At 67.9% G+C, this 55,213-nt stretch carries 57 protein-coding genes, 1 tRNA gene and 1 other RNA gene (2 of these 59 only partly in view); 33 read left to right on the forward strand and 26 right to left on the reverse strand.

What is annotated here, in order from left to right:
* Together SLQ33_RS01060 and SLQ33_RS01065 are read right to left on the reverse strand one after the other, a co-directional pair.
* Window positions 1-822 carry the 5' portion of a diacylglycerol kinase gene (locus SLQ33_RS01060; RefSeq protein WP_319451928.1) on the reverse strand. It extends 75 nt beyond the left edge of the window, so only the first 822 of its 897 coding nucleotides appear in the window; its start codon is at window positions 820-822; its stop codon lies beyond the left edge, outside the window.
* The gene (locus tag SLQ33_RS01065; RefSeq protein ID WP_319452525.1) at window positions 819-2,399 is read right to left on the reverse strand and encodes an FAD-binding oxidoreductase; all 1,581 of its coding nucleotides are present in this window, start codon (window positions 2,397-2,399) and stop codon (window positions 819-821) included. Before SLQ33_RS01065 ends, SLQ33_RS01060 begins: the two co-directional genes overlap by 4 nt.
* A gap of 50 nt (window positions 2,400-2,449) precedes the next feature.
* Here SLQ33_RS01065 and SLQ33_RS01070 point away from each other — a divergent pair, with 50 nt between their 5' ends.
* From SLQ33_RS01070 to SLQ33_RS01080, 3 genes are all read left to right on the forward strand, one after another.
* Window positions 2,450-3,031 (forward strand): TetR/AcrR family transcriptional regulator, encoded by a 582-nt coding sequence (locus tag SLQ33_RS01070; protein ID WP_319451929.1) that lies wholly within the window; start codon window positions 2,450-2,452, stop codon window positions 3,029-3,031.
* Window positions 3,028-4,608, forward strand: coding sequence for a glycerol-3-phosphate dehydrogenase/oxidase (locus tag SLQ33_RS01075; RefSeq protein WP_319451930.1), 1,581 nt, complete (start codon window positions 3,028-3,030; stop codon window positions 4,606-4,608). The genes SLQ33_RS01070 and SLQ33_RS01075 overlap by 4 nt, the downstream gene beginning before the upstream one ends.
* Window positions 4,609-4,686: 78 nt before the next feature.
* On the forward strand, window positions 4,687-5,505 hold the full coding sequence (locus tag SLQ33_RS01080; RefSeq protein WP_319451931.1) for an RsiV family protein: 819 nt from the start codon (window positions 4,687-4,689) through the stop codon (window positions 5,503-5,505).
* 21 nt (window positions 5,506-5,526) lie between these two features.
* Here the strand turns inward: SLQ33_RS01080 and SLQ33_RS01085 are convergent, their stop codons facing one another.
* The 7 genes from SLQ33_RS01085 to aceE form a co-directional block, all read right to left on the reverse strand.
* Entirely contained in the window at window positions 5,527-6,948 is a 1,422-nt protein-coding gene (locus SLQ33_RS01085) for an acyl-CoA carboxylase subunit beta (protein ID WP_319451932.1), read from the reverse strand.
* A gap of 42 nt (window positions 6,949-6,990) precedes the next feature.
* Window positions 6,991-8,244, reverse strand: coding sequence for a 3-oxoacyl-ACP synthase KasB (gene kasB, locus SLQ33_RS01090; protein WP_319451933.1), 1,254 nt, complete (start codon window positions 8,242-8,244; stop codon window positions 6,991-6,993).
* A gap of 24 nt (window positions 8,245-8,268) precedes the next feature.
* Entirely contained in the window at window positions 8,269-9,519 is a 1,251-nt protein-coding gene (gene kasA / locus SLQ33_RS01095) for a 3-oxoacyl-ACP synthase KasA (protein WP_319451934.1), read from the reverse strand.
* A complete protein-coding gene (gene acpM / locus SLQ33_RS01100) occupies window positions 9,516-9,806 on the reverse strand; it encodes a meromycolate extension acyl carrier protein AcpM (protein WP_319451935.1) in 291 nt (96 codons plus the stop codon). Before acpM ends, kasA begins: the two co-directional genes overlap by 4 nt.
* A gap of 96 nt (window positions 9,807-9,902) precedes the next feature.
* Window positions 9,903-10,820, reverse strand: coding sequence for an ACP S-malonyltransferase (locus SLQ33_RS01105; RefSeq protein WP_319452526.1), 918 nt, complete (start codon window positions 10,818-10,820; stop codon window positions 9,903-9,905).
* A 150-nt stretch (window positions 10,821-10,970) separates the two neighbouring features.
* Window positions 10,971-12,242, reverse strand: a complete 1,272-nt coding sequence (locus SLQ33_RS01110; protein ID WP_319451936.1) for a PucR family transcriptional regulator — start codon at window positions 12,240-12,242, stop codon at window positions 10,971-10,973.
* 143 nt (window positions 12,243-12,385) lie between these two features.
* Window positions 12,386-15,175, reverse strand: a complete 2,790-nt coding sequence (aceE, locus tag SLQ33_RS01115; RefSeq protein WP_319451937.1) for a pyruvate dehydrogenase (acetyl-transferring), homodimeric type — start codon at window positions 15,173-15,175, stop codon at window positions 12,386-12,388.
* A 161-nt stretch (window positions 15,176-15,336) separates the two neighbouring features.
* Between aceE and SLQ33_RS01120 the strand changes: the two genes are divergently transcribed.
* From SLQ33_RS01120 to SLQ33_RS01135, 4 genes are all read left to right on the forward strand, one after another.
* Window positions 15,337-15,909, forward strand: coding sequence for a hypothetical protein (locus tag SLQ33_RS01120; RefSeq protein WP_319451938.1), 573 nt, complete (start codon window positions 15,337-15,339; stop codon window positions 15,907-15,909).
* Between the two features lie 77 nt (window positions 15,910-15,986).
* Window positions 15,987-16,424 (forward strand): DUF3052 domain-containing protein, encoded by a 438-nt coding sequence (locus SLQ33_RS01125; protein WP_319451939.1) that lies wholly within the window; start codon window positions 15,987-15,989, stop codon window positions 16,422-16,424.
* Window positions 16,424-16,888, forward strand: coding sequence for a peroxiredoxin (locus SLQ33_RS01130; protein ID WP_319451940.1), 465 nt, complete (start codon window positions 16,424-16,426; stop codon window positions 16,886-16,888). The genes SLQ33_RS01125 and SLQ33_RS01130 overlap by 1 nt, the downstream gene beginning before the upstream one ends.
* A 46-nt stretch (window positions 16,889-16,934) precedes the next feature.
* A tRNA-Val gene (locus SLQ33_RS01135) sits at window positions 16,935-17,006 on the forward strand.
* Window positions 17,007-17,021: 15 nt separating this feature from the next.
* Here SLQ33_RS01135 and SLQ33_RS01140 read toward each other — a convergent pair.
* From SLQ33_RS01140 to SLQ33_RS01150, 3 genes are read right to left on the reverse strand one after another with little or no spacing between them, the layout of a single operon-like run.
* Window positions 17,022-17,846, reverse strand: coding sequence for an enoyl-CoA hydratase/isomerase family protein (locus SLQ33_RS01140; protein ID WP_319451941.1), 825 nt, complete (start codon window positions 17,844-17,846; stop codon window positions 17,022-17,024).
* Between the two features lie 14 nt (window positions 17,847-17,860).
* The gene (locus tag SLQ33_RS01145; protein WP_319451942.1) at window positions 17,861-18,154 is read right to left on the reverse strand and encodes a putative quinol monooxygenase; all 294 of its coding nucleotides are present in this window, start codon (window positions 18,152-18,154) and stop codon (window positions 17,861-17,863) included.
* A 4-nt stretch (window positions 18,155-18,158) separates the two neighbouring features.
* Entirely contained in the window at window positions 18,159-18,755 is a 597-nt protein-coding gene (locus SLQ33_RS01150) for a TetR/AcrR family transcriptional regulator (protein WP_319452527.1), read from the reverse strand.
* A gap of 250 nt (window positions 18,756-19,005) precedes the next feature.
* On the opposite strand from SLQ33_RS01150, the gene SLQ33_RS01155 reads away from it, so the two are divergent.
* The 5 genes from SLQ33_RS01155 (at window position 19,006) to SLQ33_RS01175 (ending at window position 22,269) form a co-directional block, all read left to right on the forward strand.
* Window positions 19,006-19,974: an enoyl-CoA hydratase/isomerase family protein gene (locus SLQ33_RS01155; protein WP_319451943.1), complete on the forward strand. Its 969-nt coding sequence runs from the start codon at window positions 19,006-19,008 to the stop codon at window positions 19,972-19,974.
* Between the two features lie 22 nt (window positions 19,975-19,996).
* A complete protein-coding gene (locus tag SLQ33_RS01160; protein WP_319451944.1) occupies window positions 19,997-21,013 on the forward strand; it encodes a zinc-dependent alcohol dehydrogenase in 1,017 nt (338 codons plus the stop codon).
* 78 nt (window positions 21,014-21,091) lie between these two features.
* A complete protein-coding gene (locus SLQ33_RS01165) occupies window positions 21,092-21,601 on the forward strand; it encodes a nitroreductase family deazaflavin-dependent oxidoreductase (RefSeq protein WP_319451945.1) in 510 nt (169 codons plus the stop codon).
* Window positions 21,602-21,643: 42 nt separating this feature from the next.
* Window positions 21,644-21,892 (forward strand): type II toxin-antitoxin system prevent-host-death family antitoxin, encoded by a 249-nt coding sequence (locus SLQ33_RS01170; RefSeq protein WP_319451946.1) that lies wholly within the window; start codon window positions 21,644-21,646, stop codon window positions 21,890-21,892.
* Entirely contained in the window at window positions 21,877-22,269 is a 393-nt protein-coding gene (locus tag SLQ33_RS01175) for a type II toxin-antitoxin system VapC family toxin (RefSeq protein WP_319451947.1), read from the forward strand. The genes SLQ33_RS01170 and SLQ33_RS01175 overlap by 16 nt, the downstream gene beginning before the upstream one ends.
* 112 nt (window positions 22,270-22,381) lie before the next feature.
* Here SLQ33_RS01175 and SLQ33_RS01180 read toward each other — a convergent pair whose 3' ends face one another.
* Window positions 22,382-23,209, reverse strand: a complete 828-nt coding sequence (locus SLQ33_RS01180; protein WP_319451948.1) for an oxygenase MpaB family protein — start codon at window positions 23,207-23,209, stop codon at window positions 22,382-22,384.
* 36 nt (window positions 23,210-23,245) lie between these two features.
* Between SLQ33_RS01180 and SLQ33_RS01185 the strand changes: the two genes are divergently transcribed.
* Window positions 23,246-24,220 carry a cobalamin biosynthesis protein gene (locus tag SLQ33_RS01185; protein ID WP_319451949.1) on the forward strand — a complete coding sequence of 325 codons (975 nt, stop codon included), beginning with the start codon at window positions 23,246-23,248 and terminating at the stop codon, window positions 24,218-24,220.
* Here SLQ33_RS01185 and SLQ33_RS01190 read toward each other — a convergent pair.
* Genes SLQ33_RS01190 through SLQ33_RS01200 form a run of 3 tightly spaced genes read right to left on the reverse strand, consistent with a single transcriptional unit; the run spans window position 24,174 to window position 26,153 of the window.
* Window positions 24,174-24,998 carry an SURF1 family protein gene (locus SLQ33_RS01190; protein WP_319451950.1) on the reverse strand — a complete coding sequence of 275 codons (825 nt, stop codon included), beginning with the start codon at window positions 24,996-24,998 and terminating at the stop codon, window positions 24,174-24,176. The genes SLQ33_RS01185 and SLQ33_RS01190 overlap by 47 nt on opposite strands.
* Window positions 24,998-25,492, reverse strand: a complete 495-nt coding sequence (locus tag SLQ33_RS01195; protein WP_319451951.1) for a low molecular weight protein-tyrosine-phosphatase — start codon at window positions 25,490-25,492, stop codon at window positions 24,998-25,000. The genes SLQ33_RS01190 and SLQ33_RS01195 overlap by 1 nt, the downstream gene beginning before the upstream one ends.
* Window positions 25,485-26,153, reverse strand: coding sequence for an HAD-IA family hydrolase (locus SLQ33_RS01200; RefSeq protein WP_319451952.1), 669 nt, complete (start codon window positions 26,151-26,153; stop codon window positions 25,485-25,487). Before SLQ33_RS01200 ends, SLQ33_RS01195 begins: the two co-directional genes overlap by 8 nt.
* Before the next feature lie 3 nt (window positions 26,154-26,156).
* Here SLQ33_RS01200 and cobC point away from each other — a divergent pair, with 3 nt between their 5' ends.
* Genes cobC through SLQ33_RS01220 form a run of 4 tightly spaced genes read left to right on the forward strand, consistent with a single transcriptional unit; the run spans window position 26,157 to window position 30,122 of the window.
* A complete protein-coding gene (gene cobC, locus SLQ33_RS01205; protein WP_319451953.1) occupies window positions 26,157-27,182 on the forward strand; it encodes an Rv2231c family pyridoxal phosphate-dependent protein CobC in 1,026 nt (341 codons plus the stop codon).
* On the forward strand, window positions 27,179-28,303 hold the full coding sequence (locus SLQ33_RS01210; protein ID WP_319451954.1) for a Nif3-like dinuclear metal center hexameric protein: 1,125 nt from the start codon (window positions 27,179-27,181) through the stop codon (window positions 28,301-28,303). Before cobC ends, SLQ33_RS01210 begins: the two co-directional genes overlap by 4 nt.
* Complete coding sequence (locus SLQ33_RS01215; protein ID WP_319451955.1) at window positions 28,300-29,037, forward strand: zinc ribbon domain-containing protein; 738 nt, start codon at window positions 28,300-28,302, stop codon at window positions 29,035-29,037. Before SLQ33_RS01210 ends, SLQ33_RS01215 begins: the two co-directional genes overlap by 4 nt.
* On the forward strand, window positions 29,034-30,122 hold the full coding sequence (locus SLQ33_RS01220) for a bifunctional RNase H/acid phosphatase (RefSeq protein WP_319451956.1): 1,089 nt from the start codon (window positions 29,034-29,036) through the stop codon (window positions 30,120-30,122). Before SLQ33_RS01215 ends, SLQ33_RS01220 begins: the two co-directional genes overlap by 4 nt.
* Here the strand turns inward: SLQ33_RS01220 and SLQ33_RS01225 are convergent, their stop codons facing one another.
* On the reverse strand, window positions 30,123-30,704 hold the full coding sequence (locus SLQ33_RS01225; protein WP_319451957.1) for an XRE family transcriptional regulator: 582 nt from the start codon (window positions 30,702-30,704) through the stop codon (window positions 30,123-30,125).
* A gap of 46 nt (window positions 30,705-30,750) precedes the next feature.
* Between SLQ33_RS01225 and SLQ33_RS01230 the strand changes: the two genes are divergently transcribed.
* Entirely contained in the window at window positions 30,751-31,371 is a 621-nt protein-coding gene (locus SLQ33_RS01230; protein WP_319451958.1) for a class I SAM-dependent methyltransferase, read from the forward strand.
* 87 nt (window positions 31,372-31,458) lie between these two features.
* Here the strand turns inward: SLQ33_RS01230 and SLQ33_RS01235 are convergent, their stop codons facing one another.
* On the reverse strand, window positions 31,459-31,878 hold the full coding sequence (locus SLQ33_RS01235) for a VOC family protein (RefSeq protein ID WP_319451959.1): 420 nt from the start codon (window positions 31,876-31,878) through the stop codon (window positions 31,459-31,461).
* Between the two features lie 10 nt (window positions 31,879-31,888).
* A complete protein-coding gene (locus tag SLQ33_RS01240; protein WP_319451960.1) occupies window positions 31,889-32,341 on the reverse strand; it encodes an AraC family transcriptional regulator in 453 nt (150 codons plus the stop codon).
* A 29-nt stretch (window positions 32,342-32,370) separates the two neighbouring features.
* Here SLQ33_RS01240 and rnpB point away from each other — a divergent pair.
* Window positions 32,371-32,769, forward strand: an RNA gene (gene rnpB, locus SLQ33_RS01245) — RNase P RNA component class A.
* A 10-nt stretch (window positions 32,770-32,779) separates the two neighbouring features.
* Here rnpB and SLQ33_RS01250 read toward each other — a convergent pair.
* The 4 genes from SLQ33_RS01250 to SLQ33_RS01265 all read right to left on the reverse strand — a co-directional run bounded on the left by SLQ33_RS01250 (window position 32,780) and on the right by SLQ33_RS01265 (window position 37,761).
* Complete coding sequence (locus SLQ33_RS01250) at window positions 32,780-34,303, reverse strand: CYTH and CHAD domain-containing protein (RefSeq protein WP_319451961.1); 1,524 nt, start codon at window positions 34,301-34,303, stop codon at window positions 32,780-32,782.
* 85 nt (window positions 34,304-34,388) lie between these two features.
* Window positions 34,389-36,392 carry a 5-oxoprolinase/urea amidolyase family protein gene (locus SLQ33_RS01255; RefSeq protein ID WP_319451962.1) on the reverse strand — a complete coding sequence of 668 codons (2,004 nt, stop codon included), beginning with the start codon at window positions 36,390-36,392 and terminating at the stop codon, window positions 34,389-34,391.
* Window positions 36,389-37,015, reverse strand: coding sequence for an urea amidolyase associated protein UAAP2 (locus SLQ33_RS01260; protein WP_319451963.1), 627 nt, complete (start codon window positions 37,013-37,015; stop codon window positions 36,389-36,391). The genes SLQ33_RS01255 and SLQ33_RS01260 overlap by 4 nt, the downstream gene beginning before the upstream one ends.
* Entirely contained in the window at window positions 37,012-37,761 is a 750-nt protein-coding gene (locus tag SLQ33_RS01265; protein WP_319451964.1) for a DUF1989 domain-containing protein, read from the reverse strand. Before SLQ33_RS01265 ends, SLQ33_RS01260 begins: the two co-directional genes overlap by 4 nt.
* 144 nt (window positions 37,762-37,905) lie before the next feature.
* On the opposite strand from SLQ33_RS01265, the gene SLQ33_RS01270 reads away from it, so the two are divergent.
* Complete coding sequence (locus SLQ33_RS01270; protein ID WP_319451965.1) at window positions 37,906-38,574, forward strand: helix-turn-helix domain-containing protein; 669 nt, start codon at window positions 37,906-37,908, stop codon at window positions 38,572-38,574.
* 25 nt (window positions 38,575-38,599) lie between these two features.
* Window positions 38,600-39,379, forward strand: coding sequence for an enoyl-CoA hydratase/isomerase family protein (locus tag SLQ33_RS01275; protein WP_319451966.1), 780 nt, complete (start codon window positions 38,600-38,602; stop codon window positions 39,377-39,379).
* A gap of 9 nt (window positions 39,380-39,388) precedes the next feature.
* On the opposite strand, the gene panB is transcribed toward SLQ33_RS01275, so the two are convergent.
* Window positions 39,389-40,237: a 3-methyl-2-oxobutanoate hydroxymethyltransferase gene (panB, locus tag SLQ33_RS01280; RefSeq protein ID WP_319452528.1), complete on the reverse strand. Its 849-nt coding sequence runs from the start codon at window positions 40,235-40,237 to the stop codon at window positions 39,389-39,391.
* A 153-nt stretch (window positions 40,238-40,390) separates the two neighbouring features.
* Here panB and SLQ33_RS01285 point away from each other — a divergent pair, with 153 nt between their 5' ends.
* The 9 genes from SLQ33_RS01285 to SLQ33_RS01325 all read left to right on the forward strand — a co-directional run bounded on the left by SLQ33_RS01285 (window position 40,391) and on the right by SLQ33_RS01325 (window position 53,281).
* Entirely contained in the window at window positions 40,391-41,782 is a 1,392-nt protein-coding gene (locus SLQ33_RS01285) for a wax ester/triacylglycerol synthase family O-acyltransferase (RefSeq protein ID WP_319451967.1), read from the forward strand.
* A 46-nt stretch (window positions 41,783-41,828) separates the two neighbouring features.
* Window positions 41,829-43,337, forward strand: coding sequence for an alpha/beta hydrolase (locus SLQ33_RS01290; RefSeq protein WP_319451968.1), 1,509 nt, complete (start codon window positions 41,829-41,831; stop codon window positions 43,335-43,337).
* Window positions 43,338-43,474: 137 nt separating this feature from the next.
* On the forward strand, window positions 43,475-44,971 hold the full coding sequence (locus tag SLQ33_RS01295; RefSeq protein ID WP_413467564.1) for an alpha/beta hydrolase: 1,497 nt from the start codon (window positions 43,475-43,477) through the stop codon (window positions 44,969-44,971).
* Complete coding sequence (locus SLQ33_RS01300) at window positions 44,965-46,521, forward strand: alpha/beta hydrolase (RefSeq protein WP_413467565.1); 1,557 nt, start codon at window positions 44,965-44,967, stop codon at window positions 46,519-46,521. Before SLQ33_RS01295 ends, SLQ33_RS01300 begins: the two co-directional genes overlap by 7 nt.
* Window positions 46,522-46,628: 107 nt before the next feature.
* Complete coding sequence (locus tag SLQ33_RS01305) at window positions 46,629-47,396, forward strand: class I SAM-dependent methyltransferase (RefSeq protein ID WP_319451971.1); 768 nt, start codon at window positions 46,629-46,631, stop codon at window positions 47,394-47,396.
* Between the two features lie 67 nt (window positions 47,397-47,463).
* Window positions 47,464-48,804 (forward strand): type I glutamate--ammonia ligase, encoded by a 1,341-nt coding sequence (gene glnA / locus SLQ33_RS01310; protein ID WP_319451972.1) that lies wholly within the window; start codon window positions 47,464-47,466, stop codon window positions 48,802-48,804.
* A 24-nt stretch (window positions 48,805-48,828) separates the two neighbouring features.
* Window positions 48,829-51,795 (forward strand): bifunctional [glutamine synthetase] adenylyltransferase/[glutamine synthetase]-adenylyl-L-tyrosine phosphorylase, encoded by a 2,967-nt coding sequence (locus tag SLQ33_RS01315; protein WP_319451973.1) that lies wholly within the window; start codon window positions 48,829-48,831, stop codon window positions 51,793-51,795.
* Window positions 51,796-51,797: 2 nt separating this feature from the next.
* Complete coding sequence (locus tag SLQ33_RS01320; protein WP_319452529.1) at window positions 51,798-52,427, forward strand: PaaI family thioesterase; 630 nt, start codon at window positions 51,798-51,800, stop codon at window positions 52,425-52,427.
* Window positions 52,424-53,281: a TIGR03619 family F420-dependent LLM class oxidoreductase gene (locus tag SLQ33_RS01325; protein WP_319451974.1), complete on the forward strand. Its 858-nt coding sequence runs from the start codon at window positions 52,424-52,426 to the stop codon at window positions 53,279-53,281. Before SLQ33_RS01320 ends, SLQ33_RS01325 begins: the two co-directional genes overlap by 4 nt.
* Here the strand turns inward: SLQ33_RS01325 and SLQ33_RS01330 are convergent.
* A complete protein-coding gene (locus SLQ33_RS01330; protein ID WP_319451975.1) occupies window positions 53,278-53,688 on the reverse strand; it encodes a DoxX family protein in 411 nt (136 codons plus the stop codon). The genes SLQ33_RS01325 and SLQ33_RS01330 overlap by 4 nt on opposite strands.
* 94 nt (window positions 53,689-53,782) lie before the next feature.
* On the opposite strand from SLQ33_RS01330, the gene SLQ33_RS01335 reads away from it, so the two are divergent.
* Genes SLQ33_RS01335 through SLQ33_RS01345 form a run of 3 tightly spaced genes read left to right on the forward strand, consistent with a single transcriptional unit; the run spans window position 53,783 to window position 55,040 of the window.
* Entirely contained in the window at window positions 53,783-54,106 is a 324-nt protein-coding gene (locus SLQ33_RS01335; RefSeq protein ID WP_319451976.1) for a metalloregulator ArsR/SmtB family transcription factor, read from the forward strand.
* Window positions 54,094-54,708 carry a cation transporter gene (locus SLQ33_RS01340; protein WP_319451977.1) on the forward strand — a complete coding sequence of 205 codons (615 nt, stop codon included), beginning with the start codon at window positions 54,094-54,096 and terminating at the stop codon, window positions 54,706-54,708. Before SLQ33_RS01335 ends, SLQ33_RS01340 begins: the two co-directional genes overlap by 13 nt.
* Window positions 54,699-55,040 (forward strand): DUF3703 domain-containing protein, encoded by a 342-nt coding sequence (locus SLQ33_RS01345; RefSeq protein ID WP_319451978.1) that lies wholly within the window; start codon window positions 54,699-54,701, stop codon window positions 55,038-55,040. Before SLQ33_RS01340 ends, SLQ33_RS01345 begins: the two co-directional genes overlap by 10 nt.
* Before the next feature lie 60 nt (window positions 55,041-55,100).
* Here SLQ33_RS01345 and glnA (SLQ33_RS01350) read toward each other — a convergent pair whose 3' ends face one another.
* Window positions 55,101-55,213 carry the 3' portion of a type I glutamate--ammonia ligase gene (glnA, locus tag SLQ33_RS01350; protein WP_319451979.1) on the reverse strand. The gene runs 1,324 nt beyond the window's last position, so 113 of the gene's 1,437 nt are visible here — the last part of the coding sequence; its start codon lies off the right edge, out of view; its stop codon occupies window positions 55,101-55,103.

Raw genomic sequence — 55,213 nt, forward strand, 5'->3', positions numbered from 1 at the left:
GGCGTACGCGTTGATGCCAGGGGAGTCGACGGTGATGACCTTGGCCCGCGCGGTGCGCACCTCGTCGAGGTCGACGTGCGTGCCCTTGAACACGGTGGGGAACAAGCGAATCAGCTTGGTCCGGGACGCCGAGGCCACCATCGTCGCGTCCAGCTGGCCGTCGGAGGGATCGGCGTCCGGACAGATCAGCATGCCGCCGCCGTAGCTCTTCGTGTTGCCGAAGGCGGCCAGCGTGAGTTCGGTGTCGAGTTCCGAGCCGCCGTCGAACGCCAACCGGAATGGCAGCAATCGCAGCTTGGAGAGCTCGGCCACCATCGCCACGTTGTAGCGCATCCGGCCGTGCGGCCACCGCATGCGGTTGGTCCGGTCCGTCACCAGCGAGTCGAAGCCGGCGGCCATCACCGTGCCGAACCACTTGTCGGTACCGTCCGCGCCCGCGATGCGACCCAGATCGATGGTATCGACGCGACCGTCGACTACGACATCGGCCGCCGCCTCGGGATCCTTTGTGGGAATGCCGAATTCGCGTGCATGGTCGTTTCCCGTACCGGCTGGGATGATTCCGAGCGGTATGTCGGTCTGCGCCAGTACCTGCAGCGCGAGCGAGACGATGCCGTCACCGCCGACGACGACGAGCGCGTCCATGCCGCGTTCCAGCGCACCCTCGACGAGCCGCCGGGCATGCTCGGCGTCGGTGCCCGCGATCGCGACGACGTCGACGCCGCGCCGATGCAACTGCGCGACGGCTCGCTCGGCCGCGTGCGACGCGCTACCGTGCCCCGACGCGGGGTTGGTCAGCACGGTCACCCGACCGACGGTCACGGGATCAGCTTGCCCGGGTTGAGGATTCCCGCCGGGTCGAGCACGCCCTTGATCGCGCGCAGCACCTCGACGCCCAAGTCGCCGACCTCGTCGCGCATCCACGGCCGGTGGTCGGCGCCGACGGCGTGGTGGTGGGTGATCGTCGCACCGCAGCGAACCATCGCATCGGACGCGGCGGTCTTCGCCTTGCGCCACTGCTCGATCGGATTGCCGCGCTGCCCGGCCACGACGGTGAAGTACAACGACGCGCCAGTCGGATACACATGGGAAATGTGGCACAAGACCAAAGCCGGAGTGCCGGTTTCGGCAAGCGCACCGGTGAGCGCCTCGGTCACCGCCGCCTTGAGGGTGGCCAGGTTGCCCCAGTTGGTGGCGGTCTCGAGCGTCTCGCACAGCGCGCCGGCCGCCAACAGCGAGTCGCGCAGGTAGGGCGCGCCGTACCGGCCGTGCTCCCATGCGCGCGCGGGTGCCTCGCCCAGCGAGGTGCCTCCGTGGGCTTCGAGCACCGCCCTCGTCTCTTCGAGTCGGCTCGCGGTGTGTGCCTCGGTGCCCTCGAACGCTGTGATCGCCAGGCACCCGCCCGTGATCGACTGGTCCCCGATGCGCTCGGTGGTGGCCAGGTTGACACCGGTCTCGGCCTCGTCGGACAGCCGGATGACGGTGGGGCCGGTGCCGGTCTGCACGACGGCCCGCAAAGCGGCTGCGCCAGTGGTGAAGTCACCGAACGACCACGCCTCGTACCGGGTGGTCTCCGGAACCGGATGCACTCGGACGCGCACCCGGGTGATCACGCCGAAGACGCCCTCGGAGCCGACGATCAGCTGCCGCAGGTCGGGACCTGCGGCCGAGGCCGGCGCGCGACCGAGGTCGAGGAGACCGGCGGGGGTCACGGCGCGTACCCCGCGAACCATGTCGTCGAACCGTCCGTAGCCGGCCGAGTCCTGGCCCGACGAACGGGTGGCCGCGAAGCCGCCGATGGTGGCGAACTGAAAGCTCTGCGGGAAGTGTCCCAACGAGAATCCATGCGCGGCAAGGAGTTCCTCGGCTTCGGGTCCGGTGACGCCAGCGCCGAGTTCGGCCTCTCCGGAGACCTCGTCGAGCCCGTGTAACTGGTTCAGACGGCGCAGGTCCAACGACACGACGGCCTTGAAGTCGCCCCGGATGGGGTCGAGCCCGCCGACGACGCTGGTGCCGCCGCCGAACGGTACGACCGCGATGCCGTGCTGAGTGCAGTAGTGCAGGATCGCGGCGACCTCGTCCTCGTCGCCGGGCAGCAGCACCGCGTCGGGGGCGTCCTGGACGCCGTCGTCGCGGCGCCGCAACAGGTCCAGCGTGGACTTTCCGCCCGCCCGCAACAGTCGGCCAATGTCGTCGGAGACGCAGTGCGCGGCGCCGACGAGCTCTGCCAACCCCGCGCGGTCGGCGTCCGACAGCGCCGACGGACGCAACCGCACCTGGTCTGGTCGCCGTTCGGCGTCGGGGGCCGCGTCGACGCCGAGGGCCTGCTTGAGCAGGGTGCGGATTCCGTCGGAGAGCGGCTTGGCCTCTGCGGGGTCTCCCCAGGCATTCCACTTCATCGGGGGCAGCAGCTGGTCGTTCGGTCGTGTCATGCGTTACAGTATTACAGATGCTGTCAATCAGTAACGATTACTCACCTCCGGTCTCCGATCGGATCCTCGACGCGGCCGCGAGCTGCGTGCTCGCGTTCGGCGTCGAGCGAGTGACGCTCGCCGAGATCGCGCGCCGTGCCGGCGTCAGCCGTCCCACCGTCTACCGGCGCTTTCCGGACACCCGGTCGATCCTCGCCGCGCTGCTCACCATGCGGATCACCCACGCGCTCGACGACGTGCCGAGCGGAGGCGTCGGGCGCGAGCACGTGGTGGCCCGCATCGTGGCGGTCGCCGAACGGCTCAGGCGCGACGACGTCATCATGTCGGTGTTGCACGAGGCGCCCGAGCTCGCGATGTTCTACCTCTCCGAGCGCCTAGGCACCAGCCAGCAGATCCTGCTCGAGTCCGTGGCCGGTGAACTCAAGGCCGCTCAGGCGCAGGGCAGCGTGCGTGCGGGCGACGTGCGCCAGCTGGCCGCGATGAGCCTGCTGATCACCCAGTCGACCATCCTGTCGGCTCAGCTGGTCGCGCCGATCCTCGACGCTTCGGCACTCGCGGTGGAACTCGCCTACTCCCTGAACGGATACCTCAAGCCATGACCGGATCGACCGCTCTGAACGCCGCCCGACGGTCCGCCGAACTCGCTGCGCTGACCGACGGCGGGACGGTCGACGTCGTCGTCATCGGCGGTGGCATCACGGGCGTCGGCATCGCACTCGACGCCGCGACCCGCGGGCTCTCCGTGGTGCTGGTGGAGAAGCACGATCTGGCGTTCGGCACCAGCCGGTGGAGCTCCAAGCTCGTTCACGGCGGCCTGCGCTACCTCGCCACCGGCAACGTCGGGATTGCCCGTCGCAGCGCGATCGAGCGCGGAATCCTGATGTCGCGCAACGCACCCCACCTCGTCAAGGCCATGCCACAGCTGGTCCCGCTGCTCCCGTCGATGAACCGTGCGTCCCGCGCGTTGGTGCGTTTCGGCTTCGTCGCGGGCGACGGGCTGCGCAGGCTTGCGGGCACGTCCGCCACCGTGCTGCCACGCTCGCGCCGCATCGACGCGCAGCGGGCGGTCGAACTCGCTCCGACGGTGCGTCGTCGGGGACTCGACGGCGCCCTGCTGGCGTACGACGGCCAACTGATCGACGACGCGCGCCTCGTCACCGCGATCGCCCGGACCGCCGCCCAAAACGGCGCGCGCATCCTGACGCGCGTCGCCGCATCCGATGCCACCGGAACCTCCGTGCGCCTGACCGACCAGCTGACGGGGGAGTCGATGGACCTCGCGGCGCGCGCGGTGATCAACGCCGCGGGCGTATGGGCCGGCGAGGTCGACGGCTCCATTCGGTTGCGTCCCAGCCGCGGTACGCATTTGGTGTTCGACGCCGCGGCGTTCGGCAATCCGACGGCTGCCCTGACCATCCCGATTCCCGGCGAGCTCAACAGGTTCGTGTTCGCCATGCCGGAACAACTCGGCCGGGTCTATCTCGGGCTCACCGACGAGGACGCCCCAGGTCCGATACCCGATGTGCCGCAACCGACTTCGCAGGAGGTCGCCTTCCTGCTCGACACCGTCAACACGGCGCTGGACGTGGCGCTGGGTCCGGCTGACGTGGTGGGTTCGTACGCGGGGCTGCGGCCGCTGATCGAAACTCTGGGGAAGGTTCGGCGGGCAGGAGCGAAGCGACCCGGGAATGAAGTCAGCACGGCCGACGTGTCGCGGGAGCACGCGGTAGTCGAGTCGCCGAACGGGGTAGTCAGCGTCATCGGAGGCAAGCTCACCGAGTACCGCTACATGGCCGAGGACGTGCTCGACCAGGCCGTCGCGCTGCGCGGACTCTCCGCCGCCGCGTGCCGCACCCGCAACCTGCCCCTCGTCGGCGCGCCCGCCAACCCCGTGTCGACGCTGCGCTCGCCCGCCGACCTGCCGTCCTCACTGGTCGCCCGCTACGGCGCCGAGGCGCCCAACGTCGTCGCCCGCTCCACCTGCGAGCGGCCCACCGAACAAGTCGCGGACGAAATCGACGTCACGCGAGCCGAATTCGAGTACGCCGTCACGCACGAGGGTGCGCTGACGGTCGACGACATCCTGGACCGCCGCACCCGCATCGGGCTCGTCGAAGCTGACCGGGCCCGCGCGGCGGACGTCGCCGCAGAGTTGCTCAACCGATGTAGCCGGTGAAACCAAGAATCCTTTGAGGCGCGGCCAGCATACTGTCAGCTAATTCCCAACCCCGGGTTCGAGCAAGAGGCAGTGTTGATGACGGTCCTACGCATGATCACCGCCGTGGCTGGCGTCGTCGCTGCGGCCCTGACCACGGCCGGATGTGGACAGGCACCCGCACCCAGTTCGTCGACGTCGGTGGCCTCCACGGCCACGCCAACCTCCACGGCCACACCAGCCTCGACGACCGGTTCGTCGCCGACAACGCCGTCGGCGGCGACGACTTCGGGTACCTCGAACGGGCAGAACTACGCGGTCACGACCACCACGATCGAGGGCAGCACCGACGACCGGCAGGGCAACTGGCGCATGGAGTTTGGTGAGCTGTCGGGCGGCAATCCGGCCGTGGTCGAGGCGTTCAACGGCGCGAGCCACGCGGCCGCCATGGACCAGGTCGAGGCAGCCAAGGAGGGCACCGAGCCGGGCGCGCAGTGGAACTTCGAGTCCAATGGCCAGGTGACCTTCCGCAGCATCGCGGTCGCTCAGGTGATCTTCGGGTCGCTGTACTACGGCGCCCACCCGAGCCACCAGATCGGCACCATCGTGATCGACAGCCGAAGCGCCGACCCCATCATGCTGACCGACCTGTTCAGCGACCCTCAGGCCGGGCTCGACCGGTTGGCCGAACAGACCAGGACGCTGCTGGCCCAGGACGGACTCGAAGTCAGCCCCGACGAACCAGGCGCCGCACCGAAGGCAGAGAACTTCGCCAACTGGATCCCCACCGCCGACGGGCTCGAGTTCCACTTCAACGAGTACCAGTTCGGTCCTCGACTACCGGCGGTGGTCACCGTGCCCTGGGCGCAGTTGTCCGACGTGCTGGCCCCCGCGATGGCTGGCCTCACCAAGGGCTGAGTTTCCCTCGCGCAGAAAGACCTACAGCGGGATGTTCTTGTGGCGCCCGCGGCGGGCCGGAGCTTCGGCGAGCGCCTGCGTGACGGCGCTGCGCGTGTGCGCGGGATCGATCTTGGCGTCGACGACACCGATCTCGACTGCGCTGTCCACGCCGCCCGCGATCCGCTCGTGCTCGGCCGCGAGGCTCTCGTGCAGCGCCTCGCGCTCCTCGGGTGCGGCGGCGGCCAGCGTGCGCTTGTGCAGAATGCCGACCGCAGCCTTGGCGCCCATCACCGCCACCTCGGCGTCCGGCCAGGCGAAGACCTTGGTGGCGCCAAGCGAACGTGAGTTCATCGCGATGTAGGCGCCGCCGTAGATCTTTCGGGTCACCAGGGTGACTCGCGGCACTGTCGCCTCACCGAACGCGTGCAGAAGCTTGGCGCCGCGGCGCACCACGCCGCCCCACTCTTGGTCGACGCCGGGCAGGTAGCCGGGCACGTCGACGACGACGATGATCGGAATGCCGAACGCATCGCACAGCCGCACGAAACGCGCTGCCTTCTCGGCGCTTTCGGAGTTCAGGCAGCCGCCGAGGCGCAGTGGGTTGTTCGCCAGCACGCCGACCGAGCGACCCGCCAACCGGCCCAGCCCGACGACCATCGACGGCGCCCACTTGGCCTGGAACTCCTCGAGCGGGGCGTCGGCGTCGAGCAGTGCGTTCACCAACGGGTGCACGTCGTAGGCCCGCCGTGGCGAATCGGGCAGCAGCGCGTGCAGGTCGGTGTCCCCGGCTTCGGCCTTGCTGCGGTCGAAATGGCCCTGCTGGCTGAACAATCCGACCAGGCGACGGCCGCGCGCGTAGGCGTCGAGCTCGTCGTCGGCGACGATGTGGCAGACACCCGACTTCTTGTGGTGGGTGTCGGGGCCGCCGAGCGAGGTCATGTCGACGTCCTCGCCGGTGACGCTGCGCACGATGTCCGGACCCGTGACGAACACCCTGCCCTCCGGGGCCATGATGACGACGTCGGTCAGCGCCGGGCCGTATGCCGCACCGCCTGCGGCGAATCCGACCACGACGGAGATCTGCGGGACGTACCCCGAGGCGCGGATCATGGCCTCGAAGACCAGGCCGACTGCGTGCAGCGCCTTGACGCCCTCGGCCAGCCGGGCACCGCCGGAGTGCCAGATGCCGATGATGGGGCTCTGCTCCTCGATGGCGGTGTCGTAGGCGTCGACGATGTGCTTGCAGCCGTCCACGCCCATCGCGCCACCCATGACGGTGCCGTCGGTGCAGAACGCGATGGTGCGTACGCCGTTGACGGTGCCACCGGCGGCCAGTACGCCGGACTTGTCTCGCTCGTGCAGCAGTTCGACGGTGCCGTCGTCGAAGAAGGTGGACAGGCGCAATAGCGGATCGCGGGGATCCAGTGACTCGTCGACGGTATCCGGGGCCATGGTCGTCATCTCAATCTCCTAGCGTCTCAATACGTTTCGTATGGTGTGTGGTTAGTATCTGCCGAAGGCGAGTGCGACGTTGTGCCCGCCGAATCCGAATGAATTGTTGATTGCGTACTGGTAGTTGCCTTGCCGTGGTTCTCCGGCGACCACGTTCAGATCGATCTCCGGATCGAGGTTGTGCAGGTTCAGCGTCGGAGGGACGACTCCGTCCCGCAACGCCATCACGGTCAGGATCGATTCGACGGCTCCGACGGCGCCGACCGAGTGGCCGAGCGCCGACTTCGGTGCGTACACCGCCGGCCTGTTGTTGCCGAGTGCGTTGTTGATGGCCTTGCCTTCGGCCACGTCGCCTACCGAGGTGCCGGTCGCATGTGCGTTGACGTGGTCGATGTCTTCCGGCGTGAGCCCGGCCAGCTGAATCGCACGCGTCATCGCGTGCCCGGCCTGGTCCCCGGTGGGGTCGGGCGCCACGATGTGATACCCGTCGGACGTGATGGCGGCGCCCATCAGCCGGGCCAGAATGTTGGCCCCGCGCGCCCGGGCGTGCTCCTCGGTCTCGATGATCAGCAGCGCCCCGCCCTCGCCGAACACGAAGCCGTTGCGGTCCTTGTCGAACGGGCGGCAGGCGCCCGCCGGATCCTCGTTGGTGGTGGACAGCACGATGCGCATCTGGGCGAAGCCTGCGATCGGAACGGCCTCGATCCTGGTTTCCACGCCGCCGCAGATCGCCATGTCGGCCTCACCGAGCACGATGTTGCGCCACGCGTTCGCGATGGCCTCCGAGCCCGATGCGCACGCCGAGATGGGCGTGATCACGCCGGCCTTGGCCTTGCGCTCCAGCGCCACCGCGGCCGCAGGAGAGTTCGGCATGTACATCTGCACGGCCAGGGGAGAGACGGCCTTCAAGCCCTTCTCCCGCAATGCGTCGTAGGCGTACAGGAGTTCCTCGCTGGACCCCATCCCGGTGCCGATCGACACCATGAGGCGCTTGGTATCCACCTCGGGGGCACCTGCGTGGTCCCACGCCCGCCTGCCGATGACCGTGGCCATCTTTTGCAGGTAGGAGAGCCGACGCAGTTCTACCCGCGTCAACTCGGACTCGAAGTCCTCCAGCAGGTGGCCACCGATGCGCACCGGAAGGTCGTACAACTCGACGAAGTAGTCATCCAGCGTGCGGATGCCGCTTTCCCCGTCGAGTAGTCGCTTCCAGGTGCCCTCGGCGTCGGTCGCCAACGCCGTCGTCATGGCATAGCCAGTGACGACGACGTTGGGGAATCCGTTCCCAGTGCTCAGGGCTGCCATTACTGCTCCGAGAGTCCCTCTCGTCTAGTAGCGACCGAACGCCAGAGCGACATTGTGTCCACCGAAGCCGAACGAATTGTTGATGGCGTACTGGTAGTCGCCATACCGAGGCTCGCCCGCAACGACATCGAGATCGATCTCGGGGTCGGGCGTCTCGTAGTTCAGCGTCGGTGGGATCACGCCGTCGCGCAGCGCGAGCACCGTCAAGATCGACTCCAGTGCACCGACGGCACCGATCGAGTGGCCCAGCGCCGACTTCGGCGCGTACACCGCAGCGTGTTGCACTCCGGCTTCCCGGATCGCGTTGGCCTCGGCGGTGTCACCGATGGGCGTGGCCGTGGCGTGCGCGTTGACGTGACTGATGTCCTTCGGGGACAGCCCGGCCGTCTCCATCGCGCGCTTCATCGCGTGCCCGGCACGCAGGCCGTCCGGTGCCGGCGCCACCATGTGGTAGGCGTCGGACGAGATGCCCGCACCCATGATCCGAGCCAGCGGCTTGGCGCCCCGAGCCTTGGCGTGCTCCTCGGTTTCGATGATCATCATGGCCCCGGCCTCGCCGAACACGAAGCCGTCGCGGTTCTTGTCGAACGGTCGCGACGCCGCCTCGGGGTCGTCGTTTCTGGTCGACATGGCCCGCATCATCGAGAACGCCGCGATGGGCAGTGCCTCGATCATGCCTTCCACGCCACCGCAGACGGCGAAGTCGGCGTCACCCATGACGATCTGTCGCCACGCGTGGGCGATGGCCTCCGAACCCGATGAACACGCCGACACGGGGGTGATGACCCCGGCGCGAGCCCCGAGTTCGAGGCCCACCACCGCGGCCGCACCGTTCGGCATGACCATCTGAACGGCGAGTGGCGAGACCTTGCGGGGGCCACCCTCGTTCATGGCGTCGTACATCTCGACGATCTTCTCGCCGCCGCCCAGCCCGGTGCCGATCACGACCGAGAAACGATCGGGATCGACCTCCGGGCTGCCCGCGGATTCCCACAACTGATTGCCGACGTACTTCGACATCCGCTGGACGTAGGACATGCGGCGCAACTCGAGCCGGGTCATCAGGGGATCGAGGGGCTCCTTGAGGTGCCCGCCGATCTTGACCTGGAGGTCCCACTTGTCGACGAAGGGGTCATCGAGTACGCGGATGCCGCTTTCGCCTGCCAACAAACCCTTCCACGTGCTCTCGATGTCCGGGGCAATCGAGGTGGTCGCCGTGACGGCGGTCACGACGACGTTGGGGAAACCGCCGTTAGCAGTGGAAGGACGGGTCACTGTGCGAACTTCTCGCGAAGGGCAGCAGCAGCCTCGGGGTTCTCTTCTTCGAGCTTCTGGATGTAGGCGACGACGTCACCGACGGTACGAAGGCCGGCGAGGTCCTCGTCCGGGATCTTCACGCCGTACTTGTCCTCGGTCTGGACGGCGATCTCGACCATCGACAGCGAGTCGATGTCCAGGTCGTCGACGAACGACTTCTCCGGGGTGACCTCGGAGGGCTCGATGCCGGTGACCTCTTCGATGATCTCGGCGATGCCGGCGATGATTTCTTCCTGCGTAGCCACGGTGGCTCCTTTTATCTCTTCTTGGTCCGGCACTCCACGGTGGAGTGCCGATCTTGACGTTTCGTCCGCTTGTACTTCTTCCGGCAGAGCCGGACGTTAGGTCTGTGCGAGCTCGGCGAGCCCGTCCAGGTCTGCGGGGGTCTTGACGGCGTACGTCGGCACGCCCCGAAGTTCACGTTTCGCGATGCCGACGAGCGTGCCGGCCGGCGGGAATTCGATGATGGCGGCGACCTCGCGCTGGCGCATCGTCTCGGTGCACAGGTCCCAGCGCACCGGCCGGGTCAACTGCGCCACCAACTTGCTCATCGCATCGGCAGCGGATGCGACCGGTTGGCCGTCGGCGTTGGACAGCAGCGTTGCGGTCGGCGCTCCGGTGGTGACGGCGCCAGCTGCGGCGGAGTAGCCGTCGAGGGCGGAGGACATGAAGTGGGTGTGGAACGCGCCGGCGGTGGCCAGTTGGCGAACCCGGGCCTTGGCGGGTGGATCCTCGGCGAGCTTGTCGAGCGCCGACAGCGCGCCCGCGGCGACGATCTGTCCTGCGGCGTTGCGGTTGGCCGGGATCAGGTCGAGCGCCTCGAGGCGGCCGAGCACCTCGGCCTCGTCGCCGCCGAGCACCGCGGACATGCCGGTCGGCTCTACTGCGCACGCCTTGGCCATCTCGGACCCGCGGGTGGCCGCCAGCGACACGGCGTCATCAGCGGAGAGCACTCCGGCGATCGCGTACGCGGCGATCTCGCCGACCGAGTGGCCGGCGGCAAGCAGGTCCGCGCCGGCCAGCAGGCCGCGCTTGGTCAGCTCTTCGTGCGCGAGCAGGGTCGCGGCCACGACAAGGGGCTGCGTGACGGCGGTATCGGTGATCTCCTCGGCGGTGGCGGTGGTCCCCAGCCGGGCAAGATCGAGCCGGCTAATCTCAGACCACGCTGCGACGCGCTCGGCGGCACCGGGCAGCTCCAGCCACGGGGCGAGCATGCCGGGAGTCTGCGATCCCTGTCCGGGAGCGAGCAGCGCAAGCAGGGGTGTTTGGGGCACGAATTAAGAGAACACTGTGAAGACCGTTTTGCGCGGTGTAAGAGATTATGAACCTGGTCTTATGTTTTTGTAGGTAGTCCACAAAACGGCATGTGATGGGACGTCATCGATATCTCGCCGCAACCTCTACCGCACCTATGCGGGCGGGATACCGCCGGTCGCAACGTGTGTTAGCTGCGCCACACCGCTGTTTGTCGTGTTGGAATGCCATCCGTAACGACCGAGCCGTGCGATCGTCGTGGCGACTCTTAACACGTAGGCGTCGCGTGGCACCGCGGGATCGCGCCCGGTGAAGTCGGCGATCCGTTTCAGCCGGTATCGGACGGTGTTTGGATGAACGAACAATTTGCGCGCGCACGCTTCGATCGCGCCCCCGGAATCGAGGTAGGCGTCCAGCGTCTCGGACAGCGCAGGCCCGGCCTCGGCCAGTGGGCGCATGACGTCGGCCTCCAACGCGGCGATCGCCGAGGAGTCACCGAGTAGCGCCCGCTCGGGGAGCAGTTCGCGTGCCGCCACGGGACGCGGAGCGGTGCTCCAACCCGCGACGGCGTTCATGCCCGCGATGGCCTCGATGGCGCTGTGGTGGGCGGCGGACAGGGAGGACGCGACGGGCCCGACGACCACCGGCCCGTCGGCGAAGACCTCGAGCAGTTCGGCGAGGAAGCGGTCCGTATGCGAGAGCTGGCCTGACACGATGGCCACCAGCCACGTGCCATGCACGTCGGACAGCGCGGCGCGTCCGTTACGGCTGGCGATCTCGTGGACGTCCTCGCTGGCGTACTCCACCCGCCCGGGGTCGGGGAATCCGACGAGCACCGTTGCAGGCGCGGTGGCCTCCCAGTTCAGCGCGGCGGCCTGCGACTGAAGCTCCGGCCCGACGTCGCCGCGCACGACGGCGTCGACGACGTTGGCCTCCATGCGGGTGTCCCACGCGCCCCGCGACTCCGCGGCGTCGGCGTATCCGGACGCCGCGGCGAAGGCCAGATTCCGGCTGTAGCGCAGGATTCCGACGGTGAGCGCCGTCATCTGCTCGTCGTTGCGGGCCAGCATCGGGACGACTTCCTCGAAGTGCTCCATCGTCACCCGCACCATGTCGACGGTCTGTCGTAGCGCAATCCGTCGGGTGAGTTCCTGGGGTACCAGGGCGAACGCCTCTGCGGTGTAGCCGACGTCGCCGCGCGGATCGCGCATCCACTCGGCGAAGTTGACCAGCGCCGTCTGTACGACGAGCTGGACGCTGGCGCGCTGAGACGCCTCGAGCTCGGCGAAGAACGGCAGGCGGTCACCCATGACGTGGACGGCCTCGGTGGCCAACCGCCCGGAGTACTGCTTGACTCGGCGCAGGAGCGATTCCGGGACCGAATCCAGCAGTTCGAGCGACGTGCGCGCCGTCGGATTGTCGGTCACTCCTAAAAGCTACGCCAGTTTTCTGGAGAAATCCTCCAACTAGGCGCTGCCGGCCAGTGAAGGCCCGCGTCGAAACTGCGGGGAGATCACGAAAATCGACGAATCTGTGATCTCCCCGCAGTCTCGGCGGGAGGAGTGTGGGCTCAGGCGCTGCCGGTGTCCGCGTACGACACTCCGGCCGCCATCACGTCGTCGATCCGGTACTGCTTGGCGGCAGCGACGGCCACGGACGGGTCGACCTCACCGTCCTGCGCAAGTGCCTCCAGCACCGCCACCACGACCGATTCGGCGTCGGTGTTGAAGTAGCGCCGTGCCGCAGGGCGGGTGTCGGAGAACCCGAAGCCGTCGGTGCCCAGCGTGACGTAGGTGTTGGGCACCCAGGGCCGGATCTGCTCGGGCACCCCGCGCATCCAGTCCGACACCGCCACCACCGGGCCCGCCGTCTCAGCGAGCACCTTCGTGACATACGGCACCGCGGCGGGCTGCCCGGGGTTGCGCAGATGTTCCTTGTCGCTGGCCACACCGTCGCGGTTGAGCTCGCCCCAACTGGTCACCGACCACACGTCGGCCGCGACGTCCCACTCTGCGGCCAACAGGTCGGCGGCCCGCAGCGCTTCGGGCATCGCGACGCCGGACGCGAGGATCTGCGCGACGTTGGTGCGCTTCTCGGCGGCCGCGCGGTAGCGGTAGATACCCCGCAAGAGGCCCTCGGGGTCGAAGTTCTCCGGCTCGGGCGGCTGCGGGTAGGGCTCGTTGTAGATGGTGATGTAGAAGAAGACGTTCTCGGGGGCGTCGCCGAACATCCGCGACAGGCCGCTCTCGATGATGTAGGCGACCTCGTAGGCGAACGCGGGGTCATATGTCACGGCGGCCGGATTGGTGGCCGCCAGCAGCAGCGAGTGTCCGTCCGCGTGCTGCAGACCCTCGCCGGTCAACGTGGTGCGACCGGCCGTGGCGCCGAGCACGAAGCCGCGGGCCATCTGATCGGCCGCCGCCCACAGCCCGTCGCCGGTGCGTTGGAACCCGAACATCGAATAGAAGATGTAGATCGGGATCATCGGCTCGTTGTGCGTCGCGTACGAGGTGCCGACGGCGGTGAACGATGCCGTCGAGCCGGCCTCGTTGATGCCCTCGTGCAGGATCTGCCCGATCTCGCTTTCCTTGTACGTCAGCATCAATTCCGCGTCGACCGCGGTGTACAGCTGGCCGTTGCGGTTGTAGATCTTGAGGCTCGGGAACCAGGAGTCCATGCCGAACGTGCGTGCCTCGTCCGGAATGATCGGCACGATCCGCGGCCCGATCGTCTTGTCGCGCAACAGTTCCTTGAACGTGCGGACCGTCGCCATGGTGGTGGCGACCGCCTGATTCCCGGAGCCCTTCTTCAACGCCTTGTAGGCGTCGCGGCCCGGCAGCGCCAACGACTTGGTCTTCGTGCGGCGCTCGGGAAGAAACCCGCCGAGCGTGCGCCGACGGTCGAGCATGTACCGGATCTCCGGTGCATCGGGACCGGGGTGGTAGTACGGCGGCAGGTAGGGATTCTCCTCGATCGCGCTGTCCGGCACCGGTACTCGCGTGACGTCGCGGAAGGCCTTGAGGTCTTCCAGCGCAAGCTTCTTCATCTGATGTGTGGCGTTGCGGCCCTCGAAGTGGTGGCCCAGCGTGTAGCCCTTGATGGTCTTCGCCAGGATGATCGTCGGCTGGCCCTTGTGCTCCATCGCCGCCCGGTAGGCGGCGTACACCTTGCGGTAGTCGTGGCCGCCGCGCTTGAGGTTCCAGATCTCCTGGTCGCTCATGGGCTCCACCAAGGCCTTGGTGCGCGGGTCCCGTCCGAAGAAGTGATCGCGGACGTAGCCGCCGTCGTTGGCCTTGTACGTCTGGTAGTCACCGTCGGGCGTGGTGTTCATTAAGTTCACCAGGGCGCCGTCGCGATCGGCGTGCAGAAGCGCGTCCCACTCGCGGCCCCACACCACCTTGATGACATTCCAGCCCGCGCCGCGGAAGAACGACTCCAGCTCCTGAATGATCTTGCCGTTGCCGCGCACTGGACCGTCGAGCCGCTGCAGGTTGCAGTTGACGACGAACGTGAGGTTGTCCAGCGCTTCGTTGGCCGCCACCTGGATGAGGCCGCGCGACTCCGGCTCGTCCATCTCTCCGTCGCCGAGGAATGCCCACACGTGCTGATCGGAGGTGTCCTTGAGGCCGCGATCGTGCAGGTAGTGGTTGAACCGGGCCTGATAGATCGCGTTCATCGGACCCAGCCCCATCGACACCGTGGGGAACTCCCAGAAGTCGGGCATGAGTCGGGGGTGCGGGTACGACGGGAGCCCACCGCCGGGATGGCTGTGTTCCTGGCGGAAACCATCCAGTTGGTCGGCAGTTAGCCGACCCTCGAGGAATGCGCGTGCGTAGATGCCCGGCGAGGCGTGGCCCTGAATGAACACCTGATCGCCACCACCGGGGTGGGACTTGCCGCGGAAGAAGTGGTTGAAGCCGACCTCGTACAGCGCGGCCGACGACGCATACGTCGAGATGTGGCCGCCCACACCGACTCCCGGCCGCTGCGCACGATGCACCATGATCGCGGCGTTCCATCGGATCCACGCGCGGTAGCGTCGCTCCACGTCCTCGTCACCGGGGAACCACGGCTCGAGTTCGGTGGGGATGGTGTTGACGTAGTCCGTCGACGTGAGCGCGGGGATGGCGACGCGCTGTTCGCCAGAGCGCTCCAAAAGACGCAACATCAGGTATCTTGCGCGGGCGGGACCCGATCGCTCCAGCATCTCGTCGAACGATTCCAGCCACTCGCTGGTTTCGTCGGGATCGATGTCGGGCAGATAGGAGGCGACGCCTTCCCGGATCACTCGGACCCGGTCGGGTTCGCCTGTGGTGCTTGAGTTTTGGGCCAGGTCCTGGCGCGCGAACTCGGTGGTCAACTGCCGCTCCTTGTTAGGCGGAAGGGTGGGGTTTTTGGCCCCTTGACGTGCAGGTGTACTGCACGTCCATCCTGCCCCCATCGTGCCGTAGATGTCCCCCCGGGGTCGGGCTAAGGCAATGATGCCGCGGTCGATTTGCATCGGCGGTACCGTCGCAGACTGTGACCAGCCGTCTCAAGCGTGGGCGGCTACGTACCGCAGGCGCCGTCGCTGGAAGCATGGCCGGCCTCGCGATGATCGTCGTGGGCTGTCAGACGCTCACCGCGGGCACGGCGTCGGTCGACCGCGCCGATGTGCCCGTGTACCGGGCGTCGGTGTCGTCGTCCTCGGCGGAATCGTCGTCGCGGTCGGCATCGAGTGAATCCGCGCACCAGTCGTCGGTGACGAAGGCGGCGGTACACACCGCGTGCAATGACCTCAGCACCAGCAGCGTCAACGCGGTGGACGCGGTGAACGCCTTCGTGCACGCCTTCAACGGCAACGATCCGGACGCCGACGCGAAGGCCGGACCGGCCGTCGAGGCCCTCAATACCAGCGCTGACCTGGTCGCGGGCGGCTTGTCGGAGCCGCTGTCGGACGACTTGGAGAGCGCGTTGAAGGCCTGGGTGGATGCCGCCCACAACGTCGCGGGCGTGCTCGCCCGACCGTTCGACATGGCCGCGTTCAACGTCGCGATCAACCAGCTCAATGACGTCAAGACGCATGCGCTGGAGCTGTGCGACGCGGCATATTGAGCGGCAACCTGCGTGCCAGGCATCCGCCGGTGGGCGTCGGCGTGCGACGATAGGCGACACATGAGCAGCAGGCGGCGATGAGGAGGAACACGGTGGTTGCGGCGGACTCGCCGAACTACGCCCGGAAACTGGGCATCGAAAAGGATCAGCTCGTCCAGGAGTTGGGCTGGGACGAGGACACCGACGACGACATCCGGGCGGACGTCGAGGAAGTAAGCGGAGGCGAACTCCTCGACGAGGACGCGGACGAAGTCATCGACGTGGTGCTGTTGTGGTGGCGCAACGATGACGGGGACCTCGTCGACCGACTGATGGACGCGATCACTCCGCTCGCCGAGGACGGCGTCATCTGGGTGGTGACACCCAAGACGGGCAAGCCCGGTCACGTGCTGCCCGCGGAGATCGCGGAGTCTGCGCCGACGGCGGGTCTGATGCAGACGTCGTCTGCCAACCTCGGCGATTGGATCGCCAGCAGGCTGGTGCAACCGAAGTCGAAGGCAGCGGGCCGGCACTAGTGCTCGAAACTGGTACGGAAGCACCGGATTTCACGCTGAAGGACCAGCACGGGCAGCCCGTCACCCTGAGCGCGTTCCGTGGTGTCAAGAACGTGCTGCTGGTGTTCTTCCCGTTGGCGTTCACCGGCATCTGCCAAGGCGAGCTCGACGAGATTCGCGACCAGCTGGGCTCCTACCAGAACGACGACGTTCATACGTTGACGATCTCGGTGGGCCCACCCCAGACCCACAAGGTCTGGGCGACTCAGAGCGGGTTCGCCTTCCCGGTGTTGGCGGACTTCTGGCCGCACGGCGCCGTGGCGCAGGCGTACGGCGTGTTCAACGCGGACGCCGGCATCGCCAATCGCGGCACGTTCGTCGTCGATACGTCTGGGATCATCCGGTTCGCGGAGATGAAGCAGCCGGGGGAGGCGCGTGACCAGACGCTGTGGACCGACGCCCTGGCGGCCCTGTCGGCGAGCTAAACGGATTTCCGTCGGCACGGCGTGAGCAGGTAGCCTTCCCCCTCGCGGGCGTGTAGCTCAGTGGTAGAGCTCTGGTTTTACACACCAGCGGTCGTGGGTTCGATCCCCTCCGCGCCCACTCAGAGAGCCTTGTTCAGGCTTTCTCGGCGATGTGCTCGCCGAGTTCGAGTTCGATCCCATGGGGCTGCTGAAAGCCGCGGGCGAAGAGGCTGCGCACGCGATCCGCGGTCTCCGGCCGACCTGCCGTGCGCAGGAAGGCAGCCACAGAGGCTGCGTAATCACTCGCCGGAATCGCCGTGGCCGCGTCGACGAACTCCTTCGTGCCGGATATCGCGGCCTTGTCGAAACTGGCGATGCGGTGGGCGAAGGCGTCGACGAAGTCGTCGAGCTCGCCCTCGGGCAACACGCGGTTGACATAGCCGTACTCGGCCGCGAGTTGGGCCGGGAAGTCGTTGCCTCCCAGCACGATCTCCATCGCGCGACCCCGGCCCACCAGTTCGGCCAGACGACCCATGGGGTTGCCTCCAGGCACAGCGCCGATGCCAATCTCGGGCTGACCCAGGATGGCGTTGGGACCCGCGAAGCGGATGTCCGTGCTGAGTACGAATTCGCTTCCCGCGCCACGGACGCGGCCGTTGATTGCCGAGATCGTGACGGCCGGGACCCTGCTCAGACGCAGCAGGTTGTCCGAGATTGGGGGGAGTCCGGTGGGGCCTGGCGGCATGGCGGCCGCTCGCTTGTTGTCCATCAGAAGGTCCAGGTGCGCCATGAAGAAGTCGGGGTTGGCGCTCTGGAAGACGACGACGGTCAGCTCAGGGTCCTGCTCGATGCGGGTCACCAGATCGGCAAGCTGCTCGACGGTGTCCAGGTCGATGAGGTTGATCGGGGCGTTCTCGAACGTCACCTTCCAATAGGACGGCGACACGACTTCCACGTCGAACTGCGACTGATTGCTCATGGGTGACTCCTCGACTACGGTTCGACGGTTTCGTAGAACTGCACGTCCCGACTCTCGAGGGCCGGGATGGCCTGTCCAAATCCCCAGGTCTTGAAGTGATCGCTGGCCGCATGGGCCTCGAACCCAGCACGATCGGTGTAGATCTCGAGGATCCGGATCATCCCCGGCTGCGCCGGATCCCGGTAAGCGAAATAGCTGAGGCAGGCAGGTTCCTGCCTACTCGCCGTAACCAGTTGCTCGACGGCCTGCTGCAGAGTCTGTTCCATTCCTTCGCGGGCAGTCCATACGACCGAGGCTACGAATGCCATCGCGTCACTTCTTTCCCTCGGGGGTTGTGGTTTGCAATGCGGTGGTGATTGCTCGGGTGAGTTCGGTGTGGATGCGGTCGAGTGCCCGGGTGTCGCGTTGGGCTTTGGCGACCAAAAGTGCGCCTTCGATGGAGGTGAGGATCAGGGTGGCCAGTGATTGGGCGTGGTCCATCGTGAGTCCGCGTTGCCACAGGCCCTGGGTGATCAACTCTTCCCAGGAGCGGAACGATTCGGCGGCCGCGCTCATCGTTTCGGGGTAGTTGTCACCGTGCATCACGGTCACGGCGACGGGGCATAGGGCCCGGTAATCGGTGGTTTGCAGCTGCTGTCGGAACATCTCGATGATTTCGTCGACCATGTGAGTCGGGTTGCTGTCGGCCAACAGCGCGGTGATCTGCTTGCTGCGCAACGTCCCGGCCAAGCGGATCGCGTCGCGCAGTAGTTCGGCCTTTCCGCCGGGGAAGTGGTGGTAGATCGAGCCGCGCGGCGCCTGGGCGCGGTCGGCGACCTCGGTCAGCGATGTCGCGTCGACACCGTTTTCCTGCACCGTCTCGAACCCGGCGAACAGCATTCGGCGACGTACATCGGTGCGCGGCTTCATGGCCACATCAGCCTCCTCAAAAGCTATGGCATGAACTATAGCTTATTCGTAGCAATGGGAGCGGTCGGGCAGGGGACTCCGGTCGGAAACGAAGAGAGAACAGGCCATTTACCTGTGGAAAGTCGCTGGATCGTCACCGTTTCCACCAGGGGGTTGCGGATTGAATGATGCCCGTTACTATAGCTCTGACTATAGGAATGATTGGGGCGTTGGTGTCCTGGGTGCCTGTTCCTCCGACCGAAAGCGAGCGATGAACTACTTCACCGTGAATCGGACCGGCTCCGTATCAACCCTGTCGCTGCACCACCCGCCCGCGAACTTCCTGACCACTGACGTGCTCATCGAGCTGTCGGATCACCTCGACGCGCTGGACCGGGATCCGCGGGTGCGTGCGGTGGTGCTGGCGAGCTCCATCCCCGATGTATTCGCCAGCCACTACGACGTCGGCGAGCTCCTGTCCTATGCGCCGGCATCGGGAATCTCGATCGATCCGGTCACCGCCCGAATGGCCCTCGGCGTCGTGTCCACGATCGGCAAGATCCCCGGCCTTCGCGCGGTGCTTCGGAGCAGCCAATTCACGGGCGTGATGGCATTGCTGCGGTATCACTCCATCATCGAGCGAATGCGTTCCAGCAGTATTGTTTTCGTCGCCGCCGTGGACGGCACCGCTTTCGGCGGGGGACTGGAACTCGCACTCGCCTGCGATATCAGACTGATCACCGAATCGAGCAAGGTCGGCTTGCCCGAGGTGGCGATCGGCATCATGCCGGGAGCGGGCGGGATCCAATCGTTACTGCCGAACCTCGGAATGAGCCGCACGCTCGAACTCGTACTCACCGCACGCCCACTCGACGCCGAAGAAGCCGTGCGGCTCGGCATCTTCCATACCCTCACGACACCGGACGCGCTGCTGGCGGCTGCTCAGGATGTGGCCGAACAGATTTCGAGCAGACCCGCCGCGCTGGTGCGGGCGATCAAGGGCTCGGTGTATCGCCACGACCGGACACCTCATCGACGAGCCGCGCGATTCGAGCAGTCCGAATTCATGTCGCTGATGTCGAAGCGGTCCGCACGAACCGCGATGGAACAGTACGCGCGCGACATCGCGGACCTCGAAACCATTCCCGCCGCAACTCCATTCGGGGAGCGGCTCTACGAACAGGTGCTGTCCCACTGGATTCAGGGACGCCGCCCGGCCGAGCACTACCCATCCAACTAATAGAGAGAGAACGTGGTTCACCATGGTTGATTCGATGCAGTCCCTCTGGTTCGTCGAGCCCGGCCGGGTCGAGTGGCGTGAAGTGCCCGCACCGGTGTTGAAAGGCGATACCGATGCGCTAGTGCGGCCCGTGATTGCCGGACGCTGCCCGTTTGACGGGCTGATCGTGCGCGGCATGCTCTCGATACCACCTGGATTCGCGATCGGGCACAATGCGGTCGCCGAGGTCATCGCCATTGGGGACGCGGTCACCCGCGTCGCCGTCGGAGACCTGGTGGTGGTGCCGCCGGACCTGTCCTGCGGGCAGTGCGCGCCGTGTCTGCGCGGATGGACCGCCCACTGCGCCAACATGCCCGAAGGCGCCTCCTACGGAGCGGCGGTGAGCGGACATTGGGGCGGCCTGTTCGACGACCTGGTGCGCGTCCCTTACGCCGACGGGATGCTGCACCGCATCCCCGCCGGGGTCGATCCACTCGAATGCGTAACCGTCGGCGACATCACTGGAGCCAACGACGAACTGGCCCGCCGCCACATCCTGGCCGGCGCACGTAAGCGGGTGCTCGTACTCGCTCCGGGAGTGACGGGGCTCATCCAGGTCGCCTTGGCAATCTCCTACGGAGCCGAGCACGTGCTCTACGTCGATCCCGATCCCGACAATCGTGCACTCGCCGAACAATTCGGCGCGCAGACCGCGGCCAAACCGCCGGCCCCGTCCGAGGGCCTGTTCGACCTGGCGGTCGAGGCATCCGGGAGCGCCGAATGGTTCAGCCGGGGCGTCAACTTGCTCGCAGGGGAAGGTGTCCTCGAAAGCCTCGGTGGCGTGATGGGCGACATATCGATTCCCGCTTTTCACATGTTCATTCAAGGCATCACCGTGCGCATCGCGCGCGCCAACAGTTTCGCGAACACTCCCGGAGCCTTCGACGCCATCGCCGCCGCCCAGGTCAAGCCCTCAACCTTCTACTCCCCGATCGTGAAATGGGAGGACCTACCCGAGGCGATGCTCGAACCAGCCCGGATGCTCGTAGCCACGCGATGAACACCAAGGCAACCAAAACCGAAGAGCCACTTCCATATTCGGCGTGGTGCTGCGCCAGCCACGAGAAAGGTGGAGTGCATGTCCGATGATGTGTTTCCCGATGTGCGATGGGGCAGCGATAGGAACCTGTTACGCAGGCCAGCGACCGCTTTTGCCGCAACGGCATTGGGCTCCTGGCTCATCCGTTCGGCCGCCCCGCTGGACCGAAGGCTACTGCAGCGCAGCCACGGCCGTTTCACCATCCTCGGCCCAATCGGCGCACCCACCGTCTTGCTGACCACCACTGGCCGAAAATCTGGACAGCCGAGAATCAGCCCGCTGCTCTACATCCGCGACAGCGGACGACTCGTCGTCGTGGGGAGCAACTTCGGCCAATCCGCCCACCCGGCGTGGACAGCCAACCTTCTGGCAGACCCCAACGGCACCGTGACTTTGGGCAGCACGGTTGTTCCGGTCGTCGCAACCCCCATCGAGGGCGCCGAATACGAGGAGCTCTACACCGCATTCGTCAACATGGCCTCGGTATATGGCGGCTACCGCGAGAAGACCGACCGCACCATGCGAATGTTCGCGCTCACACCTCGGTAAGCCGCGGCTCCCTCAAGGTAGCACATGTGCTACTCTGAGGAGATGAAAATCGTCGGCTTGCGCGAGCTACGTCAGAACGCGTCGGATCTGGTTCGCCGCGTTGAGGAAGGCGAGGAGATCACCATCACGGTGGCCGGCCGACCAGGGGCGCGATTGGTGCCCGCAGTTCGCCGGGCGTGGAGACAGTGGGGCGACGTCGCCGACGTCTTCGCCGGACCCGCGGATCCCGACTGGGACGACGATCGGCAGACGATCGACCATGAGGTGCGTGACCCATGGGCGAGACGGTGAGGGCGATTCTCGATACCAGCGTCGTCATTGCGACCGACGTGGAGCCACTGGACGGCGAGCTGGCCGTCAGCGCTATCACGCTGGCGGAATTGCACTTTGGCGTTTTGGTCGCAAAGCGCACATCGGTACGCGCTGAGCGTCTACGCCGCCTGCTCGCGCTGCAGCGCACCTTTGATGCGCTCCCGCTGGACGAAGCCGTCGCAGCGAGTTACGGCCAGGTCGCTGCGGCTGTCGTCGATGCGGGACGAAATCCACGCGCACGATCGATGGACCTGCTGATCGCGGCGACTGCGCACGCCCATTCTGCTCGGCTCTACACGCGCAACCGCGACGATTTCGAGGGCCTTGCTGACTTGGTGGACGTCGTCGCAGTGTGAACCTGGCGGACACGAAGACGCGTTCGTCCGACAGGCACGACCGGCAAAGCCGACGTGCGAGGCGAGCACCGCCGGGACGGGAATCGCTGAGTTCGACGCGACGGCAGGCGGGTCAGACGATCCGCCTGCCGAGGCGTGCCCGGGCCCGCATGTCCCACAGGTAGAACTGGTAGCCGAATAGCCAGACGTCGCGCGGAATCACGTGATCGGCCAGGCGCAGCCCCGACAACAGCACCTCGAAGCGGCGCTGCTGGCCCGCCGTCCACGCCAGCTGCATGTGCTCGCGAAACTCCGCCGGGAGGAAGCCCGTCGTCGCGAACAGGTTGAACCGGCCGGCCAGCATGCGCAGCGGAAGCGGAAGGAACGCCATCGCTGCGACGCCGTGCAGGTGCTGGCGCACCGGCGGGTCGATTCGCAACCGATCGAGCGAGCGCTTCCAGTACTCGTCGAACGCCGCCCGATCGGATGGCCACATCTCGTCGCGCACCTGAAGCGTCGTGCCGAGCTTCCTCGCGTCTTGGTAGACGGCTTCGGCGGCCGCCTCGTCGAGCGGGCCGTACAGGAACTCGTGCATGTCGACGTAGTAGCGGTAGAGGCATGCGGCCACCCACAGCTGCAGCGCGGGGTCGAATGCGTTGTAGGACAGCGGGCTTGACTCCTTCGACCGGACCAGGGCATGCACCTTGTCCACCTCGGCGCGGATCAGCGCCCGATCGGCGTCCGTGCCCATCGTGGCAGCGGCGAGGTACGTGCCGGTGGTGCGGGCCCGTTTGAACGGATGCTCGTACACGTTGCCGCTGTCGACCGGGCTCTCCAGCACCCCGTAGCCGACGCCGGGCGTGGCCAGCTGCATGATCACGTTGGCCGCAGGCAGCAGCACCGCCGCCGGATTGAGCAGGTCGACGACCCGGGTCGGACGCCGCGGTGGCCCCAGCCTCATGGAGGTGAGTACACCACCTCGTGAGACGCTGCCGGGGTGTTTGGGCCGACGAGTCGAGGCCGGGCAGCAGGGCTCGCGTTGGGCTGGCTGGCCGATCGCGTGCTGGGCGATCCGCGCCGCGGACACCCCGTCGCCCTGTTCGGACGTGGCGCGGCGGCCCTGGAGCGGGTGACCTACTCCGACTCGAGATGCGCGGGCGTCGCGCACACCGCAGTGCTGCTCGCGGGCCTGGCCGCGCTGGGCATCGGCGCCGAGCGGGTAGCCGCCCGGCGTGGCGCCGCCGCCACGGCGGCGGTCACCGCGGCCACCACGTTCGTCGCGCTTGGCGGCACCTCGTTGGCGCGCACCGGCGAGCGCATGGCGCGCCTCCTCGACGCCGACGACATCGCGGGCGCGCGGGGGCTGCTGCCATCGCTATGCGGGCGCAACCCGGCCGCCCTCGACGCCGCAGGACTGACCAGGGCCGCGTTGGAGTCGGTCGCCGAGAACACGTCCGACGCTCAGGTGGCCCCCCTGTGGTGGGGCGCACTGGGTGGGGTGCCGGGGCTGCTGGTCTACCGCGGCGCCAACACGCTCGACGCGATGATCGGTCACCACTCGCCGCGCTACGAGCAATTTGGCTGGGGCGCCGCAAGATTCGACGACGTGGCCAACTACCTGCCCGCCCGGCTCGCGGGGCTGCTGACGGCCGCCTGCGCACCCGTCGTCGGTGGCTCGCCGTCCTCGGCACTGACCGCTTGGCGCCGCGACGCCGCCAAGCACCCCAGTCCCAATGCGGGCGTCGCGGAGGCGGCGTTCGCAGGCGCGCTGGCCGTTCGGCTGGGTGGGCCAACGCAGTATGCGCACCGCACCGAACTGCGGCCCACGCTCGGCGACGGGCGCACCCCCGAGGTGAGCGACCTGACGCGGTCCGTGCGGTTGTCGCGGGCGGTTCAGCTGACGGCGGGCGTCGTCGCCGTGGTGGTCAGCGCCGCTTGCCGTACCGGTCGGCGATCCGGTCCTCGGTCGTAGGTGGCGCCGACGAGGCTGCCTGCGCATCGGAGGCGGCCCGTTCGCGCCGTCGCGCCTTGACCTCGGCCACCACGAAGTAGCCGACGCCGATCGGGGCGATGATGCCGAACGCGATCCACTGGATGCCGTAGGACAGGAACGGGCCCGCGTCGAGGTGCGGCAGGCCGATCACCCCCAGCCCACCGGGCTGATCGGCGACCAGTTGCAGATACGAGCCCGCGAGCGGGACGCCGGTCACTTGGGCGATCTGCCCGGTGTTGATCGCGTAGACCTGCTGCACGCCGTCCTCGCGCATCGGGTCCTTTCCCACTGGCATGGGCTCGGAGTCGCGCAGCCGCGCGGTGATGGCGACGGTCCCCGTCGGCGCAGGTCCGAACTCCGGCACCGCTGTCCCTTGGGTGGGCTTGACGTATCCGCGGTCGACGAGCACCGTCGGGCCGCCGTCGACGGCGAACGGCACCAGCACCTCGTAGGCCGGGGCGCCGTCGACCACCCGCAGCCGGGCGAGCACCTGGGCTTCTGGGCGGTACCGCCCGGTGGCGGTCACCCGTCGCCACTGCCCGTCGGGCGCCGACGAATCCTGTTGCGGCAGAAACGTCGTCACCGGAACGGGTTCGGCGGTCAGCGAGTTCGAGATCTGGGTGTTCTCGCGGCTCGTCTTGGTGTTCTTGCCGAGCTGCCACGGCGCCAGCACCGTGAAGCATAGGTAGGCGAACGCGATCACGACGACGTACAGCGCAAGCCACTGCGGCTTGAGCAGGAACGCGAAGCGGCGCATCAGCTGGCGACACCGCGGTCGGTGAGTTGGTCGGCTACCCAGTCGTGCAACCCAGGCAGCGACGCTTCGATGACGGTGAACACTTCCTCGAAGTCGTCGGTGGTCCCGTAATAGGGGTCCTCGACGTCGAGGGCGTGCGCGCCGGAGCGGGGGTCGAACGAGCGCAGCATCCGGACCCGCTCGGACGGCGCCCCCAGGTCACGCAGCATCCGGACGTGGTTGCGGCCCATGGCGATGATGAGGTCGGCGGCCAGGTGGTCGTCGTCGACCTGCGCAGCGCGATGTTGGGACGGGTAGCCGTGGCCGCTGAGCACCTGGCTGGCCCGGCGGTCGGCGGGATCTCCTGCGTGCCATCCGCCGGTGCCCGCGCTGGAGACGCGCACCACGCCGCTCAGGCCGCGCTCGTCCAGCTGGTGGGCGAACATCTTCTCGGCCATTGGCGACCGGCAGATGTTGCCGGAGCACACGAACGTGACGTGCAGGAGGTCAGACACCGAGCACCTCGCGCAGCTCCGCGACGGTCGCCACGTGCGCCAGTGGCTCGGCCGCGTCGGGGCCGGTGAAATCGTCTGCGCCGTAACCCCACTGGACGACGACGGTGTCGATGCCGTGCGCCGAGGCACCCTCGACGTCGTGCGAACGGTCGCCGACCATCAGCACCCGCTCGGGCAGCGGCTGCAATTGGTCCAGCGCATGCGCCATGACGTCGGCCTTGGACGCCCGTACGCCGTCCAGCGTGGCCCCGGCGACCACCTCGAAGTGGTGGTCGAGCCCAAAGTGTTCGATGATCCGCCGCGCGGTGGGCTCGGCCTTGGAGGTGGCCACCGCGAGCCGCACGCCCGCCGCCTGAAGGTCGGCCAGCAGGTCGGGGATTCCGTCGAAGACGCTGTTCATCGCCCAGCCCCGGCTGACGTAGTCGGCGCGGTAGGCAGCAATGGCCTCGTCGGCCCGTTCGCCGAGCCCCATCATGCTCAACGTGTGGTGCATCGGCGGCCCGACGACGCGGTTGGCGAGGTCGCCCTCGGGCACGTCGGCCCCGATCTCGCCGAGCGCGTGACGGAAGCTGGAGACGATTCCGTCGGCAGAATCGGTCAGCGTGCCGTCCAGGTCGAAGATCACTAGCTCCGGGCTCACGCGTCCATTGTCTACTGTCATGTAGTGGCGAGTCTCAGGCGGCGGGCAGGTGCGCGCTATCACGGCGACGAGGCCGCCACGCCCGCCATGCTGGACTTCGCCGTCAACGTGCGCTCGGAACGCCCGCCGACGTGGCTGACCGACCGGCTCGCCGCCCGCTTGAGCGACCTCGGTCACTATCCGAGCGCCGCGGACGTCGCGCGCGCCACGGCGGCCGTCGCGAGCAGGCACGGCCGCGACCCCGACGAGGTCGCGCTGCTGGCCGGAGGCGCGGAGGGGTTCGCGATGCTGCCGCAGTTGCGGCCCCGGCTGGCCGCGCTGCTCGCGCCGTCGTTCACCGAGCCGGAGGTCGCGCTCGCCGAGGCCGGCATCCCGATTCACCACGTCGTGCTGGACCCGCCCTTCCGGCTGGCTGACGCCGTCGTACCCGAGGACGCCGACCTGGTCGTGGTGGGCAACCCGACCAACCCGACGTCGGTGCTGCACGCCCGCGACGACATCCTCGCGCTGCGCAGGCCGGGCCGGATCATCGTCGTCGACGAGGCGTTCGCCGACGCCGTCCCTGGGGAAGCGCAGACGTTGACCGGCCACTCACTACCCGACGTCCTCGTACTGCGCAGCCTCACCAAGACATGGTCGCTGGCCGGGCTGAGAGCCGGCTACGCGCTGGGCTCGCCGGAGGTGTTGGCCCGCCTGACCGCGGCCCGGCCGCACTGGCCGGTGGGCACCCTGCAGATCGAGGCGATCGCCGCGTGCTGCGCGCCGGAGGCGGTCGAGGAGGCCGCTGCCGGTGCCCGTGCGCTTGCGGTGCTCCGCGCGGAACTGGTGGCGGGCCTGACCGCCGCGGGCGCCGACGTCGTCGACGGCTGCGCGCCCTACGTGCTGTTCACCGTGTCCGACGCCGTGCTGGTGCGTAAGCACTTGGAGGCCAACGGCATTGCGGTGCGACGGTGCGACACGTTCGTCGGGCTCGACGGGCAGTACCTGCGGGTGGCGGTGCGGCCCGAGTGGCCGCTGCTGGTCGAGGCCATCGCGGAGGTGCTGCGGTGAGCGCGCGGCTAGCCGACGTCATCGACGTGCTCGAGGCGGCCTATCCGCCGCAGCTCGCCGCGGACTGGGACTCGGTCGGCCTGGTATGCGGCGACCCGACGGAGCAGGTCTCGTCGGTCACCGTCGCGGTGGACGCCACGGCTGCCGTCGTCGCCGACGTACCCGACGGGGGCCTGCTGCTCGCGCACCATCCGCTGCTCTTGCGCGGCGTCGACTCCGTCTCGGCGGACACCGCAAAGGGCGCGCTGCTGCACCGGCTGATCCGTGGCGGCAGCGCACTGTTCACGGCCCACACCAACGCCGACTCGGCGTCGCCCGGGGTGTCCGACGCGCTGGCCGAGGCGCTCGGGCTGACGGTCGATGCCGTGCTCGCCCCGGTGCCCAGCGGGCCCGGCCTCGACAAGTGGGTGGTGTTCGTTCCCGCCGATGCTGCCGACGCCGTGCGGGACGCGCTTTTCGCGGCCGGTGCCGGGCACATCGGCGACTACTCGCACTGCAGCTGGTCCGTCGGCGGCACCGGGCAGTTCCTGCCGCACGAGGGCGCGGCGCCCGCCATCGGCACGGTCGGCGCGATCGAACGGGTGCCGGAGCAGCGCGTCGAGGTCATCGCGCCAGCTGGGCGCAGACCCGCGGTGCTCGAGGCGATGCGTGCGGCGCACCCCTACGAGGAGCCCGCCTTCGACGTCTTCGCGCTGGCTCCGATGCCTGCCGGTGTCGGCATCGGCCGGGTGTGTTCGTTGTCGGCTCCGGAACCGTTGTCGGCGTTCGTCTCCCGCGTCGCGCGCGGGTTGCCTGCGACCTCGTGGGGGGTGCGTGCGGCGGGCGATCCCGACGCGGAGGTGTCGCGGGTCGCGGTATGCGGGGGAGCGGGGGACTCACTGCTGGACGCGGTATCGGGGGCGGACGTGCAGGCGTACGTCACCGCCGATCTGCGTCACCACCCGGCCGACGAGTTCCGGCGCGGCAGCGACGTCGCCCTCGTCGACGTCGCGCATTGGGCCAGCGAGCAACCGTGGTGCGGGCAAGCCGCGCAACTGTTGGCTCGGCACTTCGGCGACTCGTTGCCGGTACACGTCAGTGCGGTGCGCACTGACCCTTGGAACATCGAAAGAGACGTATGAAGGCTGAAGTCATTCAACAACTTTCATTACTGGAGCTCGCGTCCGTCGACGCCGAGCTCGCCCGCTTGGCACACCGCGCCGGGCACCTGGCCGAGCAGGAGCGCTTCGACGCGGTGCAGGCCGAACACCGCGAGGCCAACGACCGGTTGGCGATATTGAGCATCGCGCTCGAGGACCTCGACGGTCAGGTCGCCAAGTTCGAAGGCGAGGTCGACGGCGTCCGTCAGCGGGAGGACCGCGACCGCACGCTGCTCGCCGGGGGAACCACGGATTCCAAGCAGCTCGTCGAACTGCAGCATGAGTTGGAGACGTTGGAGCGCCGCCAGGCCAGCCTGGAGGACTCCCTGCTGGAGATCATGGAACGCCGTGAGCAGCTGCAGGGCGAGCAGGCGGCGCAGTTGAGTCGCATCGACGAACTGCAGAGTGACATGTCCGCCGCGCAGGCCACCCGCGACGGAGCACTGGTCGAACTCGAACAGGCCAAGCACCGCGGCGTGTCCCGGCGCGACCAGCTGGTCGGGAGTCTCGACGCCGACCTGCTGGCAATGTACGAACGCCAACGCGCCCGAGGTGGCGCGGGAGCGGGGCTGCTGCAGGCGCGGCGGTGCGGAGCGTGCCGCATCGAGATCGACAAGGGCGAAATGGCGCGGATCTCCGCGGCCCCCGAGGACGAGGTGCTGCGTTGTCCCGAATGCGGGGCGATCCTCTTGCGGACCAAGGAGTCCGGGCTGTGAAGGTCATCGTGGAGGCGGACGGCGGCTCGCGCGGGAATCCGGGCCCCGCTGGCTACGGCGCGGTGGTGTTCTCCGCCGACCGTGAGCAGGTGCTGTCCGAACGGAAGCAGGCGATCGGTACCGCTACCAACAACGTCGCCGAATATCGCGGGCTCATCGCGGGACTCGAGGCGGCGGCCGACGTCGGCGCCTCCGAGGTGGCCGTCTCGATGGATTCCAAGCTGGTGGTCGAACAAATGGTTGGGCGCTGGCGCGTCAAGCATCCCGATCTGGTCCCGCTGAACCAGCGCGCCAAGGAACTGGCCCGCGAGTTCGAGCGGATCAGTTACGCGTGGATGCCGCGCGCCAAGAACGCTCACGCCGACCGGCTGGCCAACGAGGCCATGGACGCCGCCGCTTCGCAGGCGACCGAGTCCGAGGACGCGAAAACCGTTGCGACGCCGAACTCCCCAGCGGGTTGGTCCGGTGCGCGCGGCGCGCCGACGCGACTCTTCTTGCTCCGTCACGGTCAGACGGAGTTGTCGGTGCAGCGCCGCTACTCGGGTCGGGGCAACCCGCCGCTGACCGAACTCGGCCGCCGTCAGGCCGATGCGGCGGCACAGTATCTGGCCGACCGTGGCGGCATCACGGCGGTGCTCAGCTCGCCGTTGCAGCGCGCCCATGACACGGCGACGGCCGCGGCCAAGGAGCTTGGCCTCGACGTCATCGTCGACGAGGACCTGATCGAGACGGACTTCGGGGCGTGGGAGGGGCTGACGTTCACCGAAGCCGCCCAACGCGATCCGGAGTTGCACACCCGGTGGCTGCGCGACACCAGCCTGGCGCCGCCCGACGGCGAGAGCTTCGACACCGTGGCACAGCGGGTCCGGCGCGCGCGCAACCGGATCATCGCCGAGTACGGCGACGCGACCGTGCTGGTGGTGTCCCACGTGACACCGATCAAGACGGTGCTGCGGCTCGCGTTGGACGCCGGCGAGAGCATCCTCTACCGCCTGCATCTCGACCTGGCGTCGCTGTCGATCGCCGAGTTCTACCCCGACGGTCCGTCGTCGGTGCGGCTGGTGAACCAGACGGCGTATTTGTAGTCAGCTGTGGACGTGCAGACGTTCGCCGTGCGGGCCGAGCAGGGCAATGCCCTCGACGGGTCCGTCGATCGTGCCGAACCAGTGCGGGGTCCACGTCGAGAACTCCACCGCCTCACCGGGTTTGATGATGAAGTCGCGTTCGCCGAGTATCAGTCGCAGCCGGCCCGACAGGACGTAGAACCAATCCTGGCCGTCGTGCACGGGCAGTACGTCGGGCGGCGTGCGGCGCCGTGCACTGACCCGGATCTTGAAGGCGTGTAGCCCTCCTGCGGGCCCGCCGCGAGTCAGCGGCCAGAAGGTCACGCCGTTGGCGGTGCGCGAGCTGCCGCGCACCCGCGGGTCGTCGGCCTCGGGTGCGCGCAGCAGTTCGTCAGTGCTGACCGACAGCGCCGAGGCGAGCCGGGGTAGGTGATCGAGCGCCAGTCGCCGCTTGCCGGATTCGAGCCGGCTCAGCGTCGACACGTCGATGTCGGCGCGGGTGGCGACCTCCTCGAGCGTCAACCCGCGCTGTGTGCGCAACTCCCGCAGCCTGCGCCGCACGCGCAGGTCGACGTCGTCGGTCTTCTCCGTGTTTGCCTGCATGGCAAACCAGCTTGGCACTCTGCGAGTGGCCGGGCAAGGTGAGGTCATGAGCGACATACAGCAACACTGGGAAGAGCACTACGGCGAGCGCGACCGGATCTGGAGCGGACGCGTCAACGTGCAGTTGGCCTCGGTGGTTGGTGAGCTGCCGCCTGGCCGTGCCCTCGATCTTGGCTGCGGCGAGGGTGGTGACGCCGTCTGGCTTGCGGAGCGGGGCTGGCACGTGGTCGCCGTCGACGTCTCCGAGACCGCGCTGGAACGCGCAGGTGCGGAAGCCCGGGCGCGAGGTGTGTCGGACCGCATCGACTTTCAGCAGCACGACCTGTCGGACAGCTTTCCCGCAGGTAGCTTCGACCTGGCCTCGGCGCAGTTCCTGCACTCCACCGTCCGGCTGGAGCGGCCCCAGATCCTGCGCAATGCGGCGAGCGCGGTGGCACCTGGCGGGCTGCTCGTCATCGTCGACCACGCCGCGCCCCCGCCGTTCTCGAAGAAGGTGCCGCACGACCACCCGTTCCCCAGCCCCGAGGAGGTGCTGTCCGAGTTGGATCTGCCTGCCGCGGAATGGGACCGAGCCCGCGTCGAGGTCGTCGACAGGGCCGGGACCGACCCGGACGGTCAGCCGTTCACCTGGCGCGACAATCTGATGGTTCTGCGCCGCAGGAAATGAGCCCGCCGAAAGTACGGTTGTTCGCGGCCTTCCTCGGCGTTTAGGTGCAACAACCGTACCTTCGGCAGCGCGGTCAACCGAGCACTTCTAGGGGTTTAGCTGCGTCAATCGCACGCTGTTGCCCGACGGATCCCGGAATCCGGAGTCGATGCCGTACGGCATCTGGTTGGGTGGCTCGTTGTACTCGACGCCGCGCGAGGTCAGTTCCTCGTAGGTGGCTTGAACGTCGTCGGTAATGAGGAACACGGTGCCCGCGAACCCCTTTGCGGTGAGGTCGAGCACCTGCTTGCGGGTGTCCTCGTCCATCAAGGGTTCGCCGGGAACCGCCATCAACACGATGCTGACGTCGTCCTGCCCGGGCGGCCCGACGGTGAGCCACCGGAAGGCGCCCATCTCCTCGGGGAACGACACGTCCTCGCGCACCTCCATGCCGACCTGTTCGGTCCAGAACTTCAGCGCGACTTCTTGATCATGAACCCACAAGTGGGTGCTTCCAATTTTCATCACGGGCCCGACGCTACGGTCGGCCGCCGCCACCCGTCTTCTCCCGGTGTGCTGTCTTGACGCGGCTGTCGGCGGGCGGTCGCGTGTCACGCAGAAGGATGCAACTCGGCACCCGCGCCCGGGATGCGGCGGGCGGCATGCTGGCCCGGTACGCCGCGGGAGGCTTCCCGTACACCCGGGCGAAGCTCGTCGTGAACGACCCGACGCTCTGCAAACCGACCATCACGCAGATGTCCGCGACCGAGCGGTCGGTGTACCGCAGCAGGGCCGCCGCCCGCTCCAGCCGTCGGGTCTGGAGGTACGCCCGCGGCGATTCCCCGAACGTCCGGGTGAACATCCGGGAGAAGTGGGCGCGGGACAAGCCGGCTGCCGCGGCCAGGTCGTCGACCGTGATCGGTTCGGCGTATCGGGCGTCGACCAGGTCCTTCGCCCGGAGCAAATACCGTGCCGGTGGCACCTGAGCCATGGTGATCAGAGTACGGTGATCAGCGCGGACGAGTTGGCCGGGCGGCCGCGGGCATCGGGATTTCTCGGTGTTCGAGGAAAGTCCGGACTTCACAGAGCAGGGTGATTGCTAACGGCAATCCGAGGTGACTCGCGGGACAGTGCCACAGAGAACAGACCGCCACCCACTGGGTGGTAAGGGTGAAACGGTGCGGTAAGAGCGCACCAGCACTCCGGGTGACCGGAGTGGCTAGGCAAACCCCACCCGAAGCAAGGCCAAGAAGGCCGCAACCTGGTTGCGGCCGCGCAGGCGTTCGAGGGCTGCTCGCCCGAGCCTGCGGGTAGGCCGCTCGAGGCACCCGGCAACGGTGTGTCCAGATGGATGGTCGCCGCTTCGTCGCCAGTCATGGTGGCGAGGAACAGAATCCGGCTTAAAGGCCAACTCGTCCGCCCGCCACCCTTACTGTCCGTCGCGCACGGCCTTCCTGAGTTGCTTGAGCGCGTCGTCGAGTTGCTCCTCGGAGCGGCTGGCCAGGTAGGCCTCCTGCTGGAACAGCACGCCGTAGGTGAACGTGTCCTCGCCGGCACCGTGGGCCACCGCCGCCTCCTGCAACAAGTGGATGCGGCTGACGACGCTGTCCTGATGGTCGCCGAGGAGTGACTGGATCGCCTTGGCGCGGTCGGCGACCTTCTCCACGCCAAGCGCTGCGGCGGTATAGCGAAGTTGCTTGGCCCGCTTGCGAATCTCGTGCAGGGCCACGTCGCTGTCGTGGGCGGACACGGCGTCGTCGGCGGCGGCCGCTCGAGCGCGTTTCGTCGCCTTGCGGACCTTCCGGAACGCCGAGTCGACGGTGACGGGTGCGGCTTCCTCACCGGCCGCCGACGTCACGGGCTCGGCGGCGACCAACGCCTCGAGGGCGTCGAGCAACCGGAAGTAGCGCTCGGAGCGCATCGCCGTCAGCGATCGGCGCAACCCGGCCTGGTAGCGGTGCTTCGCTCCGTCGACGAGCCGCTCCCGCACCGGGCCCCGCACGAGGTCGGCGGGCAGATCGTCGAGCCCGCGCTCATAGCGTTCGGCCAGCACCTCTGCGTCTCGGGCCACCCCGAGAATTCCGGCCAGGAGCCGCAGCTCCTCGAGCACCCAGGCCTCGTCGGAGATGCCGAACGATTCCTCGGAGGCGCGCAGCAGACTTCGGATCTTGCGCGTCACGACCCGCATCTGGTGGACCGAGTCCCACGCGTCGGCGCGGACCGCGCGGTCCCAGACCAGGAGTTCGTCGACCTGCTCTGCGACGGCGCGGTGTACCGGGTCCGTCGACTCGAAGGGCGGCGAGTCCGGTGCGTCACCGCGGGCGGCGGACAGCACGCGCGCCAACTTCGAACCGTGTCCCGCGGGCTCGGCGCCCGCGTCGAAGAGTCGGTTGGCCAACCGATCCAGCAGCTCCGCGCCCGCGTCGGGATCGACACCCTCGACGAGCTCGAGTTCCCACTCCCGCCAGGTCTGCCGCTCGCCTTCGGAGCCGGCCGACGCGGTGACCTGGTCGTCGCAGAACTCCGCCAGTGCGGATCCGGACACCCCATGGAGTACGTCGACGGTGCGGGTCGTCTCGATCCGCGCGACCGGATGCAGGGGCCGGTCGCGGACGATCGCGAGTACGACGTCCTTGAGCTCGGCGGGCACCGCTTCGACGTCCCCGTCGCCGAGGGGTAACCGCACTTCGGTCCTCGCGTCGGGTCCGGCTGGCAGCTTCAGGTGCCAGCCGGCATCAGGGCCACCCGTCCGGCGACGCAACGTCACGCGGTGGGCGGCCAAGGCGTGTTCCGGGGTGTCGAAGTAAACGGCGTCGAGGCGTTGCACGGGCGAACGCTCGATTCTGGCAACCGACGAAAGACCCTCGAACGAGGGCGACACGGTGGTCTCGACCACTGCGAACTTGCGTTCGACCTCCGTGTGACGCGACGGTTTGCGCTTCTCAGATGCCATCTTCGCCTTCAGTCGGGTGTTCACAGTGGCCGAAATTCGTGAACAGGTTGCCACATCCAGGTGAACAGCCGACCTCGGCGTGGCTTCAGCTCGCGCGGCGGAACTCGCCCGCCAGCTGCCAGGCCTGCCGCTCTGCCGCGAACGCGGCGCTCTGCTGCTCGCGGAACGCGTCGATGCTCTGCTCGTTGGCCGAGAGGAAGTCGCGGTATCCGGCCAGGGCGAACTCGCCCGCCGCGATGTCGACGTCGCCGCGCCCGGCCGCCATCTCGGCGCGCAGGTGCAGCAGTTCCTCGGCACTTACTGGGTAGAAGCTGATCCGGTCGAAATACCGCAGTAGCCAAGGTGTTCCAGGCTCGAAGGACCGGGCGTCATTGGGGTGGCAATGATTCCACACCTGCGTGGTCCGGCCGACGAACTGGTAGCCGCCCGGGCCCTCCATGCCGTAGATGCACAGATAGGCGCCGCCGATGCCGACGGCGTTCTCCGGCGTCCACGTCCGGGCCGGGTTGTACTTCGTCGTCACCAGCCGGTGCCGTGGATCCAGGGGAGTGGCAACGGGCGCACCGAGATACACGTCGCCGAGGCCGAGCACCAGGTACTGCGCGTCGAAGACGACGTCGTGGACCTGACCGGCGTCGTCGAGTCCGTTGACGCGCCGGATGAACTCGATGTTGTCCGGGCACCACGGTGCGTCGGACCGCACGCCGTGCACGTAGCGCTGGATGGCTTCGTGGGTGGCCGGGTCGTCCCACGACAGGGGTAGCCGGACCGTGCGGCTCGGCACGACGAGGTCGCCGGTGGCGGGCAATTCGTCGTCGACGCGCGCCACCAGTTCGACGACCTCGGACATGGGCAGCACGGCGGGGTCGAACTGGACCTGCAGCGAGCGCACGCCGGGGGTGAGCTCGGTGAGCCCCGGCACGTCGCGGGCCACCAGGTGCTGGTGCAGCACGTGTACCCGCGCCCGCATCGCGAGGTCGAGCATCATCGGCCCGTACTCGACGAGGACGCCACCGTCACCGGCCCGGCGCAGCGTCACGGCAGTGCCGTCGGCGGCGGTGAACGCCGTGAGGACGCCGTCGTCCCCGTCGCCCGACGTCGAGATGACCGACGGGAACGACGCCCGCCTGTCGACGTCGATGGTGCGCATCGACGGCGCCCGATCGGCGCGTACCGGCACGAAGCGCACCGCGTCGCCCGGCGCCATCTGGCCGAGCTTCCAGCGGTCGCCGCCGACGACCGTGACCGGGCACACGAAGCCGCCGAGGCTGGGCCCGTCGGGGCCGAGCAGAATGGGCGTGTCGCCCGTGAAGTCCAGCGCACCAACGCAGTACGCGTTGTCGTGAATGTTGGAGGGATGAAGCCCGGCCTCGCCGCCATCGGTGCGGGCCCATTGCGGCTTCGGCCCAGCCAAGCGCACGCCGGTGCGGTCGGAATTGAAGTGGACGACGTAATCGGTGCCGACGATCGTGTCGATGTCGTCGCGGGTGAAGAACTCGGGAGCGCCGTGCGGGCCCTCGGTGACGGCGATCTCCCAGCGGTGCCCGATGCTCGGTTGCTCGTCGATCGCGGCCCTTGCGGCCCGGTCCGGCCACAACTCGTGGGGGCCGGGGTCGGTGCCCACCGTCAACACGTCGCTCTCGCGAAGCGGGCGGCCCCCGTGGCCGCCGAAGGTGCCCAGCGTGAACGTCGCAGTGCTGCCGAGGTATTCGGGCTCGACGAGTCCGCCCGCCACCAGGACGTAGCACCGCATCCCAGGGCCGGTGAGCATGCCGACGTCCAGCACAGCCCCGGCGGGGACGTTGACGGACTGCCACTGCGGGACCGCGACGCCGTCGACCGTCACATCGACGGGAGCGCCGGTCACGCACACCCGCGCCCCATCGGGGAAGCGGAGCCCGGGCCCGCCCCGCGTGCATTCGAGCCCGGCGACGCCCTCGGCATTGCCGAGTACCCGGTTGCCGATGCGGAAGCTCAAGTCGTCCATGGGACCGGACGGCGGAACGCCGATGTGCCAGAAGCCGACTCGGCCCGGCCAATCCTGGACGGTGGTCAGCATTCCGGGCCGAACCACCTCGATGGTGCTCATGCGCCCGTCATCACCATCCGCACCGGGGTGGGGTCGAATCCGTTGCAGGGGTTGTTGATCTGCGGGCAGTTCGACACCAGCACCAGCGTGTCGACCTCGGCCCGCAGGGTCAGCGACTTGCCAGGCGCGGACAGTCCGTCGACGATGCCGAGCGTGCCGTCGGCCTCGACGGGCACGTTCATGAAGAAGTTGACGTTGGAGACGATGTCGCGTTTGCCCATACCCCATTTCGTGGCCTCGGCGAGGAAGTTCTCCGCGCACGCGTGCTGGTGCACGGTGTGGTGCCCGTAACGCAACGTGTTGGATTCCTTGGAACAGGCGCCCGCGATGGTGTCGTGATTGCCCACCTCGTCGGACACGATCGTCATCAGGGCGGTGCCGTCGGTGGCACGCAGCACCGAGCCGGTGGTCAGGAAGATGTTGCGTTGTGCGGCAACGGTTGCTTGCGCGCTGTAGCGCAACGCGGGGTCGGGGCGGCCGTCGGCGAACCCGTAGAAGAGCGTGTCGACGGCCTGGTTGCCGTGCAGGTCGATGATCTGCAACTGACTGCCCGCGGCGACGACGGTCGACCACGGGGCACAGGCCCCAACCACGTCGTCGAGTACCACGGTGCTGGCCGTCATTTCGCCGCCTCGCTGTTTCGTGCTGCGGCCCAAGTGCTTTCGGTGTTGAACAGGGCGCGCAGGTATTCGGGATCGGTGGTGACCGGTTCTGTCAGTTCGGCGCCGGCCTGCCACCCCACGACGTCGAGGTCAGTGACGGCGGGGTCGGGGTCGAGCGGATGCGCCGCATTGACCACGACGACAATCAGGGGGAGGTGCAGCAGCAGGTCCACGGTGGCGCCGGGGCCCGCCCCGCCCGTGAAGCCAAGCGCGCCGTCGTCGCCCACCCGGACGCCCTTCAACAACGACACCGACGGTGCGACGTCGCGAATGTCCATGCCGTGCTTGTGAACTCCGAGCAGCATCTGCGCCCGGGCCGCGGCGGTCATGCCGCACAGCGCGTCGTGGTGACTCGACGTGTCGTCGACCACGGTGGCGAGCACCCGGCCTTGGTCGGACAGCAGCGGATGTCCCACGCCGAGATAGGCCTGCCACGGCACCTTCATGGTGTCGGCGACGTTGAGCCGCTCCCACGAGGCGTCGGCGCGGAACAACAACAGGTGCGCGCACGCTCCGCCGTCCGGGTCGGCCAGGCGAAGCCGGGTGCCGCGACCGAGCACCTTGGTGGCGTACGAACCCGCCGGAACCACCTCCGCCCAGGTGAGCCCCGTGGCGTCGGCCGGTGTCGCGGGCACGCGCATCTGCACCGTCGTGGCCTGCGCGCGGGCGTGCGACCGGGCGCCGTCGGTCGAGTTAGTGCTCGACATGTCTGGCCTCCTCATAACTGTCAGATGAAAGGTTTTCAGGTTGGCGTTCCGGCCTGGTATCGCGAGAGTTACCGGTACGTTGACCTATTTCTATCAAATGACAGGTAATCGTGCACGGCGAGCGGCCGGTGTCACAATGACCCCATGCACACCGACGGCCGCGGGCGCCCGAGACTGGAGCGCTCCCGGCGCCCGGGCAAGACCGCCCGCGAAGAGATCCTCGACGCCGCCGCCGAACTCTTCACCACCCACGGCTACGCCAATACCTCGACGCGCCGCATCGCCGACGCGGTCGGAGTGCGCCAGGCCTCGCTCTACCACCACTTCGCCACCAAGGACGACATCCTCGAGGCCCTCCTCGCGGGCACCGTCGACGAGCCGCTCCGACTGGCCGCCAAGCTGCTCGGGGAGGGCGGCGCTGCGACCGGCCGGCTGCACGCCCTCGTCGTCGCCGACGTCGCCCAGCTGTGCCGCAGCACCTGGAACCTCGGCGCGCTGTACCTGCTGCCCGAACTGCGCGTCGAGCGCTTCGAACAGTTCCGGCTGGACCGCGCCGAACTGCGCGACCGCTACCGACGGCTCGCCACCGAGGTGATCGCCGAGTGCGATGGTCCGCCGGATGCCGTCGACCTGCCGTTCCGGCTCACGGAGTCGGTGATCAACCGCCGGTCCGACGACGGCGAGTGCCCGCCCGAGCAGCCGTCGGTCATCGCCGAGGGCGCGCTGCGCACGCTGGGCTTCCGCGGCGACTTCGCCGCGCTGCGCGAAGCGACCGCCAAGCGGCTGGCCTTACAGATCGGTGTGATGACGTAACTCGGCCTGCGATACCGTTTGCGCCATGACCGATTTCGAGACGTTGACGTTCGCCCAGTCCGGACCCGTCACCAGCATCGTGCTCAACCGGCCCGACGCCGCGAACGGAATGAACGACACGCTCACGCGCGAGCTCGCGGTCGCGGCAGCACTGTGCGACGTCGCCGCGACGAAGGTGGTCACCATCACCGGCGCGGGCCGATTCTTCTGCGCGGGCGGCGACCTCAAGGCCATGGCCGCGGCCCCCGACGCGGGCACCTTCGTCAAGGGCATCGCCGACGATCTGCACCGCGCGCTGTCGACGTTCGCCCGCATGGACGCCGTCGTGATCACCGCCGTGAACGGCACCGCGGCGGGCGCGGGCTTCAGCCTCGCCGTCACCGGTGACCTGGTGTTGTCCGCCGAGTCGGCCAAGTTCACGATGGCCTACACGAAGGCCGGGCTCAGCCCCGACGGGAGCTCGTCGTACTTCCTGCCCCGGCTCATCGGGATTCGCCGCACCCAGCAGCTGATGCTCACCAACCGGACGCTGACCGCCGCCGAAGCGCTGGACTGGGGACTGGTCACCGAGGTGGTGCCCGACGCCGACCTCGCGGGCCGGACCGAAGCGCTCGCCAAGGAGATGGCGAGCACCTCGCGGACGTCGAACTCCGCGGTCAAGCGGCTGCTGCTCGGCACCTACCGCGCCGGCATCGAAGAGCAGATGGAGCTAGAGGGTCGCTACATCGCCGACTGCGCACGATCCGCCGACGGACAGGAAGGCATCGCGGCCTTCCTTGGCAAGCGGGCGCCGGAGTTCGGCTGAGCCGACCGCCTAGAAGGAGTGCTCCTCGGCGGGGAATGCGCCGGTGGCCACCTCGTTGGCGTACTCGGTTGCGGCCCTGCGCAACTCGTCACCGACGGCGCCGAAGCGCTTGACGAACTTCGCCGTCTTGCCCGAGGTCATGCCGGCCATGTCCTGCCAGACCAACACCTGCGCGTCGCAGTGGACGCCCGCGCCGATGCCGACGGTCGGGATGGTCAGCTTGCCGGTGATCTGCGTGGCGAGTTCGGCGGGCACCATCTCGAGGACGACGGCGATCGCGCCCGCCTCGGCGACGGCGATGGCGTCGTGAACGGTCTGTTCGGCGGCGTCACCGCGGCCCTGCACCCGGAATCCGCCGAGCCCGTTGACGCTCTGCGGAGTGAAGCCGATGTGCGCGATCACCGGGATGCCGGCTTGCGTGAGGACCGCGATCTGTTCGGCGACGCGCTCGCCGCCTTCGAGCTTCACGGCGGCGGCCCCGGTCTCCTTCATGAACCGCGTCGCGGTGGCCAGCGCCTGCTGCGGGCCCGCCTCGTAGCTGCCGAACGGGAGGTCGGCGACCACTAGGGCGTGCGGCGCACCGCGCACCACGCCGCGGACCAACGGAATGAGCTCGTCGATGGTCACCGGCACCGTGGTGTCATAGCCGTAGACGACGTTGGCCGCTGAATCACCCACCAGCAGCACGGGAATCTCGGCGTCATCGAAGACGCGGGCGGTGGAGTAGTCGTAGGCCGTCAACATCGCCCACTTGTGGCCCTCGGCCTTCCACTTCTGCAAGTGGTGGGTGCGGACCTTGATCCGCGGCTTGGGCGTAACCGAATCGGTGGCAGCACCGTAAACCGTCTGCTCAGACATCATTGTCCCTCATCTGGTCGGGTCGTCCTCGAGGCCCATCCGGGTCCCCGGGTCGTCTGACAGGCTAAGTCTGCCACTCGCGGCCCCGAAGTTGAACTTTCGCCGAAGTGCATTTCCTCACACCTCGCTACATCGCGGGCCTACGATCGCGCCATGCAACGGCTCAGCGGACTCGACGCCAGCTTTCTCTACCTCGAAACCGCTGCACAGCCGCTACACGTCTGCTCGATCCTTGAGATCGACACCTCGACCATTCCCGGCGGATACAGCTTCGATCGGTTGCGCGACGCGCTGAGTCTCCGGATCAAGGCGATGCCCGAGTTCCGCGAGAAGCTTGGTGACAACCGCTTCAACCTCGACCACCCGGTGTGGGTGGAGGACAAGGACTTCGACGTCGATCGCCATCTGCACCGCATCGGGCTGCCATCACCCGGCGGCCGAGTCGAGTTGGGGGAGATCTGCGGGCACATCGCCTCCTTGAACTTGGACCGCAGTCGACCGCTGTGGGAGATGTGGGTGATCGAGAACGTCGCGGGCACTGACGCGCATGACGGCGGTCGGCTGGCGGTGATGACGAAGGTTCACCACGCAGGCGTCGATGGTGTCACCGGGGCGAATCTGATGTCGCAGCTGTGCACCACCGAAGCCGACTCGCCGCCACCGGATCCGGTCGAGGGGGTGGGCGGTGGCTCGGACTTGGAGATCGCGGTCAGCGGGGCCATCAAGTACGCCACCCGGCCGCTCAAGTTGATCAACGTGGTGCCGTCCACGCTTTCGACGGTGGTGGACACCGTCAAGCGGGCGCGCAGCGGGCTGTCCATGGCTGCCCCGTTCGCCGCCCCGAAAACGCGCTTCAACGCAAAGGTCACCGGGCACCGCAACGTCGCGTTCGCGCAGCTGAACCTCGAGGACATCAAGACCGTCAAGAACCACTTCGGCGTCAAGGTCAACGACGTGGTGATGGCGTTGGTGGCCGGTGTGTTGCGGCGCTTTCTGCTCGACCGCGACGAACTTCCCGACAGCACCCTCGTCGCGATGGTTCCGGTCTCGGTGCACGACAAGTCGGATCGTCCTGGCCGCAACCAGGTTTCGGGCATGTTCTCGAGCCTCGGGACCAACATCGAGGACCCGGCCGAGCGGCTCAAGACCATCGCCGACGCGAATTCCGTTGCCAAGCAACACAGTGCGGCCATCGGGGCGACGCTGTTACAAGACTGGTCACAGTTCGCCGCGCCCGCGGTGTTCGGCGTCGCAATGCGCGTCTATGCGTCGAGTCGGCTCACCAGCGCCGCGCCCGTGCACAACCTGGTCATCTCGAACGTGCCGGGACCGCAGATCCCGCTGTACTTCCTCGGCGCCGAGGTCAAGGCGATGTATCCGCTCGGCCCGATCTTCCACGGCTCGGGGCTCAACATCACCGTAATGTCGCTGAACGGAACGCTCGACGTCGGACTGATCTCCTGCCCCGAACTGCTGCCCGACCTGTGGGACATGGCCGACGACTTCCGCGTCGCGCTCGACGAGTTGGTGGACGCCACCCGCTAGCGCCCCTGGTCTGCGCATATGTCAGGTCATGGCACCATGGTCAGCCATGAGCCTCAGACGCGGGGTCCTCGCGGCCGCCATGATGGTGTTGCTGGTCGCTGGCTGCAGCACGTTGGTCGACGGGCGTGCAGTCATGGGTGCTCCGCGGCCGGGATCCCCCGTGCAGTGGACGAAGTGCAATCCCACGTCCCCTGACGCAAAGATTCCGGATGGCGCCGAATGCGGTTTGCTCTCCGTGCCCGTCGACTACGCCAAGCCCGACGGCGACGTCGCGCGGATCGCGATGGTCCGCATCCCCGCGACGGGCCAGAAGATCGGGTCGCTCGTCCTGAACCCCGGCGGCCCTGGCGAGTCCGGCGTGGAGGCGGCGCTCACGATCAGCGAGTCCATGCCGCAGTCCGTGCGGGAAAAGTTCGACGTGGTGGGCTTCGATCCGCGCGGCGTCGGGTTGTCCAGGCCCGCGGTGTGGTGCAACAGCGACGAGGAGAACGACCGATTGCGTGCCGACCCGCAGGTCGACTACTCGCCTGCGGGAGTCGCGCACATCGAGAGCGAGACCAAGGCCTTCGTCCAGCGCTGCGTCGACAAGATGGGCAAGGACTTCCTCGAGAACGTCGGAACCGAAAACGTCGCAAGGGATCTCGATGCGATGCGGGCGGCGCTCGGCGACGAGAAGCTGTCGTACATGGGCTATTCCTACGGCACCCGCATCGGCGCCACCTACGCCGAGCAGTTCCCGGAGAAGGTTCGCGCGATGATCCTCGATGGTGCGGTCGACCCGAATGCCGACCCCATCGAGGCAAACATCAAGCAGGCCGCCGCGTTCCAGACCGCGTTCAACGACTACGCCGCCGACTGCGCCAAGAGCCCGGACTGCCCGCTCGGCACCGACCCCGCGAAGGCCGTCGAGGTCTACAAGTCGTTGGTCGACCCGTTGGTCGAGAAGCCCGCGAAGACCAAGGATCCGCGTGGGCTCAGCTACGGCGACGCGATCGTCGCCACGATTCTGCCGCTGTACTCACCGACCCTGTGGAAGCACCTCACGACGGGGCTGCGGGACCTGCGCGACGGCAGTGGCGACACCATGCTGATGCTCTCCGACCTCTACATGGGTCGCGACGACAAGGGTCACTACGACAACTCCACCGACGTTCGGGTGGCGGTCAACTGCGTCGACAAACCGCCGATCACCGATCGCGCAGCGACCGTGGAGCAGGACAGGCGCTCCCGCGAAGCGGCGCCCTTCATGAGCTACGGCGACTTCACCGGGAACGCGCCGCTGGGCACCTGCGCCTTCTGGCCGGTTCCACCGACGTCGACGCCTCACGAGCTCAAGATCGACGGGCTACCACCCACCTTGGTCGTGTCGACGACGAACGACCCCGCCACCCCGTACCAGGCGGGCGTCGATCTGGCCAGACAGCTCGGAGGCGCGCTGCTGACCTACGAGGGCACCCAGCACACTGTGGTCTTCCAAGGGAATAGCTGCGTCGACGACATCGCCGCTCGCTACCTGCTGGACGTGGCGATACCGCCGCCCGGCGCCAAGTGCTGAGCACTCTGCCCGAGCAAAGGTCACCATCGCATCACCGTCTGATTGCTGCCTTGTCTCTGCTTGCCGTCGAGTACAGACCGCGAAGGCCGTTGCGTGCGAACATGTTCGCCATGTGGCGGGCGGCGGCAAAGTGGACGATGGCGCCGATCGTGATCCTCGTGGTGTCCACGTTCACGGTTCCGGTCGCGTCGGCGTCCCCGGAGGGCGAGCCCGCCGCGGCCTACGGCCAAGCCCCGGTGTGGGGCAGCTGTGCGGACTTCCTCGGTGACGTCCGCGGTCTTCCGACGGCCCAGTGCGGCACGGTGTCCGTGCCGATCGACTACGCCAATCCCCAAGGGCCGCAAGCACAATTGGCCGTGATCCGAGTGCCTGCCACCGGCGACCGGCTCGGCGTGCTGATGGTGAACCCGGGTGGTCCCGGCGCATCCGCGGTCGACACCGTCGCGCAGATGGGCGCCGGACTGGCCGATACCGAGGTCACCCGGCGCTTCGACCTCGTCGGCTTCGACCCGCGCGGGGTGGGGCATTCCACGCCGCAGGTGCGCTGCCGCACCGACGCCGATTTCGACGTCTACCGCCGCGACCCGATGGTCGACTACAGCCCCGACGGCGTCGCACACATCGAGAGCGTCTACCAACGGATCGTCCAGGGCTGCGTCGATCGGATGGGCACGGAGTTCCTCGCGAACGTGGGGACGGCGTCGAGCGCCCAGGACATGGACGTGGTGCGAGCGGCGTTGGGGGAGAACCAGCTGAACTATCTCGGCTACTCCTATGGCACCGAGCTCGGGGCCACCTACGCCGAGCGCTACCCCGAGCGGGTGCGTGCCATGGTGCTCGACGGCGCCGTCGACCCCGGATCCGACCCGATTGGCGAGAACCTGCGCCAATTGGCGGGATTCCAAACGGCATTCGACGACTACGCACTCGACTGCGCGCGGTCCACCGACTGCCCGCTCGGCCAGGACCCGACCCAGTTCGTCGCGCGCTACCACGAACTCGTCGACCCGCTCGCGCAGCAGCCGGGCCGCACCTCGGATCCGCGTGGGTTGAGTTATTCGGACGCCATCACCGGAACCGTCAACGCGCTTTACACGCAGCGCTATTGGAAGTACCTCACCAGCGGACTGCTGGGGCTGCGCCGCGCCAGCGACGCAGGCGACCTGCTGCTGCTGGCCGACGACTACCAGCACCGCAACCCGTTGGGCCACTACGACAACCAGCAGGACGCGTTCACCGCCATCCGCTGCGTCGACGCGCCATACCCAAGCGATCCGGCGGTCTGGGCCGACGCCGACCGCCGGGCGCGGGAAGCGGCGCCCTTCATGGCATACGGCGAGTTCACCGGGTTCGCCCCTCGCGACATGTGCACCATGTGGCCGGTGCCGCCGACGTCGACTCCGCACGCCGTGACGTCCCCCGGCCCCGGCAAGGTTGTCGTCGTGTCGACCACCCACGACCCGGCTACCCCGTACCAAGCCGGCGTCGACCTGGCGCGCGAAATGGATGCCGCACTGATCACGTTCGACGGAACTCAGCACACGGTGGTGTTCAACGGTGATGGGTGCGTGGACCCCGCCGTGGTGAGCTTTTTGGTCGACTCGACGATGCCTCCGCCCGACTTGCGTTGTTAGCGGCCCCGCGCTGGCTCGTCGTGCTCGCCGTCTGCATCCTTGCGGCGTCCTCGGCGGATGGCTGCACCAGGGTCGTCGCCGGCAGGCACCGGCCCCCGACGCCTGCCGTCGGCGCACCCTTGCAGTGGGGGGACTGCGACGCCTTCGGAGTGTCCACCGACGACCTCCCTCGCTCCACGCGGTGCGCGGACCTGGCCGTGCCGGTCGACTACGCGAAGCCCGGCGGTGACGTCGCAGCGGTCGCGGTGATCAAGATCCCAGCCACGGGACGCAAACTCGGTTCGCTGGTGATGAATCCGGGGGGCCCTGGCGGTTACGGCGTGGACTTCGCGGCCTGGTTCGCGCCGGAGCTTCCGCGCGCACTACGCGAACGGTTCGACATCATCGGGTTCGACCCCCGGGGAGTGGGACATTCGCGCCCCGCAATCTCCTGTGTCTCCAGCGCGGAATTCGACGCGTGGCGCGCCGACCCGGACGCCGACTTCCCGCCCGGTGGCAACTCGGGCACCGACTACACCCCGGAAGGCGTTGCGAGGTTCGAGGCAGCGGAGCGACGGTACGTGCAGTCCTGCGTTGAGCGGACGGGCGTCGACTTCCTCGCCGCCATCGGCACGTCGAACGTCGTCAAGGACCTCGATGCGTTGCGCGAAGCCCTCGGCGACGAGCAGCTGACCTACCTGGGCTACTCCTACGGCACGCAGATCGGTGCACTGTTCGCCGAGGCGTACCCCGACCGGGTCCGGGCGATGGTGCTCGACGGCGCCGTGGACCCCGCGGCGGGAAGCATGCAGTGGATGCTCGACCAGGCGGCCGGATTCCAGATGGCGTTCGACGACTACGCCACCGACTGCGCGCGCTGGCCGCGCTGCCCGTTGGGCACGGACCCAACGAAGGCAGTGCAGGTCTATCACGAGCTCGTCGACCCCCTGCTGGACGAGCCGGCGCCCACGGCCGACCCGCGCGGGCTGACCTACGACGACGCGATCACGGGCACCGTCGACGCCCTATACATCCCGCAGACGTGGACGACCTTGACCGATGGCCTTCGGGCCGTCAAGGAGGGGCGCGACGCCGATGACCTGTTGGGGCTCGCCGACGAGTACCTCGGGCGCGACGAGGACGGCGAGTACGCGAACAGCATGGACGCCTACACCGCCGTCACGTGTGCCGACTACCCCTACCCCAAGGACGAGGCGGCCTGGGCCGCGTACGACCAGCGGCTTCGGGAGGTATCGCCGTTCCAGGTGTTCGGTCACTTCACCGGCCACGCGCCGCGGGGGGTCTGCGCGTTCTGGCCAGTGCCTGCGATCAGCGAACCGCACCCCGTCTCCGCCGACGGTGTGTCCCCGGTCCTGGTCATCTCGACGACTAGGGATCCAGCGACACCCCATCAGGACGGAATCGACCTCGCCCGTCAACTCGGCGCGAGGCTGCTGACCTTCGAGGGCACCCAGCACACCGCGTCATTCGGCGGCGTCGCATGCGTCGATGACGCCGCCACCGACTACCTGATCGACCTGACGTTGCCGCCGGAGGGCCTGGTTTGTTAGCTGGAAGCCATGGCGGCAAGTGGTGATCGCTGGTCCCTTCGACTACTGTCGAGCCCGTAACCGAGGCCCGAGATTCACGCCACCAGCACGAGGGAGAAGGACAACCGATGGAAGAGGCCACTGCCGCCGTCGAAGATGGTCACTACTACCGCGAACAGATTGGTAGCTCGAACAAGGTCATCGCATGGAGCCACACCTCGCGTTTCGTGAAGGCGCTGAGCCTGCTCGACGCGTCCGACTCGTCGGTGCTCGACTACGGATGCGGTGACGGCACCTTCCTCGCCATGGCAGCCGATCAGATCAAGCAGGGCCATGGTTCCGACATCGATGCGAACCAGATCGAAGGCTGCCGCGAGCGTTTCGCCGAGATGAAGAACATCACCTTCTCCGTGACCGGTGATCTGGCAGCTGGCGAGTATGACGGTTCCTTCGACGTGGTCACGTGCCAGGAGACGCTGGAGCACTGCACCGAGGACATCGTCGAGATCGTGCTGGCCGACCTCGCGCGGCTCTGCGCACCGACCGGCCGGGTCATCATCAGCGTGCCCATCGAGATCGGCCCGTCGTTCGTGATCAAGCAGTCGGTGCGCGCACTCGCCGCGAAGATGGGCAACAGCAGCTACCACATGGCCGAGCGCTACAGCGCCAAGGATGCGGCCAAGATGGTGTTTGCTGGACGCAACACCGGCGTCGACCGGCCGCTGTACAAGGTCGACGGCGCCGAGGGCTATTCGCACTTTGGCTTCAACTGGCGGGCCCTGCGCGAGCGCGTCGCGCACCACCTCGAGGTCGAGCAGACGCAGTTCACTCCGCTGCCGCAGCTCGGCGGCCTGGTCAGCAGCCAGGCATGGATGCTCTGCCGACCACGCCGATAGCCCCGGCGATCACGGACCGACCAGCACGCGTAACACAGAATTAACAGCGGGTGCCTACGCTGCGGACATGGATCGGCAGAAGGAATTCGTGCTGCGCACGCTGGAGGAACGTGACATCCGGTTCGTGCGGTTGTGGTTCACCGACGTGCTCGGATACCTCAAGTCCGTAGCCATCGCGCCCGCCGAACTCGAGGGCGCATTCGAAGAGGGCATCGGTTTCGACGGTTCCTCGATCGAGGGCTTCGCTCGGGTCTCGGAGTCCGACACGGTGGCCCGACCGGATCCGTCGACGTTCCAGGTGCTGCCGTGGACGACGAGCTCGGGCAAGCACCACTCGGCCCGCATGTTCTGCGACATCACGATGCCGGACGGCTCGCCGTCCTGGGCCGACTCGCGCCACGTGCTGCGCCGCCAGCTGGGCAAGGCCAGCGACCTCGGTTTCTCCTGCTACGTGCATCCCGAGATCGAGTTCTTCCTGCTCAAGCCCGGCGAGGACGACGGAAGTGCGCCCGTCCCCGCTGACAACGGGGGCTACTTCGACCAGACCATCCACGACGCCGCCCCCAACTTCCGCCGACACGCCATCGACGCGCTCGAGCAGATGGGCATCTCGGTGGAGTTCAGCCACCACGAGGGCGCGCCGGGACAGCAGGAGATCGATCTCCGCTACGCCGACGCGCTGTCCATGGCCGACAACGTCATGACGTTCCGCTACGTCGTGAAGGAGGTCGCGCTCGCCGACGGCGTGCGGGCGTCGTTCATGCCGAAGCCGTTCGCGGAGTACCCCGGCTCGGCCATGCACACCCACATGAGCCTCTTCGAGGGCGAGACCAACGCATTCCACGACCCCAACGATCCGCTGCAGCTGTCCGACGTCGGCAAGTCGTTCATCGCCGGCATCCTCGAGCACGCCAGCGAGATCAGCGCCGTCACCAATCAGTGGGTGAACTCCTACAAGCGGTTGGTTCACGGCGGCGAGGCCCCGACCGCCGCCTCTTGGGGCGCGGCCAACCGCTCGGCACTGGTGCGCGTGCCGATGTACACCCCGCGCAAGGCGTCATCGCGGCGCATCGAGGTCCGCAGCCCCGATTCGGCGTGCAACCCGTACCTGGCGTTCGCGGTATTGCTGGCCGCAGGGCTGCGTGGCGTCGAGAAGAACTACTCGCTTGGCCCGCAGGCGGAGGACAACGTGTGGATGTTGACCCCCGAGGAACGGCGCTCGATGGGCTACAAGGAGCTGCCAACCAGCCTCGGCGTGGCACTGTCGGAGATGGAGAGCTCAGAGCTCGTCGCAGAAGCGTTGGGGGAGCACGTGTTCGACTTCTTCCTGCGCAACAAGCGCGCTGAGTGGGAGAACTACCGCAGCCACGTCACCCCGTTCGAGTTGAAGGCCTACCTTTCGCTCTGAGCGACTTGAGATACCGTCGGGGGCGTGCCCAAACCCGCGACCCAACGACCCACGCTGCCCAGCGTCGGCAGGCTGGGGCTCGTTGAGGCACACGCTCGGGAGCACCTCGACCGGCTGGGCTGGAACACCGACGATCACGTCGAGTTGCTGTGGTCGCTCTCGCGCGCCCCGGATGCCGACGGCGCACTGCGGATCATGGTGCGCCTCGCCGAGGCGCTGGGGAACGGGTGGGACGAACTGCACGGCGCGCTGCTGAAGGACCGGGCGCTCCGTGGTCGGCTCTTCGGCGTGCTCGGCGCCTCGTCCGCATTGGGCGACCACGTCGTCTCGCAACCGCAGACCTGGCATCTACTCGCGGGCAACGTCAGCCTGCCCTCGGCCAACGACTTGCGTCGCGACTTCACCGCCGTTGCCGAAACACCCATCGAGGCAAGCGCTTTGAAGTTCTCGCTGCGCAAGCTCTACCGGGATCGCGTGCTGGTGCTTGCCGGGCTCGACCTGGCGCCCACCGTGGAGAACGAACCGGTGCTGGCGTTCCCCGCGGTCGGCACGCACCTGGCCGACATCGCCGACGCCGCCCTTGGAGCCGCGTTGATCGTCGCCACCAAGGTGGTGTGCGGTGACGACGCGCCCGTGCCGCGACTGGCCGTCATCGCGATGGGCAAGTGCGGCGCCCGCGAACTCAACTACGTCAGCGACGTCGACGTCATCTTCGTCGGCGAGCAGGCCGATGCGGTCACCACCCGGGTGGCCGGCGAGCTCATCCGGTTCGCCTCCGACGCCTTCTTCGAGGTCGACGCCGCGCTGCGGCCGGAGGGCAAGCAGGGCGCGCTGGTGCGCACCCTCGAGTCGCACGTCGCGTACTACGAGCGGTGGGCCAAGACGTGGGAGTTCCAGGCACTGCTGAAGGCTCGGGCCGCCGTCGGCGACGCCGAACTCGGCGCGCAGTACATCGAGGCGTTGATGCCGATGGTCTGGTTGGCCTGCGAGCGTGAGGACTTCGTGCCCGAGGTGCAGGCCATGCGGCGGCGCGTCGAGGAACTGGTCCCCGCAGGAGAGCGGGCACGCGAGCTCAAGCTCGGGACGGGCGGGCTGCGCGACGTCGAGTTCGCCGTCCAGCTGCTCCAGCTAGTGCACGGGCGCAACGACGAGTCACTGCACGTCGCGTCGACGATCGACGCCCTCGCCGCGCTGGGCAGCGGCGGATACGTCGGCCGCGACGACGCCGCCAACCTCACCGCGTCGTACGAGTTCCTCCGCCTGCTCGAACACCGTCTGCAGTTGCAGCGCTTGAAGCGCACGCACATGCTGCCCGCGGCCGACGACGACGAGAAGCTGCGTTGGCTGGCGCGGGCCGCGCACGTCCGGCCCGACGGTCAACACGACGCGCTCGGAGTGCTGCGCGAGGAGCTCAAACGACAGAGCCTGCGCGTATCCCGACTGCATGCCAAGCTCTTCTACCAACCGCTGCTCGAGGCGGTCGGTGGCCTGTCCGCCGACTTCTCGCCTGCGATGACTCCCAAGGCCGCCGAACGGCTGCTTGCCGCCCTGGGTTACGAGGGTCCACAGAGCGCGCTGACCCATCTCGCGGCGCTCACCAACCCCGGCGGCCGACGGGGGCGCGTCCAGCAGGTGCTTCTGCCGACGCTGCTGGAATGGCTTTCGCACACCCCCGATCCGGATGCGGGTCTGCTGGCCTATCGCCGCATCTGTGACGAGTTGGCCGAGCTTCGTTGGTTCCTCGCCACGCTGCGCGACGAGGGTGCGGTGGCCAAGCGCCTGATGCACGTGCTCGGCACCTCCGCGTACGTACCCGAACTGCTGATGCGCGCACCGGAGGTAATTCAGCAGTACGCCGACGGACCGCAGGGGCCCAAGCTGCTCGAGGTCGAACCCGAGGCGGTGGCCGGGGCGTTGATCGCATCCGCTGGCCGCCATCCGGAACCGGCGAGGGCCATCGCCGCCGCGCGCACGTTGCGGCGCCGCGAGCTGGCCCGCATCGCCTCGGCCGACCTGCTCGGCATGCTCGACGTGGTCGACGTGTGCCGGGCGTTGACCTCGGTGTGGGTGGCCGTGCTCGAGGCCGCGCTGGACGTCGTGATCCGGGCCAACACGCCGGACGACGGTGTGCCCGCACGCATTGCGGTGATCGGGATGGGTCGGCTCGGCGGCGCGGAGCTCGGCTATGGCTCGGATGCCGACGTCATGTTCGTGTGCGAGCCGATCGGCGATGTCGAGGATTCCGTCGCGACGAAGTGGTCGGTGAGCATCGCCGACCAGGTGATCAAGCTGCTCGGCAGCCCAAGTGCCGACCCGCCGCTCGAGGTCGACGCCAGCCTGCGTCCCGAGGGCCGCAACGGGTCGCTGGTGCGGACACTGGGGTCATATGCGTCCTACTACGCGAAGTGGGCGCAGCCCTGGGAGATTCAGGCGCTGCTGCGGGCGCACCGAGTGGCGGGCGATCCCGACCTCGGAGAGCGCTTCCTGTTGTTGGCCGACGAGACCCGGTATCCGTCCGGGGGAGTGTCCGCCGACGCGGTGCACGAGATTCGCCGGATCAAGGCCCGCGTCGCCGCCGAGCGGCTGCCCCGCGGCGCGGACCCGAACACTCACACCAAGCTCGGCCGCGGCGGGCTCGCCGACATCGAGTGGACCGTGCAGCTGTTGCAGCTGCGCCATGCCCACAGCGTGCCGGAGTTGCACAACACGTCGACTCTGGAGTCGCTCAACGTGATTGGAGCGACCGGGCTGCTGCCGGAAGGCGACGTGGCCCTGCTGCGCGACGCGTGGCTGACGGCCACCCGGGCGCGCAACGCGCTGGTGCTGGTGAAGGGCAAGGCCACCGACCAGCTACCGGGGCCGGGGCGCCAACTCAATGCGGTGGCACTCGCAGCTGGCTGGGGTAGCGACGACGGAGGCGAGTTCCTGGACAACTACCTGCGGGTGACGCGTCGGGCAAAGACCGTGGTACGAAAGGTATTCGAAGCGTGAGCATGGATTTCGCGTTCACCGCGGTGACGGCCGAGGAGTATGAGCGGATGTGCGCGCTCTACGAGCCGCTCACCCAGTCGCTGCGCAGGCTCGTCGCTGCGGGCATTCACACGGGCGTTGACGAGCAGACCATCCGCGAGGCCCGAGCAGCCATCGACGCGGTGTCGGAGACGCTGGAGCGCACGCAGCAGGAGACCACGTCCCCGTTGCGACACGCGGGCACCGGCCGTCCGCTCGTGTGGGCCAATCCCGCTGTCGGGCTGCGCAATGCGATCGCGCCGCCGATGGACGTCCAGCACGAGCCGGACGGTACGCGCTGGGCGGAGTTCAGCCTTGGGCTCGCCTACGAGGGGCCTCCGGGACTGGTGCACGGCGGCGTCTGCGCGCTGTTGCTCGACCAACTCCTCGGTGAGGCAGCCAGCGATGGGCTGACCAAACCGAAGTTCACCGGCACCATCACATTGCGCTACCTGCGCGGTACGCCGCTCGGCCCCCTTCGCGCCGAGGCGTTCGTCGAACGCATCGAGGGCGTCAAGACCTACGCCAAGGGATACCTCAGCGACGCGGACGGGCACACCGTCGAGGCCGACGGGGTGTTCATCCAGCCGGCGTGGGCCAGGGATGCCGGATGAAGTTCTACGTCAGCACCGCCTTCCTCGACATCAGGGAAGCCGTCGAGATCGCGAGGGCAGCAGACGAACTCGGATACGACGGCATGGGCATCCCCGATCACGTGATCAACCTGGAGACGCTCGCGACGCCCTACCCCTACACCAAGGACGGCGCCCGACGGTGGGAGCCGTTCACGCACTGGCCCGATCCATGGGTGATGATCGGGGCCATCGCACTGGTCACCACCAGACTGCGCTTCGTCACCACCGTGTACCTGCCCGCCATGCGCGATCCGTACTCGGCGGCGAAGGCCATCGGCACGGCCGCGTGTCTGGCCGACGGCCGGCTCGAACTAGGAATCGGCGTGGGGTGGTGCGAGGAAGAGTTCACGTTGATGGGCCAGCGGTTCGACCGCCGCGGCAAGCGCACCGACGAGATGCTTGAGTTGATGCGCGCACTCTGGCAGCCCGGCTGGACGGAGTTCGACGGCGAGTTCTACCAGACGCCGCGCCTCGAGATGGAGCCCACTCCGCCGCACATCCCGATCTACGTCGGCGGACTGTCGGACATCGCGCTGCGCCGCGCGGCCCGAAACGACGGTTGGATCGGGGACCTGATCACCACCGACCGGGCGCTCGCATCCGTCGCCAAGATTCGTGAGATGCGGGCCGAAAAGGGCTTGACGATGGATGATTTCACCGTCCTGACACCGCTGACCGACGCCTTCACGCCCGAGCACTACGCGCGTGCCGAAACCGGCGGCATCCACGGCATCATCACGATGCCCTGGATGTTCTACGGCGGCCCGCAGGCCTCGCTCGCGGACAAGATCGACGGCATGAAGCGCTTCCGCAAGGACCTCGGGCTCGACTAGCGCTTGGCCCTCATGGTGTCCAAGGCCCACGCCCCGCCGCCGAGGAATACCAGCAGGAAGAAGCCGAAGCAGTACAGCACGGCCAATTCGCCACCATTCTCGATGGGCCACAATGCCTTTGGCTGATGCTGCGTGAAGTACGCGAACGCCATCTCGCCCGAGCCGACGAACGCCGCGAGCCGAGTGACGAGTCCGATGATGAGGAGCACGCCGACGACCAGCTCGATGAGCCCGGCCCACCAGAACGGCCAGGAGCCCATGGGTACTGCTGGGCCACCTCCGGCCCCGACGGGATAGGCGAACAGCTTCTGGGTGGCGTGGATGGTCAGCAGCAGCCCGAACACGATGCGGAACAGGCTCAGCACGATTGGCGAGAACGACGTCAGCTTGGCTTCGAGTTTCGTCATGGGTCGACCCTACTATTCGGACTTTGGTCCGGATAGTGTCGGCACCTAAAGTACATTCTTTTCTGGATACAGATTTAGATGTACTGTTCTGTCCATGCAGACGCTCGTTCACACCGACGCCCTGGCTCGGTTCGGCTACGCGCTGTCCGACGCGACGCGCACGCAGATCCTGTTGACCCTTCGGAAGGCTCCGTGCTACCCGTCGGAACTTGCGGACGCGATCGGTGTCTCCCGGCAGCTGGTGTCCAACCACCTGTCGTGTCTGCGGGGGTGCGGGTTGGTGGTCGCCGTGCCCGAAGGTCGCCGTGCCCGGTACGAGCTCGCCGACCCGCGCATCGGTCATGCGCTCGACGATCTGCTAGGGCTGGTGCTCGCCGTCGACCCCACGTGCTGCGCCGAGCACGGATGCGCGTGCTGAGCACGTCGCCGGAGCGGAAACGGCTCCTGGCCAAGCGGATTCGACTGTTCGTCGCGGCCACGATCACCTACAACGTGATCGAGGCCGTCATTGCGCTCACCGAAGGCGCGCGGGTGTCGTCGACGGCACTGATCGGGTTCGGCCTCGACTCGGTGATCGAGGTGTCGTCGGCGGCGGCGGTGGCGTGGCAGTTCGCCGGGTCAGATCCGGAAGCTCGCGAGAAGACTGCACTGCGGATCATCGCGTTTTCGTTCTTCGGCTTGGCCCTGTACGTCACCGTCGACGCGGTCCGGTCGCTGTTCGGAGTCGGCGAAGCTCGGCATTCCATCATCGGGATTGCGCTCGCCACCGCGAGCCTCATCGTGATGCCCGCGTTGTCGTGGGCGCAGCGCCGCGCGGGTCGCGAGCTCGGCTCGCGCTCGGCGGTCGCCGACTCGAAGCAGACCCTGTTGTGCACCTATCTGTCGGGCGTGCTGCTGGTCGGGCTTCTGCTCAACAGTCTGTTCGGCTGGTCGTGGGCCGACCCCGTTGCGGCGCTGTTCATCGCGGCCATCGCGGTGAGGGAGGGCATCAATGCGTGGAAGGGCGATACATGTTGCTGACTGAGCGCGTCCGCCGCCTGTACGCACAGGAGATGGCGGCGGCCAAGCGCGCGGCCGCGGTTGAGGACCGCTGGCAGCATCTCGAACGCGCTCACATCGTGTCGCAGCCGTACCCGTGGCTGCACACCCGCAACCACGTTGCGATGCTCGATCTCGCACTGCGTCAACGTGATCGGCGGGAAGCCCTTGCGCAGGTCGTCCGCATCGTCGTGGCCGCGCCCGGCTCGCTCAGCGGCCGCTACCCAGAAGGCAACACGGGTCGCCGGGCGGCCGGGCTGATGACTCCGATGCCGGTGCCTCCGGACCTCGCCGTGGCGCTCGAATCGAGCTAGCGCCGTAGACGGCTCAGCCCCCGGCCGGCAAGGCCAGGGGCTGAGTCGTAAGCGACGACTTTAAACGTCGTAGTAGAGCGCGAACTCGTAGGGGTGAGGCCGGATCTGGATCGGCAGGATTTCCTGCTCCCGCTTGAAGGAGATCCACGTCTCGATCAGGTCCTCGGTGAAGA

The sequence above is a fragment of the Mycobacterium sp. RTGN6 genome (assembly GCF_033804605.1).
Lineage (GTDB): Bacteria > Actinomycetota > Actinomycetes > Mycobacteriales > Mycobacteriaceae > Mycobacterium.

Bases quoted from the DNA above. Each gene is read 5' to 3' on its own strand.
- SLQ33_RS01065 (WP_319452525.1), bottom strand. From the start codon at position 2,399: ATGAAGTGGAATGCCTGGGGAGACCCCGCAGAGGCCAAGCCGCTCTCC.
- SLQ33_RS01070 (WP_319451929.1), top strand. From the start codon at position 2,450: ATGCTGTCAATCAGTAACGATTACTCACCTCCGGTCTCCGATCGGATC.
- SLQ33_RS01075 (WP_319451930.1), top strand. From the start codon at position 3,028: ATGACCGGATCGACCGCTCTGAACGCCGCCCGACGGTCCGCCGAACTC.
- SLQ33_RS01080 (WP_319451931.1), top strand. From the start codon at position 4,687: ATGACGGTCCTACGCATGATCACCGCCGTGGCTGGCGTCGTCGCTGCG.
- SLQ33_RS01085 (WP_319451932.1), bottom strand. From the start codon at position 6,948: ATGACGACCATGGCCCCGGATACCGTCGACGAGTCACTGGATCCCCGC.
- kasB (WP_319451933.1), bottom strand. From the start codon at position 8,244: ATGGCAGCCCTGAGCACTGGGAACGGATTCCCCAACGTCGTCGTCACT.
- SLQ33_RS01125 (WP_319451939.1), top strand. From the start codon at position 15,987: ATGAGGAGGAACACGGTGGTTGCGGCGGACTCGCCGAACTACGCCCGG.
- SLQ33_RS01140 (WP_319451941.1), bottom strand. From the start codon at position 17,846: ATGAGCAATCAGTCGCAGTTCGACGTGGAAGTCGTGTCGCCGTCCTAT.
- SLQ33_RS01145 (WP_319451942.1), bottom strand. From the start codon at position 18,154: ATGGCATTCGTAGCCTCGGTCGTATGGACTGCCCGCGAAGGAATGGAA.
- SLQ33_RS01150 (WP_319452527.1), bottom strand. From the start codon at position 18,755: ATGAAGCCGCGCACCGATGTACGTCGCCGAATGCTGTTCGCCGGGTTC.
- SLQ33_RS01155 (WP_319451943.1), top strand. From the start codon at position 19,006: ATGAACTACTTCACCGTGAATCGGACCGGCTCCGTATCAACCCTGTCG.
- SLQ33_RS01160 (WP_319451944.1), top strand. From the start codon at position 19,997: ATGGTTGATTCGATGCAGTCCCTCTGGTTCGTCGAGCCCGGCCGGGTC.
- SLQ33_RS01165 (WP_319451945.1), top strand. From the start codon at position 21,092: ATGTCCGATGATGTGTTTCCCGATGTGCGATGGGGCAGCGATAGGAAC.
- SLQ33_RS01170 (WP_319451946.1), top strand. From the start codon at position 21,644: ATGAAAATCGTCGGCTTGCGCGAGCTACGTCAGAACGCGTCGGATCTG.
- SLQ33_RS01175 (WP_319451947.1), top strand. From the start codon at position 21,877: ATGGGCGAGACGGTGAGGGCGATTCTCGATACCAGCGTCGTCATTGCG.
- SLQ33_RS01180 (WP_319451948.1), bottom strand. From the start codon at position 23,209: ATGAGGCTGGGGCCACCGCGGCGTCCGACCCGGGTCGTCGACCTGCTC.
- SLQ33_RS01190 (WP_319451950.1), bottom strand. From the start codon at position 24,998: ATGCGCCGCTTCGCGTTCCTGCTCAAGCCGCAGTGGCTTGCGCTGTAC.
- SLQ33_RS01200 (WP_319451952.1), bottom strand. From the start codon at position 26,153: ATGACAGTAGACAATGGACGCGTGAGCCCGGAGCTAGTGATCTTCGAC.
- SLQ33_RS01215 (WP_319451955.1), top strand. From the start codon at position 28,300: ATGAAGGCTGAAGTCATTCAACAACTTTCATTACTGGAGCTCGCGTCC.
- SLQ33_RS01225 (WP_319451957.1), bottom strand. From the start codon at position 30,704: ATGCAGGCAAACACGGAGAAGACCGACGACGTCGACCTGCGCGTGCGG.
- SLQ33_RS01230 (WP_319451958.1), top strand. From the start codon at position 30,751: ATGAGCGACATACAGCAACACTGGGAAGAGCACTACGGCGAGCGCGAC.
- SLQ33_RS01240 (WP_319451960.1), bottom strand. From the start codon at position 32,341: ATGGCTCAGGTGCCACCGGCACGGTATTTGCTCCGGGCGAAGGACCTG.
- SLQ33_RS01250 (WP_319451961.1), bottom strand. From the start codon at position 34,303: ATGGCATCTGAGAAGCGCAAACCGTCGCGTCACACGGAGGTCGAACGC.
- SLQ33_RS01255 (WP_319451962.1), bottom strand. From the start codon at position 36,392: ATGAGCACCATCGAGGTGGTTCGGCCCGGAATGCTGACCACCGTCCAG.
- SLQ33_RS01260 (WP_319451963.1), bottom strand. From the start codon at position 37,015: ATGACGGCCAGCACCGTGGTACTCGACGACGTGGTTGGGGCCTGTGCC.
- SLQ33_RS01265 (WP_319451964.1), bottom strand. From the start codon at position 37,761: ATGTCGAGCACTAACTCGACCGACGGCGCCCGGTCGCACGCCCGCGCG.
- SLQ33_RS01270 (WP_319451965.1), top strand. From the start codon at position 37,906: ATGCACACCGACGGCCGCGGGCGCCCGAGACTGGAGCGCTCCCGGCGC.
- SLQ33_RS01275 (WP_319451966.1), top strand. From the start codon at position 38,600: ATGACCGATTTCGAGACGTTGACGTTCGCCCAGTCCGGACCCGTCACC.
- panB (WP_319452528.1), bottom strand. From the start codon at position 40,237: ATGTCTGAGCAGACGGTTTACGGTGCTGCCACCGATTCGGTTACGCCC.
- SLQ33_RS01285 (WP_319451967.1), top strand. From the start codon at position 40,391: ATGCAACGGCTCAGCGGACTCGACGCCAGCTTTCTCTACCTCGAAACC.
- SLQ33_RS01290 (WP_319451968.1), top strand. From the start codon at position 41,829: ATGAGCCTCAGACGCGGGGTCCTCGCGGCCGCCATGATGGTGTTGCTG.
- SLQ33_RS01295 (WP_413467564.1), top strand. From the start codon at position 43,475: ATGGCGCCGATCGTGATCCTCGTGGTGTCCACGTTCACGGTTCCGGTC.
- SLQ33_RS01305 (WP_319451971.1), top strand. From the start codon at position 46,629: ATGGAAGAGGCCACTGCCGCCGTCGAAGATGGTCACTACTACCGCGAA.
- glnA (WP_319451972.1), top strand. From the start codon at position 47,464: ATGGATCGGCAGAAGGAATTCGTGCTGCGCACGCTGGAGGAACGTGAC.
- SLQ33_RS01320 (WP_319452529.1), top strand. From the start codon at position 51,798: ATGGATTTCGCGTTCACCGCGGTGACGGCCGAGGAGTATGAGCGGATG.
- SLQ33_RS01325 (WP_319451974.1), top strand. From the start codon at position 52,424: ATGAAGTTCTACGTCAGCACCGCCTTCCTCGACATCAGGGAAGCCGTC.
- SLQ33_RS01330 (WP_319451975.1), bottom strand. From the start codon at position 53,688: ATGACGAAACTCGAAGCCAAGCTGACGTCGTTCTCGCCAATCGTGCTG.
- SLQ33_RS01335 (WP_319451976.1), top strand. From the start codon at position 53,783: ATGCAGACGCTCGTTCACACCGACGCCCTGGCTCGGTTCGGCTACGCG.
- SLQ33_RS01340 (WP_319451977.1), top strand. From the start codon at position 54,094: ATGCGCGTGCTGAGCACGTCGCCGGAGCGGAAACGGCTCCTGGCCAAG.
- SLQ33_RS01345 (WP_319451978.1), top strand. From the start codon at position 54,699: ATGTTGCTGACTGAGCGCGTCCGCCGCCTGTACGCACAGGAGATGGCG.